Genomic DNA, 56,394 nt, shown 5'->3' with positions numbered 1-56,394 from the left:
CCATCGTGGCGGCGAAGGCGATCTCGGCGTCGCGGACGGGGTTGATGTCATCGGAGGCGCGCGCCGGTTCCGCGGCCGCCGCGGCCGTCAGGGCGACAGGCGTCAGCGCAAGCGCGGCGCGAAGCACGGTGCGGCGATCAGGCATGGGGACTCCTTCGACACGGCAAGCGACGCCCAGGCAGGGCGCCGTCGTTGCTCAGCGCTGCGGGCGATTCTGTCGGATGAAGAGGATCTCGTCGCTGGCGATCTTGTTGTCCGGCTCGAAGGTCTGCGACTGCCGATAGGCCGCCTCGGCCTCGTCCCAGCGGCGCAGCTCGACCAGCGCATAGCCCTGACCGCGGAGCGCGACGGCCTGCCTGTGCGCCCGGGAACCCTCAGGGTCGAATTCCGCGTTCTCCTGCGCCTCCCGATACAGCGTCAGCGCCCGGAGCGGTTGGCCGGTCATCGCCAGCACATGCGCGAGCTCGCTCTTGTAGGTCGAGTTCACCGACGCCAACCCCACGACCTGCTCCAGCACGTCGCGCGCCTCCGGCAGCCGCTTGAGATCCACCAGGGCGAAGGCCTTGCCGTAGAGCGAATCACAGACCAAGGCATTGACGGTGATCAGCCGCACCTCGGCGCGAGTGCTCACCATGGCCATCGTCAGCATGCGCGCCACTTCCTCGGCGTTTCCGCGATCACAGAAGTAGCGGGCGCCCGACACGTCGAGCGGGCCGGCCAGTTCGGTGGACAAGGTCTGGAAGCCGGCCAGGGCGGCCTCGGTCTTCCCCGACCGCAGCAGCTGGGTGGCCGCATCGAAGCGTTGCCGGTGCTGATCGGTGATGCGTGGGATGGGGGGCTCGCTGCCCGCGGGCGCCGACGCGACCGTCGACTCCTGCGCCATCACGCCCATCGTCGCCAGCAGGATGGCGAGACCCGTCGCCCTCCGATTCCATTTGCCGAGCATCGCCCGCCCTCCCTCATGATCTTCTGATGGGCCGGATGCTAACGGCTGCCTCGGGTTCAATCGTGCAGCGACGACAGGAACTGCCTCAGCTCCGGCGTCCGCGGCGACCCGAACAAGTCGGCCGGCGGACCGATCTCATGCACGCGTCCCTGGTGCATGAAGATCACCCGATCCGCCACCTTGCGCGCGAAGTTCATCTCGTGCGTGACCATCAGCAGCGTCATGCCCTCCTCCGCCAGCGACTCGACGACGCGCAGCACCTCGCCGACCAGCTCCGGGTCCAGCGCCGAGGTGATCTCGTCGCACAGCAGCACCTGCGGCTCCATCGCCAGCGCGCGGGCGATCGCCACCCGCTGCTGCTGACCGCCGCTGAGCTGATCCGGCATGGCGTCGAATTTCTCCGCCAGACCGACCCGCGCCAGCAGCGCGCGCGCCTGCTCCGCGGCCTCCTTGTCGGAGCGCCGCTTCACCAGCGTCGGCGCCAGCATCACGTTGCGGCCCACGCTCAGGTGCGGGAACAGGTTGAAGCTCTGGAAGATCATCCCGACCTGCTGCCGCAGCGCGCGCATCGCCATCGCGCTGTCGTGCAGCAGCGGCTTGTCGGCCACCCGCAGCGATCCATCCTGGAACTGCTCCAGTCCGTTGATGCAGCGCAGCAGCGTGCTCTTGCCGGAGCCGCTCTTGCCGATCAGCGCGATGACCTCGCCCCGCATCACGTCCAGGTCGATGCCCTTGAGCACCTCGTTGGTCCCGTAGGACTTGCGCAGCGCGGTGATGCGCACGATGGGCACGCCGGGGAAGGGCGCGACCCGCGGCAGTTGATCCTCAGCGACGTCGTCAGGCAGCGCGGCCATGCTGTTTCCTTTCCAGTTGTCGGGCGGCCAGGCTCACGGGGAAGCACAGCGCGAAATAGAACAACGCCACGCAGCCGAAGACCAGGAAGGGCTTGAAGCTTGCGTTGGCGATCATCCCGCCGGCCTTGGTCAGCTCCACGAAGCCGATCACCGAGGCCAGCGCGGTCCCCTTGATCACCTGCACCAGGAAGCCCACCGTCGGGGCGACGGCCAGCCGCATCGCCTGCGGCAGGATCACGTGGCGCAGCTGCTCGCCGAAGCTCATCGCCAAGCTGCGCGCGGCCTCCCACTGGCCTTTCGGCACGGCCTCGACGCAACCGCGCCAGATCTCGACCAGGTAGGCGCTGGTGTAGAGCGTCAGCGCCAGCGAGGCCGCCGTCCACGCCGAGACCTCGATGCCCAGCAAGGCCAGGCCGAAGTAGGCGAGGAAGAGCTGCATCAGCAGCGGCGTCCCTTGGAAGACCGCGATGTAGACGCTGATCGCGCGGCGCGTCCACGGGCCGAGGCCGATGCGCAGGCACAGCAGTGCCGCGCCCACCAGCCCGCCGCCGATGAAGGCGATCAGCGACAGCGCCACCGTCCAGCGCAGCGCGAGCGCCAGGTTGCGCAGGATGTCCCAGAGGGTGAACTCGATCATGGGCGGGCTCCCGCGCCGCTGGGCGATGTCGATGCCATCGGGGCTGCCGGCCGGGCGGGCCTGCCGCCGAAGAACCAGCGCGGACCGGCCCACAGCAGCAGGCGCCGTACCGCCATCGACAGCGCCAGATAGATCAGCGTCGCGATGATGAAGGCCTCGAAGGCGCGGAAGTTGCGGCTCTGGATGAGGTTGGCGGCGTAGCTGAGTTCCTCGGTGGAGATCTGCCCGCACACCGCCGAGCCCAGCATCACGATGACGATCTGGCTGGTCAGCGCCGGCCACACGCGCTTGAAGGCGGGCGGCAGGATCACGCGCGTGAAGACCTGCATCGGACCGAGGGCCAGGCTTTGCGCCGCTTCCCACTGCCCGCGCGGCGCGGCCTGGATGCCCGAGCGCAGGATCTCGGTGCCGTAGGCGCCCAGGTTCAGCGTCATCGCGATCAGGGAGGCTGTCTCCGGCGAGAGCTTCACGCCCAGCGACGGCAGCCCGAAGAAGATGAAGAAGAGCTGGACGATGAAGGGCGTGTTGCGCAGCGCCTCGACGTAGGCACCGACCGCGCGGCGCAGCCACACCGGACCACAGACGCGCGACCACGCGCCCGCGGTGGCGATGAGCAGGCCCAGCGGCACGGCCACCGCGGTGAGACCGACCGTCCACGCCAGACCGCGCAGCAGCAGCGGCCATTCGGCGAGGACGGCGCCGAAGTCGAACTCGATCATGGGAAGGTCCTCATCGCGGGAAGCACTGGGAGTCGATCCATGCGCGGCGCGCGAGCCCGGGACGTCAGCGACGCTGGACGTCCACGGCCGGCGCGATCGCGCGCCGCATCACAGCGGCAACTCGCCGGCGCCGCGGCCCAGCCACTTCTTGGAGAGCGCTTCCAGCTCGCCGGCCTGCTTGGCGGCCGCGATGACGGCGTTCACCTTGGCCAGCAGCGCGTCCTCGCCCTTGGCGACGCCGACGAAGCAGGGGCTGTCCTTGAGCAGCAGCTTGTACTCGACGTTCAGCCCAGGTTGACGCTGCATCAGGTTGCCGGCGACGGCGGCGCTGGTGGCCAGCACCTGCGTCTGACCCGCGGCGAAGGCCGCGATGGTCGCGTTGTTGTCCTCGAAGCGCTTGAACTCCAGCGAGGCCGGGGCGACCTTGGCCAGTTCCTGGTCCTCCATCGCGCCGCGGGTCACCGCGACCGACTTGCCGGCCAGGTCGGCGAAGCTCTTCACCGCGACATTCTTGGGCGCGAAGACCGCCTGGAAGAAGGGCGCATAGGCGGCGCTGAAGTTGATGACCTTCTCGCGCTCCGGGTTCTTGCCCAGCGTGGAGATGACCAGGTCGGCCTTCTTCGTCTGCAGATACGGGATGCGGTTGGCGCTGGTCACGGGGACCAGCTCGACCTTCACGCCCAGCTTGGCGGCGATCAGCTCGGCCATCGCGACGTCCAGGCCTTGCGGCTTCATGTCGGGGCCGACGAAGCCGTAGGGCGGGTAGTCGGTGGGGATGGCGATCTTGATGGTCTTGGACTTGGTGATCGCGTCCAGCGCGGTCTGCGCCTGCGCGCCCAGCGCGAGGAGGCCAAGACCGGCGGCCAGCAGCAGGCGGCGCGGCACCAGCGAACGGACGGTCGAACGGGCGGAGGAACGGTCGGCGTGGCTCATAGCAAGGCTCCTAGGTAGGGGGCGGGGGCGGATTCGGGGGGCGTGCCCGGCGGCGTCACCGGCGCCAGCGCCTGGCGCAGCTGATGCAGCGGGTCGTCGGTGGGCGTCTCGAGCTGCAGCGCCGATTGCACGCTGGCGAGGTGCTCGGCCATCAGCGCCTCGGCGCGGGCGGCGTCGCCCTGCTCGAGCGCGGCCACGATGGCGACGTGCTCCTGGCAGGACTGCGCGGCATCGTGGGAGGACTGGTAGAGCATCGCGATCAGCGTGGTGCGCGCGGTGAAGTCGCGCAGCGCGTCGGCGAGCAGGCTGTTGCCCAGGCATTCGGCCAGGCAGACATGGAAGTCGCCGAGCAGGAAGCTGCGCGCGCCGACGTCGTCACCGCGCAGCGCGGCCTTCTCCTGCGCGAGGTGCTTCTTCAATCGGGTGAGCGCGGGCTTGTCGAGCGCGGGTCGGCCGCGCAGCAGGCCGAGCTCGATGACGCGGCGGGCCTCGAAGGCCTCGCGGGCGTCATCGCGCGAGGGCTCGATCAGATACCAGCCGCGACGCGCGCTGACCGTCACGATGCCGCGGGCGGCCAGGCGGGTCAGCGCCTCCCGCACGATGGTGCGGCTGCAGTCGAAGAGCATGGCCAGCTGCTGCTCTCCCAGCCGCGTGCCGGGGGCGAGCTTCTGCGCCAGCACCGCTTCGATGATGCGTTGGCTGATGTCGGTGGCGGTGGTGCCCATGCACGAGGCTTTGCAGCTTCCGTGCCAGCCGCCGCGTCAGCGCGCCTTCCCAGGTGCACCGGTCTTGTATGCAAGCTTGGTGGGCATCCGCGCACCAGGCTTGCGCACAAGATTGGTGTGGCGGGCACTGGGCGGGTGCCCGCCGCGTCATGTCAGTCCGCGGCGTGGCCGTCCTCGGCCTCGGCCATTTGCGGCAGGGCCGCCGGCGCGGGCCCGGGGGTGCTGGACGACGAGGTCAGAAAGGGCGCGTCCTTGATCTTGTCGTAGAGATTGAGGAGACGACGCTCGGCACGCTCCAGCAGCGTGTCGTAGCGCATGAGCGTCACGGTACCCAGCGATCCGTAGACAAAGGGCTCCTCCTCGCCGCGTTCTATCGCCGAGCCCAGCACATAGCCATCCACCTTCGAGCCCGGCCGGAGGCAGCCCTTTCTCCGCAGCTCCTTGATGTACTTCCATACCTGCGCCCGCTCGGCGTCGCCGATCTCCTTGCCGGTCGTCTTCAGCTCGATGATCACGATGCGATCGACACCATCCACCTCGTGGCCGCCGTCATAGGAAGGACAGGCGTAGAGGCCGACGCTGGATTCGGGCAACACCACGAAGTCGGGGCGATGGCGCGAGGCCCTTTCCGTCGGCACCTTGAGCAGCTGCCGGATCACGCGCGTCATGCCCACGTTGGACGTGAACTCCGCCGACTCGAACTCCGACCCGAGCATCCACAGCCCGCGCTTGAAGAGCGGCTGCAACTCGTGGACCTCATCGACCCCGAGCACCTCGAGCTTCCCGCGCAGCTCCGCCATGAGCCGAAGCCGCGCCTCGACCTCGTTGAGCACCAGCGTCGCCATGCTGGCCGACCAGCGGCTCAGGATCTCCCGGAGCGCCCCGGCATTCGCGTCGGGCACGCGTTCGTCATTGCTTGCTTCCATCTCTGCTGACTCCTTCGAAGAAAGAAGACCCGCAGTGTCAGAAAGAAGTTCGGCGCCAGAAATGGCGCCGAATTGCAGAGCTCGCTGATGTTTGAGCCAGCGTCAGCCGTCGACCCGCATCGAGTAATCAACCGCCTTGGCGTCCTTCGTGAGACGCCCGACCGAGATCCGGTCCACGCCCGTCGCCGCGATCCAGCGCAGCTGGTCCAGCGCCACGCCGCCCGACACCTCGAGCAAGGCCTGCCCCGCGGTGATGGCCACCGCCTCGCGCATCATCGGCTCGCTGAAGTTGTCCAGCAGCACGCTGACCGCGCCGGCGGCCAGCGCCTCGCGCAGCTGATCGAGGGTCTCGACCTCGACCTGCACCGACACGCCCGCGTTCAAGGCCTGCGCCGCGCGCAAGGCCTGTGACACGCCGCCCGCCGCCGCGATGTGGTTCTCCTTGATCAGGATCCCGTCGTAGAGCGCCAGACGCTGGTTCGCGCCACCACCCACACGCACCGCGTACTTCTGCGCCAGCCGCAGCCCCGGCAAGGTCTTGCGCGTGTCCAGCACCACGCAGCCGCGCGGATTCGGACTCGCGCCCTCGATGGCGCGGGCATGGGCCCGCGTCGTGGTCGCCGTGCCCGACAGCAGCTGCAGGAAGTTCAGCGCCGGTCGCTCCGCCGACAGCAGCGCCCGACCGTCGGCCTCGATGCGGCAGACCACGGAGTCGGGCGTCATGTCGGCGCCCTCCTCGTAGAGCCACTCGATGCGCGAGGACCCGTCCAGCGCCGAGAACACGCCCTCGAACCACTCGCGGCCGCACAGCACCGCCGCCTCGCGCACGCGCACATGGGCCTGCACGCGGCGGTCCGCCGGCACGAGGCGCGCGGTCCAGTCGCTGATGCCGATGTCCTCGAACAGCGCATCGCGGATGTTGCGCGCGCGGGCTTCGTCCAGGGTCTCGTTGTGATCGAACATGCTGTCGGCCCGGTCGGCTTACTCGGCGTCGCCGATGGTGATCGTCAGCTCGCCGAAGCCCTCGATCACGCCGACGATCTTGTCGCCGGGCTTGACCGGGCCCACGCCCTCGGGCGTGCCGGTGTAGATCAGGTCGCCCGGCTCCAGGTGATAGAACTGCGACAGATTGGCCACCAGCTCGGGGATGCTCCAGATCATGTCGGACAGGTCGCCGCGCTGCTTCTCGACGCCGTTCACGGACAGCGTGATCGCACCCTTGCTCAGTTCGCCCTGCTCGCTGCGCGGCACCAGCTCGGTGATCACGGCCGAGTGCTCGAAGCCCTTGCCCAGATCCCAGGGGCGGCCGATGGCCTTGGCCTCGTTCTGCAGGTCACGGCGCGTCATGTCCAGACCGGCGGCGTAGCCCCAGACCGCGTCGGCGGCCTGCTCGGGCGTGGCCTTGAAGACCGGCTTGCCGATCGCCACGACCAGCTCCATCTCGTAATGCAGGTTCTTGGTGCCGGGCGCGTAGGGGATGGTCCCGCCCGACGGCGCCAGCGCGCTGGCCGGCTTGGTGAAATAGAAGGGAGGCTCGCGGTCCGGATCGCTGCCCATCTCGCGGGCGTGGGCGGCGTAGTTGCGGCCGACGCAGAAGATCCGGCTGACGGCGTAAAGCGCGTCGCTGCCGCGCACGGCCACGGCGGCCTGCGGCGCGGGGGGGAAGAGGTAGGTGCTCATGACGGTGCGGACTTGACGGTCGAAACGACCGGAAAGGGGAGGAAAGCAGGCGAAACGCCCAAGGGGACCGTGGAGCATAACCTTGGCAAAACCGTGGCGCATTGCTAGGGTTGCGCCCATGTTTGAAGCCCGCCCCGCCGGCCAGCGCCTGGCCGTCCTGACGTGTGCCCTGATCCTGGCCGCCTGCGCCAGCCGCGGTCCCGCCCCCAGCCGCCCCGTCCCGGGCGGCCCCAAGGTCACCACCTGGCCCGACCGGGACGGCCCCGGCACGGACATCCCGTCCGACCTCAAGAACGTCCCCGACGCGATGCCGCGCATGGAGAGCATCCGCAAGGGCGGCCCCAACAAGCCCTATGAGGTCCTGGGCGAGCGCTACGAGCCCGTCGCCGACGACAAGCCGCTGGTGCAGAAGGGCCTGGCCTCCTGGTACGGCCGCAAGTTCCACGGCAAGCCGACCTCCAGCGGCGAGGTCTACAACATGTACGCGATGACGGCCGCCCACGCGACCATGCCCATCCCGAGCTACGCCCGCGTCCGCAACCCGAAGAACGGCCGCGAGGTCATCGTCCGCATCAACGACCGCGGCCCCTTCCACAAGGGCCGCATCATCGACCTGAGCTACACCGCCGCGCTCAAGCTGGACGTGCTGCACGGCGTGGCGCCGGTCGAGATCGAGCGCATCACCTACGAGGACATCCGCACCGGCGCCTGGACCAAGGACCGCGACACGCTGTCGCCCGACCCCAAGGTCGCGCCCGACACGCCGGTCTACGCCGCGGCCACGCCCAGCGGCGCGCCCGAGCTCCCGACCACCGCCCAGATGCGCCCGCCCATGACGCCGGCCCCGGTCGTCGCCGCGGCCCCGACGCCCGCGCGCTCCGCCGGCGTGAAGCCCGCGTCAGCCGCCGTCGCGCAGACCGCCCCGGCGGCGAGCAACCCGGTCCCCGCGGTCGCCACGGCGGCGACCTCCGCCTCCGACGTGATGACCGGCAACGCCGGGATGGTGCAGATCCCGATCACTGCCCTGCCTCCGGGCAGCGACCTGCCGCCCGCCGGCCAGACCAAGGCCGATGCCGTGGCCACCGCGACCGCCGGCGCGATCGCCGCGACCGATCCGAAGGCACCGGTCCCCGCGCTGAAGATCGCGGCCGCGCAAGGCTTCTGGCTGCAGTTCGGTGCCTTCTCCCGCCTCGAAGGCGCGGAGCAGCTGCGCGAGCAGTTCACGCGCGGCATGGAAGAGCTCGCGCCGATGCTGACCATCTTCAAGGACAAGAACCTGCACCGCCTGCAGGCCGGTCCGTTCACCAGCCGCGAGGACGCGCGCGCCGCCGCGGAGCGCGTCCGCACGGCGATGGCGCTGACGCCGGTACTGGTCGAGCGACGCTGAGCGGCGGGCGCGGGCTCGCGCCTCGATCGACGCTGATGCCACCGGCTTGCCCCGGTCGTGCCGGGCGGTTCGCGGCGGCGGACCTGTCCGCGAGTCAGCGGCCGCCGGCCACGTCCAGCGTGGCGCCGACGGTGTAGCTCGACGCGTCCGACAGCAGCCAGGCGATCGCCTCCGCGATCTCCTCGGCCGTGCCCAGCCGACCGATCGGGATGCCCTGGGCCGCCTCGGCCAGGCGCTCGGCGACCGTGCCCGGCGGCAGGCTGTCGGCGTGGATGTCGGTCTCGATGATCCCCGGCCGCACCCCGTTGACGCGGATGCCCTCGGCGATCAGCTCATGGCCCAGGCTCAGCGTCAGCGTGTCGACCGCGCCCTTGCTGGCGGCGTAGTCCGAGTACATGTGCGCCGACCCGCGCTGCGCCGCCCGCGAGGACAGGTTGACGATCGCGCCGCCGCGTCCGTCGCGCGAGCGGCTCATCCGTTCGGCCGCCAGCTGGGTGCAGTGGATCAGTCCGAAGACGTTGACCTCGAACATGTGCCGCACCCGCTCCCGCGAGAGCTCGGCCAGCGAGGCCCGCGGCGCGACGATGCCGGCGTTGTTGACCAGCCCGGTGAGCCGGCCCAGTCCCGCGTCGACGGCCGAGAACAAGGCCTCGACCTCGTCGGGCCGGGCCACGTCGGCGCGAACCGTGATCGCCCGGCGGCCCAGGCCCCGGATTTGCCGGGCGAGCGCCTCGGCGGCGGCCTCGTCGCGGCGGTAGTTGATCGCCAGGTCATGGCCGCGCCGCGCCAGCAGCAGCGCGGTCGCGGCGCCGATGCCGCGGGCGGCGCCCGTGATCAAAGTGATGGAAGTGGTGGCACTCGTGTCATTCACGGCCGATTCTCCGGACCCCGCCGAACGAGGGATGTCGACAGTCGTGCGCGCGATTGTGCGCCCCCCTCCGCTTTGCGATGATGCCCCGCATGCCGCCGCTCGACGCCGACACGTTGCTGATGGTGATTGCCGTGTTCGACGCCGTCGCCTGCGTCGTCTGGCTGTTGCTGGGTGAGGCCCTGCGCATCGCGCCTCGGGCGGCGCGGCTCATCGCGGCGCATCACGGTCTGCTGGCCTTGTCCTGGTGGCCGGCGCTGCCCGCCTCGCTGGAGATCCCCGTCTCGCTGCCGCTGAGCGTCGTGGCCTCCGGCCTGCTGACGGCCGGCATCCGCGGCCTGATGCGGGTGCGCTATACGCTGAACGACATCGTGGCGATCGTGGTCGTCGCACTGGTCGCGGCCGCCCTGTCCTATCCGCATCTCGCCGCCGCGCGCGTCGTCGACAACGTCGCCGGAGCCGTGCTGGTCCTGATGGCCGCGCGCGACATCGCCATCGGCGCCGGCTTCGGCCTGGTGCTCACCAGCGCCGTGCTGCTGCCTTACGCGGTCCTGGGCGGCGTCTGCCTGTGGCGCGCCGCGGACCTGCTGGGCTGGCTGCCGCCGGCGATGTCGCTGGCCGGCATGACCGACAACGCGCCGCTGGCCCTGCTGCGCCTGGTCGTGAACCTGACCATCGCCACCGGCCTGGTGGCCCTGGTGCTGCAGCGCCTGATCGCGCGCGTGCGCCACCTCACCCGGCGCGACGCGCTGACCGGGCTGCTCAACCGTCGCGCGCTGGAGGAGCTGCTCGCGCGGCTGCAGGCGCAGGTGGACCGCGGCCGGCGGCATGCCTTGCTGGTGCTGGACGTGGACCACTTCAAGCGCATCAACGACGAACTGGGCCATGCCGGCGGGGACGCCGCGCTGCAGCACCTGGCGACGGTGATCGGCGACACGCTGCGCGACACCGACGCCTTCGGCCGGCTGGGCGGCGAGGAGTTCGCGGTGCTGCTGCCCGACACCGACCTCGCCGGCGCCATGCTCGTCGCGGAGCGCCTGCGCCGGCTGCTGCAGGAGCGGCCGCTGGACTGGGATGACAAGACCTGGCCCCTGAGCGCCAGCTTCGGCGTGGCGATGATGCGGCGCGAGGACCTGCAGGGCCGCGGCGCGCTGGCGCGGGCCGATGCCGCGATGTACGCGGCCAAGGCGCGCGGCCGAAACCGCGTGCTGCGCTGTCCCGACGACGCGGAGTTCGCCTGATGCCGGTGACCGATCCCGTCTCGATGATCGCGGCGCTGGTGGTGATCTTCTCGGTCGCCGCGGTGGTGTGGCTCATGATCGCCGTCGGCCTGCGCGAGTCACCCTGGGGCTGCGCCAGCCTGGCGGGCGCGAACGGTCTGCTCGCGCTGTCCTTCCTGCTCTACGACCGGGCCTTCATTCCCCCGGTGCTGCCGGCGCATGCCTGGTGGCCGGACACGCTGTCGCTGGCGGCTTTCGGTCTGGTGCGGCTGTCCGTGCCGCTGATCGGAGAGCGGCCGGCGCCCTGGCGCAACACCTTCGCCGTGGCGGCGGGGCTGCCGCTGGTGGCCGCGTTGCTGGGCCTGGGGCCGGAGCCCTTGTCCCGCATGGCGCTGCTGTTCGGCGCGATGGGGGGCTTCGCGGCCTTCGCGGCGCTCGACGCCTTCCGTCTGCTGCGATGGCGCAGCCTGCGCGGCAGCACGGCCTTCACGATCGCGCTGCCGCTGCTGGTGATGGCGATGCTCGTGTGGTCACGGCCGCTGGTGGCCGTGTTGCTGCCGGCCCACGCGGCCAACCTGGACGTGCGCAGCCCGTTCAACGTGGCCTGGCTGTGGGCCTCGGTGGTGCTGGCGCTGGCGCTCAACGGCTGGATGGCCTTCCTGCTGCTGACCAAGCTGGTGCTGCAGATCCGCCGGCTGACCGAGCGCGACCCGCTCACCGACGCGCTCAACCGCCGCGCGCTGTCGCAGGCGATGGACGTCGAGCATGCGCGCCAGATGCGCGGCCATGGCTATGCGCTGGTGCTGCTGGACATGGATCGTTTCAAGCAGCTCAACGACACGCTGGGACACGCGGCGGGCGACGCGGCGCTCCAGGCGCTGGTGGCGATCGCCTCGCCCTGCCTGCGGGAGGTGGACTTGCTCGGGCGCCTGGGCGGCGAGGAGTTCTGCGCGCTGCTGCCCCACACCGACATCGCCGGCGCGACGCTGGTGGCGGAGCGCATGCGGGCGGTGCTGGAGGCGCTGCCGTTCGAGTGGAACGGACAGGTCTGGTCGCTGACGGCGAGCTTCGGGGTGGCGGAGTCCTCGGGGCAGGACGTCAGCGCCGCGGAGGTGATGCGGCGGGCGGACCAGGCGCTCTATCGGGCCAAGGGCCAGGGGCGGAACGTGGTGCAGGCGGTGGAGCGGGTGGCGTAGGGAGCGGCGGCGCAAGGAGCCCGAAGACCCTCACCCCTGCCCTCTCCCGCAAGCGGGAGAGGGGGTCAATGCGCCCTGGTGGAAGCCGTCGAAGTCAGCGAGTCCTCGTGCACCCCTGTGCCCCTGCTCTCCTGTGCTCTCGCCCGCTGCCCCCGCGCTCTCTTGCCCCCTCTCCCGCTTGCGGGAGAGGGCTGGGGTGAGGGTCTTCTCAACGCCACCCCGGCGCCGTCAACGGCATCAGCATCACCGCCGCCGCGCCGACGGCCACGGCCGCCGCGGGCAGTCGCCTGGGCCACCAGGTGATGAGCGCCACGACCGCGACCGCGCCGGCCGTCAGCTGCACGGTCCACATCGTCCAGGCGATGCCGTAGTCCGCCCGCGGAATCACCGTCCACCACGACGCGACGAAGGCCGCCACCGCGGCCACCCGCAGTCGCCGCACGCGACGACCGCTGGGCTCGCCATCGAGCGCGTCCTCATGGTGCCGTTCCATCGCCAGGCACAGCGCCGCGAACGCCGCGAACGAACAGAGCATCGGATGCAGCAGGTCCATCACGCGCCCTCCGTGGCCGGACGTCCGGCATCGCCGCCTTGCGGGCCGATCAGGGCGGCGGAGCGGGCCACCGCCGAAACGGCCGCCCCACCGCCGCTGGCGTCGGCGGTCGCCTTGGCCGACTTCCCCGGTCGAGGCGGCATCGCCCGCGGCCCGCACTTCCACGCCAGCACCGCGAGCAGCGCCGCGATTCCGACAAAGCCCAGGTTCACCGCCTGCACCGTCGCGCCGGCCTCCCAGAACGGCCAACCGCCGACCGCGTCCATCACCGGCAGCGCCGCCCACGCCAGCGCGCCCGCCACGAACAGATGTCGCCATCGCGCCCCCAGCGCCGCGGCCAGGAAGCCCAGCGCGAGCACGCCGAAGAACACCTTGATCTCGCCATCCGGCCGCTCGGTCAGGTCCAGCGGCAGCCAGCGCGTCGCGTGGCAGAACGCGGCCATCGCGATCGGCATGCCGGCGATCGCGCCGATGTTCAGCGCGTCGACCAGCCGATGCCCTCGCCCGACGCCGACCTTGCGACGTTCCGCGTCGGCGCGTCGCTTGACGCTCCACAACACCAGGCCGGTCGCGATCATCGCGGTGCCCAGCAGCCCCAGCCCCGCCAGCACGAAGCGCAGCGGCAGGTCGGCGAAGCGCGCCACGTGCAGGCCGTAGAGCACGCCGTAGGTCTTCGCCGCGGGCCGCTCGTTGTCGGCGCGGCGGATCAGCGTCAACGTCCGCGCGTCGTAGAACAGCCGTGGTCCGCGGTACTGGAGGCGGTCCCCGTCGTGGGGAGTGAACTCGACCACCGTGCGCCCGCCCTCGTGCTGCAGGCCGATGCCCTCGATGCGGCCGTCGGGCATCCGGCGATGCACGTCGCGCAGGATCGTGTCCCAGCCCGCCGCGCCGATCGCGGGCAGCGGCGTCTCGGCGCCGCCGTCGCGCGCGCGGGCACGGGGGACCTCGTCGCCGCTGAGCTCGCCGAAGTACGCCGCCGTCTGCTTGCCGAAGGCCGCGTCGATCGGCGCTGGCAGGTACAGGCTGTGCATCGTCATCAGCCCGCTGAAGGTGATGACCAGGTAGAACGGCAGCGCCAGCACCCCGCACAGGTTGTGCGCGTCCAGCCAGGCGCGCTGCGTCGCCTTGGACTTGGGCCGGAAGGTGAAGAAGTCCTTGAAGATGCGCCGGTGCGTGACCACGCCGCTGAGCAGCGCCACCAGCATCAGCAAGGTCGCCAGCCCCACCACCCAGCGGCCCTCCAGGATCCACTTGCTCTGCTGCGCCGAGCGCAGCTCGAAGTGGAAGCGATAGAAGTACTCGCCGGCGCCGAAGGTCTTGCGCACCGGGATCGCGTCGCCGTGCTCGGCGTCCAGCCAGCGCTGCTCGAAGCGCGCGCGCTGCCCCGGCGCCGCCGGCGCGTTGCGGTAGAAGACCGACGCCTGCGGATGGCGATCGTCGGGCGCGCTCAGCCGCCAGCTGGTGGCCTGCGGCGCCAGACGGCGGATGCCGTCCTCGTAGGTCGCCAGCTGCGCGGCGCTCAGCGGGCCGGCCGGCGGCAGCGCATGCAGCTCGGGGCGGCTCCACAGGTTGAGCTCGTTCTTGAAGAAGGCGAAGGTCCCGCCCAGGAAGATCGCGAACAGCAGCCAGCCCAGCACCAGGCCGGTCCAGGTGTGCAGCCACGCCATCGCCTGGCGGAAGCCCTCGCGCGCGCCGTCGGCTCTCATGGGGCGACCGGCCGGGCCGGGGAAGGGGGGAAGGGATGGCTATGCATGGAAGGCGGGAGGTGGGGGTCAGGTCATGCGGGGTCGCGGCGCGTCGGGCTCAGCCCAGCCAGCGCGGCCCCCAGGCGATGGCGCCCAGCAGCAGCGCGGGGCCGAGCACCCAGGCCCAGGCGAGCCAGGCGTTGCGGACGGCGAAGGCCGTCATGAAGGCGACGGCGTAGGCCACGAAGCCGGCCATCACGCCGGTGATGGCGGCCTCGGCGCGACTGTCGCCAAGCAGCGGCTGCAGGTGCGCGCCGATCGCCGCGCCGAGTGCCGAGGCCAGCGCGTAGCCGCCACCGAGCGCGGCGACGGCGCGCGAGGCCACCGCCGCGCGGTAGCGCCAGGGCAGGCTCTCGCGCGGCGGCTTGGCCTGGCGATCCTTCGCGGCCTCGGGCGCGGCGTTGGCCCTCGCCAGCGACTGCGCCACGAGCTCGGCGGTGCTGCCCTCGGCCATGGCCATCAGAACCGGCCGCGCACGCTGAACATCACGCTGCGCGGGTCGCCGTAGTTGGGGTAGTCGAGGTTGGCCCAGTAGGTCTTGTCCAGCGCGTTGCGCACCGACAGGCCCAGGCTGAGGTGGTCGTTCAGCTGGTAGTTGGCATTGAGGCTCAGCAGCAGGTAGGACGGCTGCGTCACGGTCACCGTGCCCGCCGTCGGATGCGGGATGCCGTAGCCGGTCACCGTGCTCTGCCAGTTCAGGCCGGCGCCGACCGTCAGCTTCTCCCAGGCGCCGGGCATGCGGTAGCTGGTGCTCAGCTGCACCGTGTGGCGCGGCAGGTTGGCGTAGATCAGGTCGGTCGGCGCGCGGGTGATGCGCGTGTTGGCATAGCCGGCGTTGAGCGTCCAGCGGTCGGTGATCCGGCCGGCGGCGTCGAACTCGAAGCCCTTGGTCTTGGTGCCGTTCACGCCGATGTAGGCGGAGCCGCCGTCCGGCAAGGAACCCTCCGGCTGCGACGCGTCGCGCACCGCGTAGTTGTCCTGCTTGGCCTCGAAGACCGCGAACGACAGCGCCAGGCGCTTGTCGAAGAGGTCGCCCTTGAGGCCGACCTCGGTGTTGCTGCCGCGGATGGGGGCGAGCAGGTTGTTGTCCTTGTCCTTGTAGCTCTGCGGCTTGAACAGGTCGGTGTAGCTGGCGTAGACCGACAGCGAGGGCATCAGGTCGTAGACGACGCCGACGTAGGGCGAGACCTCGCTCGTCACCTTGTAGGCGCCGCTGGTGCCGGTGAAGGTGCCGGCCGCGTTGTACGCGTCGGTGCCGGTCTTCCACCAGCTGACGCGGGCGCCGGTGATCAGCGACAGCGGCTCGGTCAGGCGCCAGCGGGCGGTGGCGAAGACGCCGCTCTGCTCGGTGGTGGCGATGCGCTTGGCGCCGGTGGTGCTGAAGGTCGGCATCGGCGCCGTGCCGTCCCAGGTCCGGATGTCCGGGATCGCGTAGCTCCAGGACGCGAGCGAGGTGAAGGTGGGCGTGGTCGTCGTGGTCTTGACGCCGTTGGCGCCGATGACCAGGTCATGCGATCGGCCGAGCAGCGACAGCGTGCCCGAGGCGTAGACGTCGAGGCTGTCGCGCTGCTCCCAGCTCTGGCCGACGGCCGCCAGCACCTTCATGCCGGCGCCGGTCTTCGGATCGGGATAGCCGCTGCCGTAGGTGCGCAGGCTGAAGCTGTCGCCCTCGCTGTGGTTGGCGATGACCTTGAGCGCCCAGTCCGCGCCGAGCTGCTGTTCCAGCTGGGCGTAGACCGTGCCGTTGCGGCGCGACCAGCGCGTCCAGCCGGGGGAGAAGCTCGTCGCGCGGGACAGGTTGGCCAGCGAGCCGTCCGAGGCGAAGCGCGGGATCGTGCCCCAGATCGGCGCGGTGGGAATGTTGTTCTGGTTCTGGTAGCCCAGGGTGACGGTGGTGCCGGGCAGCAGGTCGGCCTCGACGGCGCCCATGAAGGCGGTCTTGGTCTCGTGATAGCGGTCGCGGAAGGAATCGCGCTCCTGCGCCGCGGCGATGAAGCGCGCGCGCACGCGGCCGTCGCTGGTCAGCGGGGTGTTGAGGTCGGCCTCGACGCGGTGGTGGTCCCAGGATCCCCAGACCAGGCCACCGTAGGCGGAGAAGGTCTTCTCGGGCCGCTTGCGGATCATGTTCACGGTGGCCGACGGGATGCCCGCGCCGGTGGTCAGACCGTTGGCGCCCCGCACGACGTCGATGCGCGAGTAGAAGACGGTGTCGTATTCCTGGTTGGTGCCGCCGCTGTAGGTCGGGATGCCGTCGACCTGGAAGTCGGTGATCTGGAAGCCGCGCGCGAAGTACAGCGGGCGCTGCGTGTCGTAGAAGGACACGTTGACGCCGGTGATGGTCTGCATCACGTCGTTGATGCTGATCAGGGTCTCGTTCTCGATGCGCTCGGCGTCGATGCTGCTGACGGACTGCGGCGTCTCGCGCGCGGTCAGCGGCAGCTTGGTGCTGGCGCCCTCGAGCTTCTTGCGCGCGGCGCTGATGGTCACGCGGTCCAGCGCGTTGCGGCGCTTGCCGCCGGATTGGGCGTCGGCGACGGTGTCGCCATCGGCGGCGGCGCCGGCGGTGTCGGCCGCGACGGTCGTGGCGGCGTCCTGGACCGGCGCGGCCTGAGCGACCGCGGCGGCGGTGGAGAGCAGCAGCGCCACGGCGGCGGCGACGGGCAGGACCTGGAGAGCGGAGGGAGTCGAGCGGGACATGTGGACGATTCGAGGGCGCAAGCCCATGCCGGCGCGCGTGCAGGCGCGCCGCGCCCCTCTGCGGGGCTGGTGGTGGACGACGGGGGCTTGCTACGTCCCGCCCCCGGGACCGCGTGACGCGCGCGACGGCAAGGTCGCGGGACGCGGAGGGGCGTGGAATCAGGCTGGCGCGAAGGGTCCGGCAGGGTCGGTGCGCGGGTCGCGCGACCGGCGCCTGAGGCCGGGGCTCATCGGGGGATTTACCCGATAGATGAGAACTCTTCTCATTTTAGAAACAGGTGGAGGAGGATTTCCCGCAAGACCTGTCCCCGGTTAGGGGCTCCGTGCGAGTGACGGATCGATGGTGGCGCCGATGCGACGGGCGCCCTGCCACCCGCCTCCCCGACAGCGCGCGGTGTGCCCCCTCGCCCGCTTGCGGGAGAGGGTGGGGGTGAGGGTCTTCGGGCTCAGGCCAACGCCACCCGATTCCGCCCCAGGTGCTTCGCCCGCTCGACCGCCGCGTGGGCCCGAGCGATCAGCAGATCGGTCGCAAAGGGCGGCGCGCTCGCCAAGCCCATGCTGAGCGTGACGTCCAGCCCCGGCGCGAGCTCCCCCCAGGGATGCACCGACACGCTGGCCCGGATCCGCTCGCACACCTCGAAGCCGCGATCGGCGATGGTGTCCGGGAACACGACCAGGAACTCCTCGCCGCTCCAGCGCAGCAGCAGATCGCTGCCGCGGGTGTTCTCGCGCAGCAGCTGCGCCAGCTCCTGCAGCACGCGGTCGCCGATCTCGTGACCGTGGCGCTCGTTGATGTTGCGCAGGCCGTCGGCGTCGATGAGGGCGACCGTCAACGGGCGGTCCTCCTGCTCGGCCGCGCGCAGCAGCGGCGGCAGGCGGGACTCCAGGCAACGGCGGTTGCCCAGCCCCGTCAGCGGATCCTTGAAGGCCGCCTGGTCCCGCTCCGCCGTCGCGGCCGGGTCGACGGCGAATTCCGCCTCCATCCGCGAGACGAAGTACTGCGACTGCGCCGTGAGCTGCGAGACGGCGCGGCGCCGCTCCAGCGCGCGGGCCTGCTCCAGATGGAAGAGCGCCGGTCCCAGCAGCGCCAGCGCCTTGGCCGCGCGATAGCTCGCCTGATGCAGGCGAAGCCGGATGAACAGCGGCGCGGGGAAACGCGCGGCATCGGCGTTCTCGCCCTCGGCGGATCCGGTGCCGGCCTCCGGCGCGGGATCGCCGACGCGATCGGTCTCCTCGCGCAGGACCTCCAGCTCCTTCCACGCGGCGGTCGCCTGACCCCGCGCCAGCTGCAGCTCGGCCAGCATGCAGCGCAGCCGCCAGTCCAGCAGCCGGAAGCCCGCGCGCGCGCATTCCTCGCGCGCCTCGAGCAGCAGCGGCTCGGCCTCGTCCAGGCGCCCCATCAGCAGCAGCACCTCGCCGAAGTTGGACGCGGTCAGCGCGATGCCGTAGCGGTCGCCCAGTTGCAGCGAATGCGGGCGCGCCTCGCGGGCCAGGTCCAGCGCGCGTTCCAGCGTGCGGGACGCCTGCTCGGGCGCGGCGCCGTCGCGCTGGAGCTGGTATGCGCCCAGCGCCACGGTGCAGAGATTGGTGAGCGTGACCACGCGCTCGTACGGGGAGGGCTCCGCGCGCAGCTGGCCGGCGGCCTCGCTCATCAGGCGCTCGGCCTGCCAGGGATCGCCCATCCGCTCGAAGCAGGCGCCCAGGCCGTTCAGCGCGACCGCATGCAGGCGCGGGTCGCCGATCTCGCCGGCGAGCTTCAGCGCCTCGTGCGCGCAGGCCAGGCCTTGCTCGTAGTCGCCCAGCTCGCACGCGGCCAGGCTCATCCAGCGGAGCAGCTCGCACAGGCCGGTGCTCGGGCCGAGCGGGCGCAGCAGCCGCAGGGAACGCTCGCCGACGTCCAGCATGCCGCGCAGGTCGCCGCGGCGAAGACGGAAGAAGGCGCGCAGACGGCCGGCTTCGGCTTGCTCGTTGATGAAGCCCTCGGTATCGGCGCGGTGCCAGACCGCGTCGGCCAGGGCCTGGCCCTCGTCGAGCCGCGCATCGCGCTGCGCCGCGCGGGCGCGCTCGAGCAGCTCGCCCAGCGGCGCTTCAGCAAGCGCTGCCGGCAAGGTCGTCAGGGAGTCGGGGGAAGAGGAGCCGCGCGGAAACATCCGGCAAGGGTAGCTGATGCGGCGGCCTGCGGAAGACCCTCACCCCTGCCCTCTCCCGCAAGCGGGAGAGGGGGTCAGGCCAACCGCGCGCGTCGGCTTTCGGAGCTCGACGGCCTCACTTGCTCGTGGGCATCGCGAACTCCGCGCCCTTGGCGATGCTGGCGGGCCAGCGTTGCATGACGCTCTTCTGCTTCGTGTAGAAGCGCACGCCCTCTTCGCCGTAGGCGTGCATGTCGCCGAACAGGCTCTTCTTCCAGCCGCCGAAGCCGTGCCAGGCCATCGGCACGGGGATGGGCACGTTGATGCCCACCATGCCGACCTGCACGCGGCGCGCGAACTCGCGGGCGACGTTGCCGTCGCTGGTGAAGCAGGCCACGCCGTTGCCGAACTCATGCGCGTTCACCAGCGCCAGCGCCTCGGCGAAGTCGTGCGCGCGCACGCAGGCCAGCACCGGGCCGAAGATCTCTTCCTTGTAGATGCGCATCTCGGGGGTCACGTGATCGAACAGCGTGCCGCCGGTGAAGAAGCCCTCGGGATGGCCGTCGACGCGGTGACCGCGACCGTCGACGACCAGCGACGCGCCCTCCTCCACGCCCAGCGCGATGTAGCCCTCGATGCGATCGCGGGCCTCGCGGGTGACGATGGGGCCCATCTCGGCGTCCAGGTCCATGCCGTCCTTGATCTTCAGCGCGCGGGCGCGCTCGGCCAGCTTGGGCACGATGCGGTCGGCCACGTCGCCCACCAGCACCGCCACCGAGATCGCCATGCAGCGCTCGCCCGCCGAGCCGTAGGCCGCGCCGATCAGCGCGTCCACCGCCTGGTCGATGTCGGCGTCGGGCATCACGACCATGTGGTTCTTCGCGCCGCCCAGCGCTTGCACGCGCTTGCCGTGGCGGGCGCCGGTCTCGTAGATGTACTGCGCGATCGGCGTCGAGCCGACGAAGCTCAGCGCGCGCACGTCCGGATGGTGCAGCAGCGCGTCCACCACCTGCTTGTCCCCCTGCACGACCTGGAAGATGCCGTCCGGCAGGCCGGCCTGCTTGAACAGCTCGGCGATCAGCAGGCTGGGCGAGGGGTCGCGCTCGCTGGGCTTGAGGATGAAGGCGTTGCCGGTGGCGATGGCCAGCGGCGCCATCCACATCGGGACCATGAAGGGGAAGTTGAAGGGCGTGATGCCCGCCACGACGCCCAGCGCCTGGCGCGTGGTCCAGTTGTCGATGCCGGTGGAGACCTGCTCGGTGAAGTCGCCCTTGAGCAGCTGCGGCACGCCGCAGGCGAACTCGACGATGTCGATGCCGCGCGTGACCTCGCCCTGCGCGTCGGTGAAGACCTTGCCATGCTCGGCGGTAATCATCGCGGCGAAGCGGTCGCGGTGCTGGTTCAGCAGCTCCAGGAACTTGAACATCACCCGCGCGCGGCGCAGCGGCGGCGCGTCGGACCAGGCCGGGAAGGCGGCCTGCGCGGCGGCGACGGCGGTGTCCACGTCGGCCGCGCTGCCCAGCTGCAGCTGGCGTGCCACCTGGCCGGTCGTCGGATTGAACACGGCTTGCGAGCGACCCGAGGTCGCGGGGCGGCGCTCGCCGGCGATGAAGTGCGTGACGTCGGCGGCGTCGGTGAAGGCGGGGGTCGAGGGACGTTGGCTCACGGGGGTCTCCGAATCGCTGGAATGCGGCCAGTCTAGGCAGCCGCCCTCCCGCTGCCTAGGCCAGATCGCTGACCAGATTGTTCGGCATACTGAACAGTCAACACCCCGATTCCGTTCGCCCGGTCGGTCTCGCCCCGCTGCTCGCGCCTCCTGGAGCTTTCATGCCCTCGCCTACGGCCACCCGATCGCCCGCCCCGACCTCCTCCTCCAGCGAAGGCGCCGATCCCGTCCTCCGCGTCGAGGCCCGCGATGAGCTGCTCTGGCCGCAGCTGCAGGCGCTGATCGCGGTCGCGCGCCTGGGCAGCTTCACGCAGGCGGCGCAGCGGCTGGGCTTGTCCAAGGCCGCGGTGAGCCAGCGCATTGCCGATCTCGAGCGCCACCTGGACCAGCAACTGGTGCAGCGCACGACGCGCTCGGTGCGGCTGAACGAGGCGGGGCTGCGCCTGGTCGAGCAGGCCGAGCCCGGCCTGGCGCTGCTGACGCGCAGCCTGAGCGAGGCCCGCGAGGCGGCCGGCGCGCCGCGCGGCGTGCTGCGCGTGACCGCGCCCGTCGCGCTGGGGAGGCAACACGTGGCCCCGGCGCTGCCGGCCTTCTTCGCGCGCTATCCCGAGCTGCGCATCGAGCTCGATCTCTCCGACCGGCTGGTACCGCTCGCGCAGGAGGGCTTCGACCTGGCGATCCGCCACACCAGCGCACCGCCGGAGACGCATGTCGCCTTCAAGCTCTGCGGTTCGCGCGCGTTGCTGACGGCGAGCCCCGCCTACCTCGCGCAGGCCGGGACACCGCGTCACCCCGCGGAGCTCGCCCGGCACCGATGCCTGCCGTATCTGCGGCCCGGCCCCGCGCAATGGTTCTTCGAGCGCCGCGACGACGGCGCCGACCCCGAGCGCCTGCGCGTGCCGGTGCAAGGCCACTTCCGCGCGAGCAACAGCGAGGTGCTGCGCGACGCCGCGCTCTCGGGCCTGGGTCTGGCGCTGCTGCCGGACTTCAGCGCCCGCGACGCGGTGCGTGACGGCCGTCTGGTGGAGGTCCTGACCGACTGGCGCGCGGTGGGCTTCTTCGGCGACGCGATCTACGCGATCCATCCCTGGAGCAGCCACACCCCGCAGGGCGTGAAGCTGCTGGTGGAGCATCTGAAGACGGCCATCGGCGCGGGCTTCTAGCTGGCATCGCTCGCCCCTACCGGCCCCCTCGCCCGCTTGCGGGAGAGGGTGGGGGAGAGGGTCCCGGCGCGCGCCGCGCGCCATCAACCCCTGCGCTTGCGCACGCCCTTCTCCTGCCTCGGCACCCCCTGATTGCCACCCGGCAGCACCGGCTTGGGCAGCGTGGCGATCGCCTCCTTCGCGGCCACGAGCTCGGCCTTCGCGTCCGGCAGCGCGGGGAAGCCCGTCGACTTCGGCTCATCGAATCCGAACACCGACGTCATGTCCCCGAAGGTCCGCCGACGCCAGGCGCTGATGTTGGGCTCCTTCACGCCGGTGACCTGCTCGAGGAACTGCAGCACCGAGGTGTGATCGAAGAGCTGGCTGCTGACCCAGCCGCCCGCCGTCCATGGCGACACGATGATCGCCGGCACGCGGAAGCCACCGCCCGCGGGCACGCCCTTGACGAACTCGTCGGGCGTGCCCGCCGGCGGCACCGGCGGCGCGACGTGGTCGAAGAGCCCGTCGTTCTCGTCGTAGTTGAGGATGAAGACGGTCTTGGCCCAGACCTCCGGATTCGACGCGATCGCCTCGATCTTGCTGGCGATGAAGGCGGCGCCGTCGGCGGGCGTGTACTCGGGGTGCTCGGACTGGAAGCTGGTCGGCAGGATCCAGGACACGGTGGGGAGACGGTCGTTGCGCGCGTCGTCCTCGAACTGGCCCTCGGGGCCGCGGGTCAGACCCTTCACGCGCAGCGGCGAGTCCTTGGGCGCCTCCATGAAGGTCTTGAACAGCTCCAGCATGTTGGTGCCGTAGTTGTCCTGCTGCTGGTAAACCTTCCAGCTGACGCCGGCGGCCTCGAGGCGCTCGGCATAGGTGGTCCAGGTGTAGCCGCCCGGGACCTTCCTGTTGCTGATGACCGGACCGCCGTGCGCGCCGGCGGTGTCGATGGTGCCGGTCATCCAGTACATGCGGTTGGGCCAGGTCGGTCCCATCATCGACGAGTGATAGCCGTCGCAGATCGTGAAGGCCTCCGCCAGCGCGAAATGGAAGGGGATGTCCTCGCGGCGGTAATGGCCCATGGTGTAGGGCCCGTTCTCGCCCTCGGCCTTGCGGTGCGCGGGCACCCAGTTGTCCATGCGACCGCCGTTCCAGGCCTCGTGCTGGACCTGCCAACTGTGGTTCGTGGACGGGATCTTCTGCGCGCTGGTCCTGCGGGTGTCCAGGTGGAAGGGCAGCAGGTAGCCGTCGGGGTTCCTCGGGTCCGGCTGCTGGAAGACGGACTTGCCGGCATGCGGGCCCTGCAGGGTCATCGCCTCCGGATCGTCGAAGCCGCGCACCCCGGCCAGGGTGCCGAAATAGTGGTCGAAGGAGCGGTTCTCCTGCATCAGCAGCACGACGTGCCGGATGTCCTTGAGCGAGGCCGGTCGATCCAGCGCCTGCGCCTTGGCGAGCGCGCGCTGCACGCTCGGCGGCAGCAGCGCGAGGCCGGCGGCGCCGGCGGCTTGCTGGAGGAGTCGGCGACGCGACGGGTTCTGCGAGGAGGACATGGCGGTGGCTCGGTCGAAGGGACGCGGAGGACGATACGCCGGTTGAGCGACAGGACGCTGACGGGTCGATCGCGGGATCGCGCGGCCGCTCACGCGATGTTGACGGCGAGAGTGATACTCCGCCGATTCCAGGCCTCCCGACGACACGCCATGCCGGTTCCAGCACGCCTTCTCGCCTCCTCGATCGCGATCGCAGCGGCGGCGCTGCTGATCGGCTGCGCCAGTTGCGGCGAGGTGCGCGTGCTCAAGCTCCAGGAACATGCCGCCGCTCCGGCGATCCAGGTCTCCCACGAGTCGAGCGACCTCTGGCTGGACCACCCGATGTTCGCGATCGCCGTCGGTCCTTGCGTCGGGAATCCGGCGGCCAGTTTCGGTCCGGCCCCACCGCTGTGCGCCAAGCTGTTCGTGCATCAGGGCGCGACGCTGCGCTTCGAGCGCGCGGAGTTCCTGCTGCTGGACCTGAAGAGCGGGGACACCTGGGACGTGCCGATGAAGGGCCAAGGCTTCCGCCCGCTGGAGCCCATCGTCGGCTCCGACTACCGGCGCGGCGTGGGCCACTCGCGCCAGGACCGGGAGCGCGGCACGCCGGAATATTTCCGCCTGCTGGAGTTCCGCCCGCCGAATGAGGTGGCGATCGCGATGCCGCGGGTGTGGGTCAACGACGCTTGGGTGGCGCTGCCGGCCCTGCGCGCGACACCGGCGACCGAAGTGCAGTGCGCGCGGGGCGTGTGAACGCCGGACGCGAGTCCCCGCCCGAAGGGGCCGGACCTTGCCTGACGGTCAGCGGGCCAGGCGGACCCGTGACGCTTGCGGGCGCCCCTCGACCTGGCTTGTGACGAGGCGAATCCACAGGGCCGCCCTCCTCTCGTCCTACACGCCGTGGCGCGCTTCTCCGGCTGCCCCGCCCCGACCCGCCGGATACCGTGGGCTCCAACGCAAGAGGAGCCCACCATGTCCGCCCACACCGCCGCCACCGCCCCGTTCTCGATGAAGCAGGCCCACGACATCACCGGGCTGCCGCGCAGCTACATCAAGGCCCTGGTCGCCGAGGACCTGCTGTCGCCCGACACCCGCCTGCGCTTCAGCTTCCAGGACCTGGTGCTGCTGCAGGCCGCCAAGCAGCTGCATGTCGCGGGCGTGCCGTCGTACAAGGTCGTCGCGGCGCTGGCGCATGTGCGGGACAGCCTGACGCACTGAAGCCGACCGCTCGACCGCGCGCCGGACCTCTATCGGGTCCGCCGCGCCACCGGGACACGCCTGTCTCCCGATCCGCCCACCACCTTCGCCCGCCGCCGACTTCCGGCACCGTCCGGGGCCTGAAGTAGAGTCCGGCACCTCCCGCGCGACAACCAACCGGCGCGGGCGGATGCCAGGGAGGAAGACGGTGAGCTCGAATCACACGACAGTGGCGCGGACCGCGACAGGCCGATCGTTGCGGCGACTGGCCACGAGGACCATCACCGGCATCGCGCTGGTCCTGACGGCGGTCTCCGCCGCGGCCGCGGATTGCCGGATGCAGCCGATGACGATCCCGGTGCACATCGTCAACTACCGGCCCATCGCGACGCTCACGCTCAATGGCACGGAAGTGCGGATGCTGCTCGACAGCGGCGCGAGCGACAGCTTCGTCTTCCCCTCCACCGCCGAGGCGCTCCAGCTGACGTTGCGCCCGATGCCCTACGGGCGGACCATCGTCGGCTACACCGGCAACATCAAGGCCCGCATGACCCGCGTCGCCAAGGTCGGCCTGGGCAGCGCGGAGCTCAAGGACGTCGACTTCGTCGTCGGCATCAACGAGCTGGGCAGCGGCATCCAGGGCGTGCTCGGCCGCGACATCCTCGCGCTCGGCGACACGGAGTACGACCTGGCCCACGGCGTGGTGCGGCTCGTCTTCCCCGAGGGCGACTGCACGCAGGCCAGCATGGCGTACTGGGCCGGCGACGCGCCCGTCATCGTCACGCCCTTCCTGACCAACAACCCCAAGAGCCTCGCCATCCGTGTGCCGGTCACCGTCAACGAGGCCAGGATCACGGCCCTGATGGACACGGGCGCGCCCGCGACCTCGCTGACGCTGGCGGCGGCCCGCCAGGCCGGCATCCCGCGCGAGCGCCTGGCCGCCGACGGCTATGCGACCGGGGGCGGCGAGGGACGCAAGGCCTCGTGGCTCGCCGACATCGACAGCTTCCAGCTCGGCGGCGAGCGCATCACGCTGCAGCGGCTGCGGGTCGACGAGGTCGATGGCGACGGTGTGTTCGACATGCTCCTCGGGCTGGACTATTTCCTGTCCCACCGGATCTACGTCTCCTACGCGCAGCGCAAGGTCTACGCGACGTGGAACGGCACGCCGGCCTTCTGGCAACAGCGCGGCGCGCCGCGGACCCGACTGGATCAGCGCTATGCCGCCGCGCCCGAGCAGGTCGCCGATGACGACGCCGCCGCGCTGGCCCGTCGCGGCAGCGCGTCGCTGGCGGCCGGCAAGCTCAAGGCCGCGCTCGAGGATCTGGACCGCGCCTGCGCGCTCAAGCCGGACCAGGGCGACTTCTTCCTGCTCCGCGCGCGTGTCCGTCTCGCGATGAACCAGCGCGCGCCGGCGGCCGCGGATGCCGCCGAGGCGATCCGGCTGGATCCCGGTCTGGTCGAGGCGCGGCTGATGCGCATCGACCTGCTCGGCAAGGACGAGCGCGCCACCGCGCTCGCCGATCTGGCGGCGCTCGACCGGTCGGAGCCGGCCGGCGCCAACGCGCGCGCGGCGATGGGCCGCCTGTACGCGCGCTTCGACATGGTCCCGGAAGCGGTGCGGCAATGGGATCAGTGGCTGGCCAGCCATCCGCACGACGATGCCCAGGCCGACCTGTTCAACGAGCGCTGCTGGCTGCGCACGCGCCGGGGCGTGGACCTGGCGCTCGCGCTCCAGGACTGCCAGCGGTCGATCGAGAAGGACAGTCGCTCGCCGCGTTACCGGGATGCGCTGGGCTGGACCTACCTGCGGCTGGACGATGCCGCGCGTGCGAAGGAGGCCTTCGACAAGTCCATCGCGCTGGAGTCCCCGGGCCGGCCCTGGACGCGCTTCGGTCGCGGCCTGGCGCTGAGCCGCCTCGGCGATGCCGCCGCGGCCGCGGCGGACTTCGAGGCCGCGCGCCAGGCGCAACCCGGCATCGTCGCGGCGATCCGCCGCAGCGGCCTGCCGGTGCCGGAGGGCATGGAATGAGCGCCGTCCTCAGTCCAGCCGGTCGCCGCCTCGTCGCCATGGCCGCCCTCTCGGCCATGGCGCTGTGCCCGATCGCGGCCCATGCCGGGCTGGACATCACCGCGTACGAGCGCGTCTCCCTCGTGGCGTCGCCGCGGCTGAACGCGGAAGGAGAACCGCTGGACCGCAAGGAAGTCCGGCTGGACGTGGTGCACTTTCCGGAGCGGGCCGAGGGCCTGACGCCGGGCAAGGTCTATCGCTTCCAGACCTCCTTCGAGTTCCGGGCCGGGTCCTACTCGGGTTACAGCGCCTGGCGCAACGAGCTCGCGAAGCTGGGGGGCTATCCTCCGACGATGGCCTCGTTCCTGCGCGGCAATCCGCCCGAGCCCCGCTACGACGCCACGGCGTGGCAGCGCAAGAGCGGCCCGTTCTGGGAGCTGATCGCCTTCTCCGACGCCGAGGGCCTCATCGGGCCGGTGACCTGCCAACGGGTCCACGCGGACTTCATCCGCTTCCAGCCGGCGGCGGACAAGCACCCCGACGCGGAGTTCCGGGAGTCCTATGCCGACTGGGCGAAGGCCTTCAGGCTGTGCGCGAACGGGGGCGCGATCGTGTTCCATTGAGCGCGGCGGCGCGCGGGTCGCGCTCGGCGGCGGCGCGGTACGGGTGCCGCCACGTCGAAGTCGGTGTCCGCGCCGTTCATCGCGAGACCGTCCGGGGTCCGGGCCTGCGTCCCACCAGCACCGGCTGGAAGAGCACGTCGTCGAGCCGCTCGAGGTCGGTGAATCCGGCCTGGGCCATCAAGGCCAGCAGGCGATCGATGGTGACGGCGTAGTAGCGCGCCTTCATCACCTGCGTCGAGCACGCGCCGTCGGCCGCCTCGCGGGTCAGGTACATGCGGACGTCGTACTGGTCACCCTCCCATTCCCAGGCCTGCACCGCCAGGAATCGATCCGTCCCCTCGCGTCGCAGGCCGTAGGGGCGGACGTCGGGATGCACGCGCGGAATGGCGGCGTAGTCGCGCACCGAGAAGACCGCCAGGCCTCCGGCGCGCAGCACGCGCAGGCAGTTGCGGAAGGACTGGAGCAGCGCCTCGTCGGTGAGCAGATGCGGGATGCTGTTGTCGCAGGCGATGACGGCGTCGAGCGAGCCGTCCGCGGCGCCGGCCAGCGTGCGCAGGTCGTCGACGCGGGAGCTCACGGCGAGCCCACGGCGCGCGGCCTCCTCGTCGAGGCGGGCGACGCCGCCCGGCGACAGATCGGACGCCGCCATCACATACCCTTCGCCCGCGAGCCCGAGCGTCTGCGTGCCGATGCCGCAGGCGGCGTCGAGCACCCGGGCGCCCACCGGCACGCCGCGCGCGATCAGGAGCTTCGCCAGCGCGGCCCCCTGGTCATGGATCGACGCGTCCCAGTCCCCGTAGAGCAGGTGATAGAACGGGGCGAGCTGGTCGTAGAAGGCGGCGCTCATGCGGTCACGGTCCCACGCGGGGATCGCAGGTAGTAAAGATCGAACTCGCCCTCCTCCACCAGCGTGAAGCCGTGGCGCTGGTAGAAGCGGTTCGAGTCGCTCTGCTTCAGCGCGCCGACGCGCACGGGCAGCCCCAGCGCCTCGGCTTCGGCGAAGACCTCCGTCAGCACGGCGGCGCCGATGCGCTGGCCTTGCCAGGCGGGATCGAGGTAGAGGTGGTCCAGGGACAGCCAGGCCGCCATCGGCGTCGTGACGACGAACCCGACGGGCCGCCCCTGGACGACGATGTGCCGCGTGCGCGTGGGATCGAAGCTGGACAGGAAGCGCTCGCGGGCACGTAGCGGATCGAAGCGGCCGATGCGCTCGAGGCTGTCGCGCATCGCGGCGATGCGCAGCGCGACCAGCGCCTCGACGTCGTCGGCGCCCACCGCGGTGAGCGCGATCGTCACGGGCTCGACCACGTGACCGGAAGGCATGGAGAGGTTCGAGGCGGTCTCTGGCATCGCGCGATGCTAAGGGCCGCGGGGCCCGCCGCCGCTCTCCCCGACCCACAAAAAAGGACGCCCGACCAGCGGAGCTGACCGGGCGTTGCAAGTCCTAGAAAGGACGTCGTTGGGATCGGTGCATTCCAAAGTGGTGTCTTTCGGAACGCGTGATGTGGACTCTAGGGCGAACCCTGAGGGGGTGACATCCCCTGGAGGTGGGAAGACCTCTCAAAATGGTCAGCAGGTGTAAACATCGATCCGCATTGCGGAAACTCGACGCCGGTACCGCGACCAATGTTCGGTAGCGCACGAAACCGCCGTGGCTTTCGGCATCCCTCGACGTGCCCGGGCACGCGCCTCGTCGCGCGAAGGGAGGACGGCGGCAGCTCGTTCGGCGTCACCGGGATAATCGCCCCCCATGACCGCGCCCAAGAAGCCCCAGCAACATTCCCCCCGTCGTCCCCCGCAAGGAGCGCGCGCCGCCGCCGCCGTGTCGGCCCCGCCGCCGGAGTGGAGCGATGACGATCTCGAGGAGCTGCAAGCGCTGCTCGACGAAGTGCCCGCGCCGTTCGAACCCCTGGACGCCTCGATGCTGGACGGCTTCCTGGTCGCCGTGATCCTGCAGCCCAAGCCGGTGCCGCTCTCCGACTGGTGGCGCTGGGTGCTCGACAGCGAGGAAGGCCGCGCCGCGCCGGCCGGCTACGACGCCCAGCCGCTGCTGCAACTGGTGCAGCGCCGCGAGCGCGAGCTCAAGCAGGCGATCAACGATCGCCAGTGGTTCGATCCCTGGGTGTTCGAGCTCGACGAGGACGCGTCCCCGTCCGAGACCGTGCTCCCCTGGGTCGCGGGCTTCGCGCTCGCGGCGGACCTCTTCCCCGCGCTGATGAATCTGGACGAGAGCCAGCTCACCGAGCCGCTCGCGCAGCTCTACATGCACCTGGATCCCGAGGACCTCGAGGACGCGGACGCGCTGCTCGAGGAGATCGAGGGTCTGGAGCCCTCCGCCGATCTGGACGAGGCCGTCGAGTGCCTGGTGCGCGCCAGCCTGCTGCTGGCCGACGTCTCGCGTCCGCAACCGGCGCCGCGCAACGCGCCGCGTCGGCCGGGACCGCCGCGGGGCGGCCCCTCGCGCGGGGGCCCGCCGAGGGGGGGCTTCTCCCGCGGCCCGGGGACCGGCAGCCAGGGCGGGCCTCGCGGACCGCGCTGATCGCGTCGCCCCCTTCGGCGCTCAGCGTGCCGAAGGCGCCTTCGGGTCGGTGGCGCCGCCCGTGGGCGCGCCCGGACCGACCTGACGGCGCATCCAGTCGCTCATCTCCCACAGCGTGTGGCCCAGCGACTCGCGCGCCGAGTAGCCGTGCGACTCGTACGGCAGCGAGACATAGCGCACGTTGCCGCCCGTGCCCGCCAGCGCCTGGTACAGGCGCGCGCTCTGGATCGGGAAGGTGCCGGAGTTGTTGTCCGCGTCGCCGTGGATCAGCAGCAGCGGCTCCTTCAGCTTGTCGGCGTAGTTGAACGGCGAGAGCTTCTGGTAGACGTCCTGCGCCTCCCAGTAGGTGCGACGCTCGCTCTGGAAGCCGAACGGCGTCAGGCTGCGGTTGTAGGCGCCGCTGCGCGCGATGCCGGCCTTGAACAGGTCGGTGTGGGCGAGGAGATTCGCCGTCATGAAGGCGCCGTAGCTGTGGCCGCCGACGACGAACTTCTCGCGGTCGCTCACGCCCAGATCCACCGCCTTGTCGATGACGGCCTGCGCGTTGGCGGTGATCTGCGCGATGAAGCTGTCGTTCACCGTCTTGGGATCGCCCACCACCGGCATGGTCGCGTCCATCAGCACCACGTAGCCGTCCAGCAGCAGCATCAGCGGGCTGGTGCCGGCGAAGGTGTTGAAGCGATTGCCGGAACCGCTCACCTGGCCGGCCGTCGACGCGTCGGTGTACTCCAGCGGGTAGGCCCAGACGAAGGTCGGGCGACGCTCGCCGGCCTTGTAGCCCGGCGGCAGGTACAACCAGAACGACAGTTCCACGCCGTCGGCGCGCTTGAAGCGGACGAACTCGCGCTTGATGTCGCGCAGCTGCGGCGTCGGGTCCTTGGCGTCGGTCAGCGGCTTGAGATCGGCCAGCGCGGCGCCGGCGCGCAGCATCACGTTGCCCGGCTCGTTGACGCTCTCGCGCACCGTCAGCACCTGCGTGCCGGCGGCATCCAGCACCGCGAGCGGACGCTCATAGTGCGCGGCGTCGCCGTTGCGGCCGGACTGGAACACGCGCGTGGTCTTGTTGTCGGCCAGCGTGAGGCGGTCGATGAAGGGCTTGTCGCCCTCGGGGCTCGCGCCGGTACCGAAGTACCAGAGCGCGCCGCCGTCGACGCGCACGACGTGGCGGCCGTTGGCCTGGGTGCGCGTCTGCGGCGTGCCGGGATCGCGGTAGCGGTCGCGCACCGAGCGCTCCACCAGGCGCTTGCCCGGGGCGCTGCCGTCCATGGTCACCAGCTCGGTCGAGGTGCGCATCTTCGTCAGGTCGAAGTCCTGCACCAGCGCCTGGCGGCCGCCCTCGAGGAAGTCGAGCTTGGACAGGCGCTGCGCGACGCGATAGACCTCGCGCGGCGCGCCGGTGTACGGCGCGTCCAGACGCATCAGACGATCGCGGTTGGGCGCCTGCACGCGGTTGTCGCCACCGTCCAGCGCCTCGACCCAGTACACCGCCGCGTCCGCGCCCGGGGAGGCGAAGAAGTGACGCGGGCCGGTGATGACGCCCTCGACGGGCACGCCTTCCTTGAGCTTGCGACGGCCCACGGGGATCACCTTGCCGGCGAGGTCGCGCACCTCGGCCTGCGCGGCGAAGTCGTCCCAGCCGACCTGGTAGTTGAAGGGCTGCTGCAGGCGCGTGGTCAAGACCTGGCCCCCACCGGCGCCCAGGGCCTCGAGATGGACGAACATGCCGGGCTCGCCGATCGCATGGACAGCGCCAGTGGCCAGATCGACGCGGGTGAGCTGCGAGGTCGCGTGATGCGCGAACACGGCCGCATCCTGCGGATTGGTCAGCAAGTCCTGCTGGGTCCGCTCCGGCGAGTTGCGGCCCAGCGATTCCTGGATGGCCGGGCCCGAGGGCGCGCTGAAGGTCGGCGCCGGCCCCCGCTTGGCGGGCACGCTCAGCAGCAGCACCTCATGGTCGTTCACCCAGACCAGGCTGCTTTCCAGGAAGGTGTGCAGCTTGAGCTTGGGCACCGCCTTGAGCTGGCCGGTGGCGACATCGCCGACCCACAGCTCGACGGCCGAATCGGTCCGGCGGTTCAGCAGGAAGCGCTTGCCGTCGGGCGAGAAGCGCAGATGGTGGAAGGCGCCGCCGGTGGGCAGCGCGATGCGGCGCTCGGCGCCGTCAGGCAGCGCGCGCAGCGTCAGGCCGTCGATGGCGGTGATCAGCTGCGGGCTGTCGGTGGCGGGGTCGAAGCGCAGGCCAGCCTGGCGCAGCACCGGGCGGGCCAGCTCGGAGATCGCGCGGAACTTGCGGTTCTCGAGAATCGCCAGCGTGCGCTGGTCGCCGGACACCTGGTAGCTCGGCAGCGGCTTGGCGTCGAGCACCGCGCGCATGGCGGCGGAAGGCTGGCGGTAGGTCTGCGCCGGCGCGCCGGCGGGCGCGGCCTCGGCCCCGGTCGAAGCCGGGGCGGCGGTCGATGTGGCGCCCGCGCTGGACACGAAGCCGCCGAAGGCGGCAGCGAGGGAGAGGATCAGCGACAGGGGGCGGCGAGGCATCGACATGTATCTGGAACGTGAAGCAAAGGCGGCAATCTAGCAGCGCCTCCCCCCGCCGTCCGGGTTCACCCCCCCGGGTCATCCCCAGGTTAAGTCACGCAGCGAACAAGCGCGCCGCATGCAGGCCCAGGCCGGTCGCCACCGAAGCGAACCGGTCGCCGCGCACCTGGCGCGCCGCCGGGTAGTCGGCGGCGATGCGCTCGGCCAGCAGGCGCAGGCCGGTGGAGCCGCCGGTGAAGTACAGGGCGTCCACGTCCGAAGGCTTGAGCCCGGCGCGGGCCACGGTGTCGCGGCCGGCCTCGGCGATGCGCTCGATGTCGCCGCTCAGGGCGCCGACGGCGGCGTCCTCGGACAGATCCACGTTCAGGCCCGACTCGATCAGGCCCAGGTCGATGGAACAGCCGCCCCCGCCGGCCACGGCGATCTTGGCGTCCTCGGCGCGATGGGCCAGCTCGTGGCCCAGACGCTCCTCCAGCACGGTCATGAGGCGCTGATGGTGACGGGCATCACCGTAGAAGCTCTTCATGTTGCGCAGCTCCATGACGCGCTGCGGGCTGTAGCAGGTGTTGATCAGGTGCCAGGTGGCCAGGTCGAAGTAGATGCCGCTGGGCACTTCGCGCGGCGGCTGGCCGGGCCGCGACGGGCCGTGGGCGCGGTAGCCGAATTCCCGCAGGATGCCGGTCAGCTCGATGTGGCGGTCGAAGTCGGTGCCGGCGATGTGCACGCCGTGGCTGGCCAGGATGTCCTCGCGGCGGTCCAGGCGCTTGATCCGGTCCGGACCGACGCGCACCAGCGAGAAGTCCGAGGTGCCGCCGCCGATGTCGGCCACCAGGACCAGCTGCTCGCTTTCGGCCTGCTGCTCGTAGTCGAAGGCCGCGGCGATGGGCTCGAACTGGAAGTGCACGTCCTCGAAGCCGACCGCGCGCGCGGCGGCGGTCAGCGAGGCCTGCGCCGCGGCGTCGCGCTCGGGCTCGCCGTCGACGAAGTAGACCGGGCGGCCCAGGACCACGCGACGCGGCTCGCGGCCGTCGGCGGAAGCGGCCTGGCGGCGCAGCCGCTTCAGGTAGCCGGCCAGCATGTCGGCGTACTTCACGCCGCGGCCGCCGCCCACGTCGGTGACCTGGTCGATCAGGCTGGAGCCCAGGATGCTCTTCATCGAGCGCATCAGCCGGCCGTCCGTGCCCTCGACATAGGCGGCCAGCGCCGCCCGGCCGAAGGCCCGCGGCGGACCGTCGGCGTCATGTCGGCCCTCGGCGAAATAGAACACCGCGGTGGGCATGGTCGGGTGGTCGCCCTCCAGCGTCACCAGGCGCATCGCGCCGGGACGAGCGGCATCGGGCACCGCCACGGCGGAGTTGGAGGTGCCGAAGTCGATCGCGCAGAAATCGCGCGGCAGGTCGGAAGGCGAGGAAGACATGGCGCGGCCGAAATGGAAAAGGGCGCGGATTCTAGCCGCGCCCTGGTTGTGGGCCCCCTGCCCGGCGATGACGCCGGCAGGGGCTCCCCGGGATCAGCGGGCCGGAGGACCCCAGCCGCTCACGCCGTCTGCAGGCTGCGGACCGCCTTGGCGGGCAGCGCGTCGCCGTAGAAACCGAAGGCCAGATCCGGGCGCTTGCCGCTCATCAGCTCGGCCAGCGCGCGGCCGGAGCCGGCGCCGTGCGTCCAGCCCAGCGTGCCGTGGCCGGCGTTGATCCACAGGTTGGACGCCTTCTGGCTGCGGCCGATGTAGGGCACGTTGGTCGGCGTGCTGGGGCGCAGGCCGGTCCAGTAGTTGGGCTCGGACAGATCGGCCACGCCGGGGAAGAGCTCCTCGTAGCGGCGCACCAGGGATTCGCAGCGGACCTTGGAGGTCGGGCTGTCCAGGCTGGTGTCCAGGCCCACGAGCTCGGCCGTGCCGGCGATGCGGACGTGGTCGCCCAGGCGCGAGATCGCGATCTTGCGGGCGTCGTCCAGCAGGCTGACGGTGCTGGCCTGCTCGGGCTTCTTCAGACGCAGCGTGGCCGAGTAGCCCTTGGCCGGATAGATGTTCAGGTGCTCGCCGACCGATTTCATCAGGCCCGGCGCGTAGGAGGCCAGCGCCACGACGTAGGCGTCGCCCTTGAGCCATTGCGTCTCGCCGGTCTCGCGCGACTTGATCTGCACGCCGGCGATCTCCGAACCCTGCGGCTGCAGGGTCACGATGTCGTGGTTCCAGTGGAACTGCGCGCCGCGCTTGGCGGCCAGACGCGCCAGCGCCTGGGTGAAGACGCGGGCGTCGCCGGACTCGTCGCTGGGCGTGTAGGTGCCCCCGAAGACCGCCTGGCCGGCCGAGCGCAGCGCGGGCTCGATGGCCAGCGTCTCCTCGCGGCTGAGGATGCGGCGATCGACGCCGTGACGGCGCATGATCTCGGCGCCTTGCGCGCCGGCCTCGAAGTCTGCCTCGCTGCCGAAGAAGTGCAGGATGCCCTTGGTCAGGCGGTTGTACTCGATGCCGGTCTCGGCGACCAGCGACTGCAGCGACTGGTGGCTGTAGCGGCCCAGGTGGACCAGTTGCTCGACGTTGCGCTCGAAGGCGGCGGTCGTGCACTGGCCCAGGAAGCTCAGGCCCCAGCGCCATTGCGCGGGATCCAGGCGCGGGCGGAACAGCAGCGGCGCGTCGTCGCGCAGCAGCCATTTGGCGACCTTGAACGGCGCGCCGGCATTGGCCCAGGGCTCGCAGAAGCAGACCGAGATCTGCGCGCCGTTGGCGAAGCTGGTTTCCAGCGCCGCGTCGGGCTGGCGGTCGACGACGACCACGTCGTGGCCCTGGTCCAGCAGGTACCAGGCGGTGTGGATGCCGATGATGCCGGCGCCGAGGACGATGACTTTCATGGAGGAGCTCCTGGGAGAACTTGTGGTTCCGCGGATGGGGTCCTGGTCAGGCCAGCGGGCGCAGGATCAGCTGCAGTCCGAGCACGGCCATCACGATCGCGATCAAGGCGTCGATGCTGCGCCAGACCGCCGGCCGGCGCAACGGCCCGGCCACGGCCGCGGCGCCGAAGCCCAGCAGCGAGAACCACATCCACGAGGCCACCGACGCGCCCGCGGCGAACGGCGCCTGCATGCCCTCGGGCTGCTGCGCGCCGACGGTGCCGAGCAGCACGACGGTGTCGAGGTAGACATGCGGATTCAGATAGGTCATGGCCAGCGTGCTGCCCAGGACCGCGCCCAGCGAGGCGCTCCCGGCCTGGGCCTGCAGGCCGGCCTTGGGCGACAGCGCCCGCAGCCCCGCCTTGACCGAGTAGCTCAGCAGAAACGCGGCGCCGCCCCAGCGGAAGATCTCCATCAGCAGCGGGCTCGCGGCGATCAGGCGGCCCAGGCCGAAGACGCCCAGGCAGATCAGCAGGATGTCCGAGATCGCGCAGACGAAGACCACCGGCGCGACGTGCTGGCGCATCAGCCCCTGGCGCAGCACCAGCGCGTTCTGGGCGCCGATGGCGACGATCAGGCCGGCTCCGGTGAGCCAGCCTTGCATCAGGGCCGTGCTGAAGGGGGACATGGCGTCGTGGGGGAGAGGGAGCGAGGCGCCGGAGACCGGCCGGGCCGGCAGCACCGGCGGAACTGCGGATTGTCTTGAGGCACTTCGATTCCATGAAGTGGGATTAATATCTCAGCGGGGACATTAGCGATGCTTATGAAAGGCCCACGATGAAGGACCTCGACGCCGCCGGCCTGGACTGCCTGGCCGCGCTGGCCGACGAGCGCAGCTTCGAACGCGCCGCCGAGACGCTCGCCATCACACAGAGCGCGGTCTCGCAACGGCTGCGCAGCCTCGAGGCGCAGGTGGGGCAGCTGCTGGTGGTGCGCTCGCGTCCGTTGCGGCTGACGGAGCCCGGCAAGCGGCTGCTGCGCTACGCGCGCCAGCTGGCGGCCTTGCGCTCGGACGTGGTGCGGGAGCTGGGCGTCCAGTCCGCCCAGACGGAGCGGCTGCCCATCGCCGTCAACGCCGACAGCCTGGCGACCTGGGTGCTGCCCGCGCTGGATCCGCTGGTGCAGCGCGGGCTGCGGGAGGGCTTCGGGCTGGAGCTGGTGGTCGACGACCAGGACTTCACCCACGACTGGCTGCGCCAGGGCGAGGTGCTGGGCTGCGTGACCACGGTGCGGCAGGCGCTGCGCGGTTGCATCGCCCAGCCGCTGGGGGTGATGCCCTACATCGCGATCGCGAGTCCGGCCTTCGTGGCGTCGGCGCTGCCGCAGGGCCTGAGCGCCGCCAACTTCGCGCAGGTGCCCTTCCTGGTCTTCAACCGCAAGGACGACACCCAGCAGCAATGGGTCCGGCAGGCGATGGGGCTGCGCTCGGCGCGGCTGAACGCGCGCTACGTGCCGTCGAGCGAGGCCTACGTCAACGCGGTGCGGATGGGATGGGGGATCGGCGTGGCGCCGGAGTTGCAGGTCCGGCCGCTGCTCGCGAGCGGGGAACTGGTGGCCCTCAGGCCGGAGGTGCAGGTGGAAGTGGCGCTCTACTGGCACCAGTGGAAACTGGGCGGCGAGACGGCCGCGGCCCCGGAGGGCGGATCACCGCCGGCCTTGCTGGATCAGATCGGGGAAGCGCTGGCGCTGGGCGCGCGGCAGGCGCTGCGCGGCTGAGGCCGCAAGCTCCCGAGCTCAGCGCTTGGCGGAAGCGACCTGGATGTGGGCCTGCGGCACCGACGCGTGAGCGCGATGGCCATCGGCGCCGGACGCCGGCGCGGCGCCCTGTTGCGCCAGACGCAGGCGGAAACCGCCTTGGTCGTGGGCGTCCTGGACACTGTTGGCCAGCCACGTGGACATCAGCACCACGCTGCTGACGATGGCCCAGGTCAGCGACTTGTGAATCAGCGGGGACATGAAAAATGAAACGGCATCGAGCGATTTGCTGGAGGCCGTGAGCATAGTCACCCCTCATTGAGGGGGGGATCCTACCTAAGTGGGGTACGTGGTTATTCCGCCGCAGCTGTGGCGGGCATACCGCAATCTGTGTGGATTTGTGTGCGGGTTTTCATGTGGCACCGGATCTGGGGATTCTCCCGCAGACGAGATCGTTCAAACTGTGGCACAGCCCGCGGCGCATCGCATCGGCGCCGTGCCGGACAACCCCGTACTTGCCGACGAGGTCCATCATGAGTTTCGCCTCCGCCCTGCGCCTTTTCCGTCGCAACAGCCCCGGCGCCCACGAGCCGGAACCCGCCGACATGGGCACCGCCTTCGGCATGGAGGCCAGCTTCGGCGACGCCAGCGAGTACGAGGATTTCCGCCGCAGCGACTATGGGCTGGAGTCCGAGTCCGCACCGGGCCCGGTCGCCGAGACCGAGTCCCCGCTCTCCTGGATGCGCACCCGCCGCAGTTGAGCGATCGGGGCCGCGTCGCGCGGCCCTGGCCCGGGCATCCACGCCCGGTGACGCCTCAGCGGATCAACAGCACCGGGATGTCGCAGTTCGCCATGACCTTCGTGGCGACCGATCCCAGCACCAGCTTGCCCAGGGCGGTATGCCCGTGCGAGCCCATCATCAGCAGGTCGAAACGGCCCTTGGCCGCGACCGCGGTGATCGCTTCCGACGCCTGACCCGTCTTGACGACGTACTGCGCCTTGATGTTGCGTTTGTCCATGAAGGTGCGGATGGGCTTGAGCACCTTGTCCGCCTCCTCCTGGTAGTACTCGGCCAGCGTGGCCTTGTCGATGACGGCCGCCGCACGCGGCGGGACCGCGGAGACGACGTGCACGACCGTGTAGTCGTGGGCTCCGCCGAGCCACTCGTCGTGGGCGGAGAGATAGGCCAGCATGCGCTTGGAATACGTGCTGCCGTCGACGGCGACCAGGATCTTCATCGTTGTCGGGTCCTCTCTGATGGCTGTGGGCCGGGGGGCCGGCCGGAGGGCAGTGTGGCACAGCCCTCCCCCGGAAATCCGGCGCCCGCGCACCGGGCGGCCCTCAGGGGGCCGGCGGGCGCGGCGGGATTGACGGATCCGGAGGCGACGCCTCCGCGGCGGGCAGGCGCGCCAGCTGTGCCAGGGCGAGCCGGTGATAGATCGGCACGCTGATCCAGCGCGACACCAGGCTGGCCAGCAGCGCCGCCGCCATCAGGCTGAGCACCATCGCGTGGCCGTCCACCATCTCCATCACGATGATGAAGGCCGTCAGCGGCGCCTGGGTGACCGCGGCGAGGAAGGCCGTCATGCCCAGGGCGATCAGCGCGGCGGCCCCCTCGTCGGTGCCCGCCAGTTGCGCGATGTCGCTGCCGATGCCGGCGCCGATCGCCAGCGAGGGCGCGAAGATGCCGCCCGGCACGCCCGACCAGACCGCCAGCCAGGTGGCCACGATGCGCAGCGTCACGTAGAGCACGGGCAGGTCGAGGTGGCCCTCGACGAGGCGGCGGGTGTAGTCGTAGCCGCTGCCGTCGGTGGCCCCGCGGCTGACCAGGCCGATGATCGCGATGGCCACGCCGCAGCCGAAGGCGAAGCGCACCGGATAGCGGGCGCGCCAGCGGCTGAAGCGGTCCGGTCCGCCGAGCAGGCTGCGCTGCAGCAGCCGCGAGAACAGACCCCCCAGCAGACCGCAGCCCACCGCCGTCAGCAACCCGGGCAGCAGATGCGCCCAGCTCAGGCGATCGACGCGCAGCCGGCCGAAGTAGCTGGCGTTGCCGAACACCGAGACCGCCATCAGGCCCGACAGCACGATGGCCGCGATGATCAGGCCGCTGCTGCGCTGCTCGATCTTGCGGGTCATCTCCTCGATGGCGAACATCACGCCGGCCAGCGGCGCGTTGAAGGCGGCGGCGATGCCGGCGGCCCCCCCGGCCACCAGCAGGCCGTCGTGGTTCAGCGGCGAGCGCCGCGGCAACCAGCGCTGCGCATGCTGCATCACGCCCGCCGCGATCTGCACGGACGGCCCTTCCCGGCCGATGGCCAGGCCGCCGAGCAGCCCGCCCGAGGTCAGAAGGATCTTGGCCGCGCTCAGGCGCAGCGAGACGAACAGCCCGCGACGCGCCGGCGGGACGCTGGGCGACAACGCCGCCATCACCTGCGGAATGCCCGAGCCGGCGGCGCCCGGCGCGAATCGCCGCGTCAGCCAGACCAGACCGGCCGTCCAGCAGGGGGTCCAGATCAGCACGGCCATGGGCTCCCAGGCCCTCAGCCGCGCGAAGCCGCCGATCGCCTGATCGCTCAGCCAGGTGAAGAGCACCACCGCCAGTCCGGCCGCGACCGCGTACGACAGGACGACCGCCCGCGCCAGCCACTGGCGCCAGTCGGCGAGGTCGTCGCGCACCGAGGACAAGAAGTCCGGCTCTGCGGGGGCGTGGGCGTGGACGGAAGGCGACGGTGGGGCCGAATCTGGTGCCGATGCCGATGCAGGAGTCGGAGTCGGAGTCGGGATCGGAGTCGGGCCTGGCGCCGGAGCCAGCGCCGAAGCGGGCGGCTCGGTGGGTTTCGGAGCGGCTTCGAGTTCGTCGGCGGGCGGCGCATCGCGCGCCGGCGGCTCGCCGGAGACGGGGGGATCGTCGGAGGGCGGGAAAGACATCGGGGCAGTATCCGGCCGGAACGCCGATGACATCGGCCACCACGGGCAGAATCAACCGCTTGATCGCCACTCGCCCCGTTCCGTCGTGCGCCTGCAACTGATTTCCGACCTCCACCTGGAGCGCCAGACCGATTTCCAGACCACCGCCCTGCCCGGCGTCGACCTGCTGGTGATCGCGGGCGACGTGGGCTCGTACCAGGCCGGCTCCCGGCTGGTGACCGACGACTTCGGATTGGGCCGGTTCTCGCCGAAGCGCGAGGACGCGGGCTGGCCGCGCGTCCTGTACGTGCCCGGGAACCACGAGTACGACGGCATCGAGTACACGACCGCCCATGCCCGGTTGCGCCAGACCTGCGCGGACCTGGGCATCGAGTGGCTGGACCGCGAGCGCATCGACATCGACGGCGTGCGCTTCCTCGGCACCACGCTGTGGGCGGACTTCGACGCCCTGGCCGCCCGCGAGCCGACGCCCACCAAGCAGCTTGCCGCGCGCGAGAAGGCTTTCCGCGCCGCCAACTTCTATCTGCGCCGTTACTCGACCTTGATCGACGGCGAGCACATGCTGGCCGAGCGCCAGCGCGATCTGGCGCTGGAGTGCCAGGCCTGGCTGCGCGAGGCCTTGGCCCAGCCCTTCGACGGGAAGACCGTGGTGGTCACGCATTACGCGCCCAGTCTGCGCAGCGCGGACCCGCGCTACGGGCTGGCGCCCGGAACGGCGGGCTTCTGCAACGCGCTCGACGAACTGATCCCCTACGCCGATCTCTGGCTCCACGGCCACTTGCACTGCCTGCAGGACTACCTCGTCGAGTCGCCGACCGGGCCGCGCGGCGAGGTCCCGCACCGCTGCCGCGTCGTGGCCAATCCGCTGGGCTACGCCAACAAGGGCGAGCAGGAAGACTTCCGGCCGGAACTCGTCATCGAGATCTGAGGCGCCCACCCGGCCGGCGTCCCGGCGGGACGAGCGCTCGCCCCGAGGCTCGATCTCTCGCGCGCCGATGAAAAAGCCGGCACGCCTCTCGGCGGCCGGCTTCGGCGGGACGTCGGCGCCCTCGACGGCGCCACGCCCCTGGGTTCAGGTGCTCAGGCGCTTCAGGCGGCGCCGTGGCAGTTCTTGAACTTCTTGCCCGAGCCGCAGTGGCACGGATCGTTGCGGCCCAGCTTCGGCGCGTCGCGGCGCACCTGCTCGACGTGATAGCGCTGCTCCTCGGTCGCGGCCTGCAGATCGACCACGGTCAGGATCAGATCCTCGATCGCCTCGTCGATGTTCTTGAGCGGATGCTCGCGATTCATCGTCTCGACGATCTCCTTCTCCTCCGGCGTCTCGGCCGGCAGGTGGCGGTACAGGCGGGCCAGCAGCGTGTTGACGTTGTCGTCGGCCTGCTCGTGCAGGTCGGGGAAGGTCACCGCGGCGTATTCGAAGCCGCCCACCCAGGGCAGCAGCGCGCGGGTGATGGGATCGTCGGGCAACTGCAGGGCCTCCGGGTCGGTGCCCTCGGCGGCAGCATCCTCGCCTGCTGCGACGGCATCTTCCGCCTTCGCTGCGGCTTCGGCGGCGTTCTCGCCGTCTTCGGCCGATTCACCGTCCTCCCCCTCCTCGGCGTCCAGATCCAGTACCACCGGGTAGAACCAGCCTTGCTCCAGCATGCTCTGGTTCAGGGAAGCGAAGCGGCGCTCGACCAGCGCGCGCACGCGGGCCAGCCAGGCGGGGTCGACGTCGTCCGGCAGCGGGCGGCCGTCGTAGTCGAACACCGGGGGCAGCCACTCCTCGATCGGGATCAGGCGGGGCTGCACCAGCACGCCAGCCAGGTAGCCGTCCAGCATCGAGGCGTCCAGCGGCTCGAGCGGTTCGGGGGTGGCGGCGAGAAGGTCGTCGAGTTCGTCGAACTCGGCGTCGGAAAGGTCGTGGGCAATGCTCATGGGGCGCGATTGTCGCCGTTCGCGTCGGCCGGCGCCGTCCCCGACGGCAGCGCCACGGAATCGACCAGCCGCTGACGCATCCAGCGCTGGGCGCTGCGGTCCTCGTTGCGCAGGTGCCAGAGCACGTCCACATGGACCGGCGAGAGCTGCATCGGCAAGGGCCGGTAGATGAGTGATTCCTGGTAGCCGGTCGCCGTGATGAAGGATTGCGGCAGCACCGTCAGCAGATCGGTGTGGGCGACGACCCGGCCGGCGGTGAAGAACTGGTTCACCGTCAGCGCGATCCGGCGGCTGCGCTTGAGCGCCGCCAGCGCCTCGTCGACGAAGCCGTAGGGCCGGCCCGAGAAGCTCACCAGCAGGTGGTGGGCCTGGCAGAAGGCATCCAGCGTGAGTTCCTGGTCGGCCAGCGGATGGCCGCGGCGCATCACGCAGACGTAATAGGAGTCGTAGAGCCGGAGCTGGTGGATGGACGCCATGTCACCCTGCCCCTTCAGCGCGGCGACCGCGGTCGGGAAGTAGCCGAGGGCGAAATCGGCCTCGCCCTGTTCCAGCAAGGCCCGCGGGTCGCGGGTGGTCAGCGGAAGGACATGCACGTTGGCCAGCGCTCGCAGCTTCTCCAGCTGTTGCATCAGCGGTGGGAGGATGAGCGCGGCCGTCGCGTCGGCCATGGCCAGGCGGAAGGTGTACTCCTCGGAGGTCGGCTGGTAGTCGCCGGGATCCAGCGCCACCCGCAGCCGGGTCAGCGCGGAGCGCACCTCCGGCCACAGCCCCTCGGCCCGGGACGTCGGCTTCATCCCGAAGGCCTGGCGCACGAACAGGTCCTCGCCCAGCGCTTCCCGCAGCCGCTTGAGCGCGTGGCTGACAGCGGGCTGCGTCATGGACAGACGCTCCGCGGCGCGGGTCAGGGAGCGCTCGGCCATGACGGCGTCGAACACCTTCAGCAGGTTCAGATCGAGGTTGCGGAAGCTCATGGGTGGGTTCCGGCTGGCAGTTTTTCACGCGGAAGCGTCGGATCGACATCGCCACCAGCTCGGCGCGGAGGCCAATTTCCGTTCCGGATCGACGCCGAATGGGACCAACGACGACAGTTGAACGGGATTCCGAACCGCCACCGTGATCGGCATCACGTGTTGGCCGCGCTCCGCCCAATGATATGCACGGCGTTTATACATTCAATGCCCATCTTTCATTGGCGACATAGATAGGGGAAACCCTATAGTTCGTTCCGTCGGCTCCAGAAGGGCCGCGAAACAAGCCAATCAAAGGAAATCGCCATGAGCGTCGCTACCCAAACCTTCGGTCTTCCCCTGAGCCGCACGGTGCGTCGCGGCGGCACGTTTGCCACCATCGGTGCCCGCGTGTGGGCCCGCACGATCACGAACGTGAAGGCCCGCATCGAGAACGCCAAGATGGCTCGCGCCGAACGCGAGCTGCTGGCCCTCGCCGCCCAGTACGAAGAGAGCATGCCCTCCTTCGCCGCCGAGCTGCGCGCCGCCAACGCCCGTCGCAACGGCTGAGAAAGCCTCCCCCTCGCCGGGTGCCGTCTGGCCCGGAAGTGACTCCTGATGTGAGCGCAGGCTCTCACAGCTGACCGCAACAGGACTCGCGCAACAACAGCCCGCTTCGAAGTAGTTCGAGCGGGCTTTGTCTTTTCCGGGTTCAGCGGCGGAAATGAGGACGCCCGCGGGATGCGGGCGTCGGCAGGAGACCGGGCGAGACGCCGGGCGCGAACCCGGCGCTGCCGATCGAGGCGGAATCAGGCCTTGGCCAGACGGCCTTCGATCTTGGCCTTGGTCGCCGGCAGCTCGGCCGGCAGGTTGTGGGCCAGCTGGACGAACAGCTCGTCATGCAGCTTCAGTTCGGTGGCCCAGTCTTCGTTGGAGATGTGGGTCACGGTCTGGAACTGCTCCGGCGTGAAGGCCAGGCCTTGCCAGTTCAGGTCCTCGTAGCGCGGGCTGGTGCCGAAGGCGTGTTCCACGCCCTGGCCCTGGCCGTCGACGCGCTCGAGCATCCACTTCAGGACGCGCATGTTCTCGCCGTAGCCGGGCCAGACGAACTTGCCGTCGGCGCCCTTGCGGAACCAGTTGACGCAGAAGATCTTCGGCAGGGTGGCGCCGGACTGGCCCAGCTTGGCGCCCAGGGACAGCCAGTGCTGGAAGTAGTCCGCCATGTTGTAGCCCATGAAGGGCAGCATCGCGAACGGGTCGCGGCGCACGATGCCCTGCTGGCCGGCGGCGGCGGCGGTCGTTTCCGAGCCCATGGTCGCGGCCATGTAGACGCCCTCGACCCAGTCGCGGGCCTCGGTCACCAGCGGCACGGTGGTGGAGCGGCGGCCGCCGAAGATGAAGGCGTCGATCGCCACGCCGGCCGGGTTGTCCCATTCCGAATCCAGCGCCGGGTTGTTGGTCGCGGCGACGGTGAAGCGGGCGTTCGGGTGAGCGGCCTTGGCGCCGGTTTCCTTGGCGATGGCCGGTGTCCAGTCCTTGCCCTGCCAGTCGATCAGGTGATCCGGGGCGGCGTCGGTCATGCCTTCCCACCAGACGTCGCCATCGTCGGTCAGCGCGACGTTGGTGAAGATGACGTCCTTGTCCAGGCTGGCCATGCAGTTCGGGTTGGTCTTGACGTTGGTGCCCGGGGCGACGCCGAAGTAGCCCGCTTCCGGGTTGATCGCGTACAGGCGGCCGTCCTTGCCGGGCTTGATCCAGGCGATGTCGTCGCCGATGGTCGTGACCTTCCAGCCCTCGAAGCCCGCCGGCGGGATCAGCATCGCGAAGTTGGTCTTGCCGCAGGCGCTGGGGAAGGCGGCGGCGACGTGGTGCTTCTTGCCCTCGGGCGAGGTCACGCCCAGGACCAGCATGTGCTCGGCCAGCCAGCCCTGGTCGCGGCCCATGGTCGAGGCGATGCGCAGCGCGAAGCACTTCTTGCCCAGCAGCGCGTTGCCGCCGTAGCCGGAGCCGTAGGACCAGATCTCGCGGGTCTCGGGGTAATGGACGATGTACTTGGTCTTGTTGCAAGGCCACTTCACATCGGCCTGGCCGGCCTCCAGGGGGGCGCCGACGGTGTGGACGCAGGGGACGAACTCACCGTTGTCGCCCAGGGTGTCCAGGACCGCGCGACCCATGCGGGTCATGATGCGCATGTTCACCGCGACATAGGGGCTGTCGGACAGCTCGACGCCGATGTGGGCGATCGGGGAGCCGATCGGGCCCATCGAGAACGGCACCACGTACAGCGTGCGGCCGCGCATGGCGCCCTTGAACAGGGCCTTGTCGCCGGTCTGCAGCAGGGCGCGCATCTCGGCCGGTTCCATCCAGTTGTTGGTGGGGCCGGCGTCCGCCTTGTTCTTGGTGCAGATGAAGGTGCGGTCCTCGACGCGGGCGACGTCGCTGGGGTCGCTCCACGCGAGGTAGCTGCCCGGGCGCTTGGCGGGGTTCAGCTTCTGGAAGGTGCCGGCGTCGACCAGCTGCTGGCACAGGCGGTCGTACTCGGCCTGGCTGCCGTCGCACCAGTAGACGTCGCGCGCCTCGGTGAGCGCGGCGATTTCAGCGACCCAGGCGACGAGTCGCTGGTGCTTGACGTAGGCGGGCACGTTCAGGCGCAAGCCTTCCATTACGGGCTGGTTCATGGCGAGTTCCAATTTGAGGATATGAAAAGCGGAATTGGGTCAGCTCCGATCCGGTGGCTCCCGCCCTGTTTTTCAGAGGAGAGTCCGCGGAGCTGACCCAATGCCGCGCGCCATGTCGGGTGCGTGGCACCCTGAGGAGTCCAATGTAATCACGCCGTAACTCGCGTGCTCGCCACGGTTATGCGTTTCTGGAATGGTTTGATGCCGGGGCGGGCGAGCCCCTCGGGCGGCGCTGGAGGCAAGGCGAATGCCTGGGGCGCGAACCGGCCCTCCCCCGCCCGCCTCAGGCCGCCATCCGCCACCCGTAGACCGGCCGTTCCCGGTCATCCAGGATCGCCTGCATCGCCGCGAGATCCCCCTGCGGATCCAGCCAGGCGTCCAGGTGCTCCGGCTTGAGCGGGATGACGCAGCGGTCATGCCCGGCGGCGGCGATCTCCGGCGGTGGCTCGTCGGTGATCACGGCGAAGGACAGCAGCGGCGCCTCGCCCGGCGCTTCCCAGCGCGACCAGAGGCAGGCGATCAGCATCTCGTCCAGCCCCTGCGGCGAGAACTCCAGCACCGCGTTCGATCCATCCTCGCGCCGCACGTTCTCGAAGAAGGACGAGGCCGCCAGCACCCCGTGACTGACGCCGAACTGCCCCTTCCAGAACCCGCCCAGCGCGTCCCGCCGGGCGTTGTAGGTGCCCGGGTACTTGAGATCGTAGGAGGCCGGCTTGCCGGCGGGCCGGCACTGGTAGCGCATCGGCCGGAGCACCTTCTCCCCCTGCTCCCGCACGATCACCGGCACATGCCAGCCGGGGTAGATGCGGGCGTCCTTGATCTCCGGCGTCGTCCGCCGCAGGTCGGCCAGCCAGGCCAGCCGCTGCGCGGTCTTGTCCTGCGCGATGCGACGGCTCTCGGCCGCGGACTTGGACGGCTTGGCCGCCAGCTTGCGATCCGCCTCCGCGATGCGCTGGCGCAGCGCGAAGAGCTCCTGCTCGACCTCGCCCGCGCGCTGGGTCGCGTAGGTCTCGAGGGCCTCGCGTCCGCGCCGCTGCTGGTCGTCCTGGGGATCGTCGAAGAGGCTCTCCAGCGACTTGGGCAACAGCACCCGCTGCCCGTGCGCCCGGGTCCAGTAGAGGTCGACGTACTCGCTCAGCGGGATGCGCACGCCCAGGCGGCTGCAGAAGGTCTTCCACTCGCGACGGATCTGGGCGCTGTAGCACATCGGTCCATCGTAGGAGAAGCGCACGATGCTTGTGAGCCGGAGTAACACCGGTCGCCTCGCTGCTTCGGGTGACAGATCCCCCTCAGGGGTGCTGCGGATCAGGCGCCCAGGCCCTCAGGGTCGGATGAGCGTATGGCCAGGCGGCTGCTCCTCAAGACCGGACATCCACCGCCAGGCACAGCCGGCGTAGCGCGGGCACCCACAGCTCCTGCGGGGCCGGCTTGGGCAGCAGCGCGAGGCCGGCCTCGGCCGGCCAGTCGCGGCGCGGCACCGACGCGCACAGCAGCATCCGCAGCCCCGGCCAGCGCGCCCGCCAGGCGCGCCACTCGCCGAGCGCCGTCGATTCCGGGGAGCTCACCACCAGCAGCCCCGCGCCTGTCGAGGCGGCGGCCTCCAGCAGGTCCGCCACGTCCTCGACGCGCTCCGCCTCGCTCGCGTCGAAGCCGCATTGCAGCAGGCGCTCCAGCATCACCTCGCGCACCGTCGCGCAGCGGTCCCACACGACCGCCGCCCAGCCGTCGCCCAGGTGCTCCAGCCCGGGCTGCGACAGCAGCGGCGGCCACTGCACCTCGGCCTCGCCGGCGGCGATCAGCGGCAGCTCCGCGGTGAAGCGGCTGCCGCGTCCCGGCACGCTGTGCGCGCCCAGCTCGCCACCCATCGCGCGCACCGTCTGCCGGGCGATCGCCAGCCCCAGCCCCAGCCCCGGGACGCCGCGCCCCGCCTGGCCCCGCGTGAAGGGATCGAAGATCCGCGCCAGCTCCTCGGCGGCCATGCCCGGCCCCTGGTCGATCACCGACAGCGCCAGCCATCGGCCGACCGGGCGCGCGGTCAGCTGGATCTCGCCCGGCCGGCTGTACTTGGCCGCGTTGGACAGCAGGTTCAGCAGCACCTGGCGCAAGCGCCGCGCGTCCAGCTCGACCACCGCCGGCAGCGCCGGATCGACCGTCAGCGCCAGCCGGTTCGTGCTGGCCAGCATCAGGGCCTGCGACTGCAGCACCAGCTCGTTGAGCAGGCCGTAGAGATAGACCGGCGCGTTCAGCACCTCGACATCCGCCTCGGCATCGGGCTGGCGCGCGAAGCGCTGCAGCTCGTCGATGGTGTCCAGCAGCATCACGCCACCGTGCTCCAGCGCCTGGCGGGTGGACTCGAACTCCGCGCCCGTGGTCAGCCGCCGCGTCAGCTGCACCATCGACGCCAGCGGCGCCCGCAGGTCGTGCCCGATGTGGCCCAGCAGCCGCCCCTTGGCCGCGTCGCTGGCCCGCGCGTGCGCGCTGGCGCGGGCCAGCTCGGCGGTGCGCTCCAGCACCGCGGCCTCCAGCGCCTGCGCGCGCTGCAGCCGCTCGCGCTGCAGCAGCATCAGCATGGCCACCAGCACCGCCGCCGCGCCCGCGGTGCCGACCATGGACGGCGCCAGGTCCACCCAGTCCGCATAGGGCAGCAGACCCATCAGGCTGAAGTAGCGCGGCGCCATGCCCAGCATCACGCCCACCAGCGCGCACAGCCACACCCCGCCGACCGGATCGCCGCGCCGCATCGCGCGCACGCTGGCGATCAGGCCGATCAGACTGAGCGACAGGTTGGTCGGGCCGGCCATGCGGGTCCCGATCGGGTAGTCGCCGAAGATGCAGGCGGCCACGGCGACGAAGCTCAGGGCCACCACCACGCCCAGCACGCGGTGGAGCACCGGCTGGGTCTGCCGCAGGCGCAGCACCGCCGCCAGGGCCAGCAGCTGGAAGACCGTCGACAACGCGCCCGTCGTGCCCAGCGCCCGCTGGGCCCAGTCGGTCGCCTCGGGCCAGAAGCGCTCGAAGGCCGTGCCGCGCATCGCCATCTCGTAGACCATCGCGCAGGTCAGGAAGGCCGCGATCCAGGCGTAGCCGCGGTCGCGCAAGGCCAGACCCAGACCGGCCGCCAGCACGGCCAGCGTCAGGCCGACCGCCGACAGCATGCCGTCGCGCCACACCCGCCATTGCTGCTCGCCGATCAGCGCCTCGGCCACCCACAGCGAGGGCTCGACCGCCAACGAACTGCGGCTCGCGACGCGCAGCCGCAGCTCCCAGACCTCGCCGGGATCGAGGCGCATCGGGAAGGCGCTCTCGCGCAGCGACAGCGGCCGGTGCGCGAAGGGCTGGTCGGTGCCGGCGCGCTCGAGCTGCCAGGGCGTCGTCCCGCCGTCCGGCAGCAGCCGCCGTCGATACAGCGCCACCGACTCGGTCCGCGCCGGATCGACCATCAGGATGTAGCGCGCCGCCTCGCCGTCCTGGCGCAGCGTCCAGCGCAGCCAGTAGGCATCGCGGGTGTAGCCCGGCGTCAGCGCCCGCTGCTCCGAAGGCCGCCAGCGCGGCACGCCGGCTTCAGGACGCGGGTCCGCCCGCTCGATCCACAGCTGGCCGCGGTCGACCAGCGGGAGGCGATCCGTCGCCGCGCCGTGCAACGCGATCACCGGCCGCGACGGCGGATCGGCGGCGGCCGCCGGCATGTCCGCGGGGAAGGCGATCACCGGCGCCTCGCTCGGCGCACCCTCGGCGTCCGCGAGGCAGGCGAGGAACAAGGCGGCTCCGGCCGCCAGGACGGCGGTCCATCGGCGCAGGCGCGGCATCAGGCGACCGGGCCGTCGGCGTCGCGCGCGCGGTGCCCGTCACCCCGCGCATCGGCGTCGACATCGGCATCGGCGTCCGCCGGGGCGTGGGCCTCGGCGTCGCCGAGATCCTCCCGATCGCGCGCCCGGGTGGCGGACCGGTAGGCCTGCGGGCTCAGCCCGTTGCGTTCCCGGAAGGCGGTGGCGAAGTTGCCGGCGTTGGAATAGCCGACGTGATACGCCACGTCGGCCACGCTCATGTCGGTATCGGCCAGCAGGCGCTGGCCGGTGCGCACGCGCTCGTCGCTGATGTAGCCGGACACGGTCTGCCCCAGCTCCTCGCGGAACAGCGCCAGCAGCCGGCGTCCGGTCAGGCCGACCTGCCGGCCGATCTGGTTGACCGTCAGCGGCTCGCCCAGGTGCTCGCCGATGTAGCGGCGCGCGGCGGCCAGCAGGCGCTGGTCGGGCGTGCCGGACTCCTCGGGCTCGGTCGTCGCGACCTCCTGGGACGCCGACGCCGCGCGCGGCGTGGCCAGCCGCAGGTGCACGCGCACGCGGGCCAGCACCTCCTCCGGATGGAAGGGCTTGGTGATGAAGTCCACCGCGCCATGGGACAGGCCCTCGATGCGGCTGCCGACGTCGTTGTGCGCGCTCAGGAAGAGCAGCGGCATCTCGCGCGTGGCCGGGTCCGACTTGAGCAGTCGGCACAGCGCGAAGCCGTCCATGTCCGGGAGTCCGACGTCCAGCAGCGCCAGGTCGGGGGCCAGGCCTTGCGCCTTCTGCAGCGCCACCCGGCCGCTCTCCGCGAAGGCCAGCCGGTACAGCGGGTGCAGCAGCGCCGTCAGCCAGCGCAGCTCCTCCGGCTGGTCGTCCACCAGCAGCAGCAGGGGACGGTGGACAGCGGGGGCGGACGCGGCTCGGGACATGGGGCGGAATTGTCCGTGGCGACTCGTCCGAAGTGGTGCGCGCCGTCCCGTCCGATGGGCGGGCAGCGAGCAAACCGCCCATCTGAGGGGGAGGGAAACCAGCGGAAAAACTACCGGAATCGGCCAGCGGACCCAGGCGGTCCGGGCCGGCTAACGAATCGTCAAAGGTCGCCGGCGATTTGAAAGAACTCCGGATCGCGAGCCCACGGGATAACCGCGGCCTTGCGAAACACAACCGGAGATTGGGAATGAAGTACAGCACGCGGCACACCGCGGCCGTCCTGGGGCTGAGCGTGATGAGCCTGTCGGTGAGCCTGGCCTGGGCGGCCGCTCCCGACGCGGGTCAGCTGCTCAACGAGCAACGCCGCCTCAACCCGCCCGCGCAGCGGGGCGACCTGGACGGACGCCCCGCCGTCAACACGCCGCTCGCGGACGACGGCCAGGCCGGTCTGCGCGCGCGCATCGACCGCATCCGCTTCACCGGCGCCGAGGACCTGCTGCCCGAGCCCGAGCTCCAGGCGCTGGTCGCCGACGCCAAGGGGCGCCAGCTGTCCCACAGCCAGCTGCAGTCGCTGGCCGCGCGCGTCACCGCCGCGCTTCAGAAGCGCGGCTTCCTGCTGGCCCGCGCCTACCTGCCCCGGCAAGACCTGACCCAGGGCGAGCTCGAGATCGCGGTGCTGTCCGGTCGCCTGCAGTCGGGCCGTCACCGCGTGACCGTGAGCGGCGCCGACGAGCGCCTCGCGCCGCGCCTGGGCGCCATCGCCGACACGGCGCTGGCGCAGGGCCCCGTGCGCTACGAACAGCTCGAGCGCGCCCTGCTGCTGATCAACGACGTGCCCGGCGTGCAGGCCCGCGCGACGCTGGAACGCGGCGACGAGCCCGGCACCAGCCGCCTGGACGTGCGCACCGACACCGGCCGCGCCTGGGCCCTGGACGCGTCGGCGGACGATTTCAACAACCGCTACACCGGCCAGTGGCGCGTCGGCGCGGCGGCCTCGCTGATCCGACCGCTCAACCGCGAGGACCTGCTGCAGGCCAGCGTCTCGCGCACCGACGGCAGCCGCCAGGCCGCCCTGGCCTACGGCTTCGGCGTGCATCCGTCGGGCCTGCGCGCCCAGTTCGCCACCACCTGGATGGACTACCGCGTCGGCGAGGACCTCAAGCCCCTGGACCTGCGCGGCACCGCCCGCACGGTGTCGGCCGGCCTGAGCTACCCGCTGCTGCGCGGCCGCGAGCGCAACCTGTGGATCTCCACCGAGGCCGAACAGCGCACCCTGGTCGACGAGGCCCTGGGCCAGACCCTGCGCGACCGCCGCCTCAACCGCCTGACCGTCAACCTCTACGGCAACCTGTGGGACGCGACCCTGGGCGGCGCGCAGAACGACTTCGGCCTGGGCGTCACCAACGGCACCGTCACGCTGCGCGAGGCGGCCGACCGGGTGGCCGACTCGGTCACGGCCCGCACCGCCGGCAGCTACGACAAGCTGACCTGGCGCGTGTCGCGCCTGCAGACCGCCAACGCCCTGCCGGGCTGGGGCCTGTACGTCGGCGGCTACGGCCAGCTGAGCGCGCGCAACCTGGACTCGTCGGAGAAGTTCCTGCTGGGCGGTCCGTCGGGCGTGCGCGCCTATCCGGTCGGCGAGGCCAGCGGCGACAACGGCTGGGTCGGCACCGCCGAGCTGCGCCGCGAGCTGAGCGTCGGCAGCGGCATCGCCGCGCAGCTGATCGGCTTCGTCGACTACGGCCGCGTCGAGCAGCACGAGCGCCTGTGGGCGACAGCGCTGGGCGGCCAGCCGAACTCGTACGCACTGGGCGGCGCCGGTGTCGGCGCCAACCTGGCCGGCGAGCGCTGGACCCTGCGCGCCAGCTGGGCCCGCGCGATCGGCCACAACGCCGGCCGCAGCGCCGCGGGCCGCGATGCCGACGGCCGCGCCGACCGCCAGCGCTTCTGGCTGCAGGCCGCCTTCCACTATTGATCAGATCAAAGAGAACACATCATGGGATCGTTGAACCACAGCTATCGACTCGTCTGGAACGAGCTCTGCGGCGCCTTCGTGGCGGTGCCTGAAATCGCCCGCGGCCGCGGCAAGCGCAGCGGCGGCACCGTCCGCCGCGCGATGGCGGCCTCCGTCCTCGGCGCCGCGGCGGCGGCCCTCGCCGGCCCCGCCTTCGCGCTCGACCCCGGGGCCCTGCCCTCGGGCGCGCAGGTCACCGCCGGCCAGGCCTCGATGACGCAGCAAGGCGCGCAGCTGCGCATCGACCAGGCCACCAACAAGCTGGTCGTGAACTGGAACAGCTTCGACATCGGCAGCAATGCCTCGGTGCGCTTCAACCAGTCGGGCTCCGACGCCGTGGCGCTGAACCGCGTCACCGGCGGCGCGCCCAGCCAGATCTTCGGTGACCTGTCCGCCAACGGTCAGGTCTGGCTGATCAACAACAGCGGCGTGGTCTTCGGCAAGGGCGCGACCGTCAACGTCGGCGGTCTGGTCGCCAGCACGCTGAACGTCAGCGACGCGGACTTCCTGGCCGGCCGCGCCCGCTTCTCCGGCACCAGCACCGCGCAGGTCCGCAACGAGGGCACGATCCGCGCCGACGGCGTGGTCGCGCTGCTGGGCGCCTCGGTCGTGAACACCGGCAGCATCAGCGCCGGCCAGGTCGCGATGGTCGCGGCCCAGTCGGTCTCGCTGGACTTCGGCGGCGACGGGCTGCTGCAGGTCCAGGTGGACCAGGCGGCGCTGGACGCCGAGCTCGCCCAGCAAGGCCTGGTGCAAGGCGGCAAGGTCGTGCTGAGCGCGCCCAGCGCCAGCGCGCTGCGCGCCAGCGTCATCAACATGGACGGCGTGGTCGAGGCCAAGGGCCTGTCCGCGCAAGGCGGCCGCATCGTGCTGGACGGCGGCGCCGACGGCCAGGTCCACGTGACCGGCCGGCTGGACGCGAGCGGCGCGCAAGGCCAGGGCGGCGACATCCGCGTCACCGGCGGCGACATCGCGCTGCGCGGCGCCACGCTGGATGCCAGCGGCGCCACCGGCGGCGGCCAGATCCACGTCGGCGGCGGCTGGCAGGGCAAGGACGCGAGCATCGCCAACGCGAGGAACGTGACGGTCGACGCCACGTCGCTGCTGGCGGCCAACGCCACGGTGAACGGCAACGGCGGCGAGGTGGTGACCTGGTCGGACGGTCGCACCGAGTTCGCCGGCCGCGTCGAGTCGCGCGGCGGCGACCAGGGCGGCAACGGCGGCCGCATCGAGGTCTCCGGCAAGAAGGAACTGGCCTACAGCGGCCGGGCCAACGCGCTCGCCGCCAAGGGCAGCACCGGCGATCTGCTGCTGGACCCGGACACGCTGGAGATCAGCGGCGGCGGCAGCGGCAGCGGCGCGCTGACCGGTTCCATCGTCTATGAGAAGGACATCGAGGCCCAGCAGGCCAACGTGCTGCTCCAAGCCGCCGGCGACATCCGCGTGAACGACCTGACGCTCAACGGCGGCGACGGTCGGATCACGATGAAGCCCAACGTCAGCCTGCGCATCGAGGCCGGCACCGCGGGCGGCGGCGACCTGGCGCCGCCCCCGGCCGCCAACGACGGCAGCAACGCCGGCAACACCGACCTGATGTTCGCCAACGCCAACAACGTGCTGGAGGTCTCCGGCACCGGCAGCCTGATGCTGGTGGCGGGCGCGAGGGCCTCGGGCCGCGTGCTCAACGTGCCGACGATGATCGCCTCCGGCGCCGGCGGCAACCCGTCCGGCGCCCTCCCCGTGCACGACGTCACCGCCCCGGGCAGCGGCACGCCGCTGGCGGGCTCCATCACCATCTACGGCGCCGACGGCGCCACGGTGGGCGGGTCGCTGACGACCAACGGCGGCTACGTCCGCATCTGGGCCGACTCCGACAACATGGGCGGCGGCTTCTTCACCCTGAACGCCCCGGTCAACACCAGCGGCGGCAACCTGTACGTCTCCACCGGCAGCGGCGACGTGACGCTGAACTCCAGCATGATCCTGGGCGCCGGCCGGGTGATCTTCCGCGGCGACGGCAGCTACACCACGGGTCAGAAGATCCTGGCCGGCCTGCTGAGCGTGAGCGGCGACGTCAACATCGACACGCCCTTCGTGTTCAAGGGCGGCGCCAGCATCTACACCGACAGCTCGATCAACTTCGGCAACGTCCCGGTGAACCTGGACACCGGCACCGGCGTGCTGACGCTGCGGGCCAACCACATCGACTGGGGCACCGCGACGCTGCAGAACCTGAGCACCGCGTCGCTGCATCTGGAGCCCTTCGACCCGGCCACCAACATGATCCTGGGCGACGCCAACGGCTTCGCCTCGGCCGCGACGCTGGCCAAGCTGCCGGGCATCAAGAACCTGACCGTCGGCCGCGCCGACGGCACGGGCACGATCAGCGTGCCGGGCAACTTCAGCTTCAGCGCCTCGGGCAGCTTCGAGATGGTCGACCGCAACATCGACATCTCGGCCGGCACCCTGACCAACACCAGCGGCAACATCGTCCTGACCGGCGACAACGTCAACCTGTCGCAGGCGGTCACCGCCAACGGCGGCGCCGGCAAGGTCACGATCCGCCAGATGACGGCGGCCAACGCGCTGCACCTGGGCGGCGGGCTGAGCAACGCGTCGATCGGCCAGGTCAACGCGGCCTCGCTGGAGATCGGTCGCGCCGACGGCGGCGACCTGGTCTTCGACAGCGACATCAGCACCAACGCCTCCACCGTGCACCTCAAGAGCGGCGGTCAGGTGCTGGGCGTCAACGGCGGCGTGGCCGCGGCCCAGGTGGCCGTGACCGCCGGCCAGGGCGCGACGCTGACCGACGACACCTTCAACTTCACCACCTTGGCGCTGGACACCGGCGGCACGACGCTGATCCGTCCGTCGAGCGCGGCCGGCTACACGATCGGCACGGTCGACACGCTCAACGGCCTGACGCTGCGCAACGGCGCGAACGTCACCGTCGACGCGGGCACCGGCGCGCTGACACTGGGCGCGCCGGTGAACTTCACCGGCACCGCCGCCACGCTGACGCTGCAGGCGCCGACCTGGGCGCGCGCCGGCACGCCGGCGATGAGCAACGGCGCGCAGGCGACGGTGGTCTTCCAGGCCACCGGCGCGGGCGCGGCGACGACCGTCGGCGGCGCGAGCGCCGACCTGAGCAGCGGCCTGCTGACCCTGTTCAACGGCGTGGACACGCTGCGGGTGGATGCCTCGGATCGCGCGCTGAACGTGAACGCGCCGGTGGCGGTGAGCGTCGGCGGCCTGGAGCTGCTGGGCGGCACCTTCACGCAGGGCGGCAGCATCGGCGTGACCGGCGGCGACCTGCTGGTGCGCGCCGGCGCGGGCGGCATCAACGTGGCGCAGGCGATGTCGGCGACCGGCACGGTCTCGCTGGACGAGCGCGGCGGCGCGGGCATCAGCGGCTCGGCCGCGATCACCGCGAACGCGCTCGCACTGCGCAGCACCGGCGCGGCGGCCCTCACGGCCAACCAGCACGTCAGCCAGATCGCGGCGGACGTGGGTTCGCTGTCCCTGGTCGCGGACCGCTCGTTGACGGTCGGCACGGTCGACGGCCTGAGCGGCGTCCATGCCACCGGCACCGTCCAGCTGACCGCCCTCGGCGCGAGCTCGGACCTGACCCTGCAGCAGGCGGTGAGCGCCGATGATGCCGGTGGTCAGGCCCGGGGCGTGACCCTGGTCGCGGGCCGCAACTTCATCAACCAGGCCGGCGCGAGCGCGGTGCAGGTCGGCCACGGCGGGCACTGGCAGGTCTACTCGACCTCGCCGCTGAACGACACGCGCGGCGGCCTGGTGGCCGACTTCAAGCAGTACGACGCGGGCTACGGCGCCACGGTTCTGGGGACGGGCAACGGCTTCCTGTACACGGTCGCGCCGACGCTGACGGTGTCGCTGTCGGGCTCGACGTCCAAGGTCTACGACGGCAACACGAGCGCGGCGGTCGACGCCGGCATGCTGCAAGCCGGCGGCGCGATCGACGGCGATGTCGTCCACGTGGGCATCGGCGGCAGCGGCGGCGCGCGCTACGACACGAAGAACGTCGGCACCGGCAAGACCGTGACCGTCGACGGCCTGGTGGTCACCGACGGCGCCAACGGCGGCACCGCGGTGTACGGCTACCGCCTCGCGTCCGACTCGGCCAGCGCGG

At 71.2% G+C, this 56,394-nt stretch carries 48 protein-coding genes (2 of these 48 running past the window's edge); 15 read left to right on the top strand and 33 right to left on the bottom strand.

Annotation, left to right across the window (positions count from 1 at the left end):
* From MCHT01_RS15145 to MCHT01_RS15100, 10 genes are all read right to left on the bottom strand, one after another.
* A protein-coding gene (locus MCHT01_RS15145) for a YybH family protein (RefSeq protein ID WP_067066175.1) crosses the window boundary here: on the bottom strand, window positions 1–145 show its start. Its footprint begins 329 nt before the window's first position; the window shows 145 of its 474 coding nt (coding positions 1–145); the start codon lies at window positions 143–145; its stop codon lies off the left edge, out of view.
* 51 nt (window positions 146–196) lie between these two features.
* Window positions 197–946, bottom strand: a complete 750-nt coding sequence (locus MCHT01_RS15140; protein ID WP_067066174.1) for a tetratricopeptide repeat protein — start codon at window positions 944–946, stop codon at window positions 197–199.
* Window positions 947–1,002: 56 nt separating this feature from the next.
* Entirely contained in the window at window positions 1,003–1,800 is a 798-nt protein-coding gene (locus MCHT01_RS15135) for an amino acid ABC transporter ATP-binding protein (protein ID WP_067066173.1), read from the bottom strand.
* On the bottom strand, window positions 1,784–2,437 hold the full coding sequence (locus tag MCHT01_RS15130; RefSeq protein ID WP_067066172.1) for an amino acid ABC transporter permease: 654 nt from the start codon (window positions 2,435–2,437) through the stop codon (window positions 1,784–1,786). Before MCHT01_RS15130 ends, MCHT01_RS15135 begins: the two co-directional genes overlap by 17 nt.
* Complete coding sequence (locus MCHT01_RS15125; protein ID WP_084452697.1) at window positions 2,434–3,156, bottom strand: amino acid ABC transporter permease; 723 nt, start codon at window positions 3,154–3,156, stop codon at window positions 2,434–2,436. Before MCHT01_RS15125 ends, MCHT01_RS15130 begins: the two co-directional genes overlap by 4 nt.
* Window positions 3,157–3,264: 108 nt before the next feature.
* Complete coding sequence (locus tag MCHT01_RS15120) at window positions 3,265–4,089, bottom strand: transporter substrate-binding domain-containing protein (RefSeq protein WP_067066171.1); 825 nt, start codon at window positions 4,087–4,089, stop codon at window positions 3,265–3,267.
* Window positions 4,086–4,814 (bottom strand): GntR family transcriptional regulator, encoded by a 729-nt coding sequence (locus tag MCHT01_RS15115; RefSeq protein WP_067066170.1) that lies wholly within the window; start codon window positions 4,812–4,814, stop codon window positions 4,086–4,088. The genes MCHT01_RS15120 and MCHT01_RS15115 overlap by 4 nt, the downstream gene beginning before the upstream one ends.
* A gap of 152 nt (window positions 4,815–4,966) precedes the next feature.
* Entirely contained in the window at window positions 4,967–5,740 is a 774-nt protein-coding gene (locus MCHT01_RS15110) for a hypothetical protein (RefSeq protein WP_067066169.1), read from the bottom strand.
* Window positions 5,741–5,842: 102 nt separating this feature from the next.
* Window positions 5,843–6,703 carry a carboxylating nicotinate-nucleotide diphosphorylase gene (gene nadC, locus MCHT01_RS15105; protein WP_067066168.1) on the bottom strand — a complete coding sequence of 287 codons (861 nt, stop codon included), beginning with the start codon at window positions 6,701–6,703 and terminating at the stop codon, window positions 5,843–5,845.
* A gap of 18 nt (window positions 6,704–6,721) precedes the next feature.
* Entirely contained in the window at window positions 6,722–7,420 is a 699-nt protein-coding gene (locus MCHT01_RS15100; protein WP_067066167.1) for a fumarylacetoacetate hydrolase family protein, read from the bottom strand.
* Window positions 7,421–7,538: 118 nt separating this feature from the next.
* Between MCHT01_RS15100 and MCHT01_RS15095 the strand changes: the two genes are divergently transcribed.
* On the top strand, window positions 7,539–8,807 hold the full coding sequence (locus MCHT01_RS15095) for a septal ring lytic transglycosylase RlpA family protein (protein ID WP_067066166.1): 1,269 nt from the start codon (window positions 7,539–7,541) through the stop codon (window positions 8,805–8,807).
* Window positions 8,808–8,901: 94 nt separating this feature from the next.
* Here MCHT01_RS15095 and MCHT01_RS15090 read toward each other — a convergent pair whose 3' ends face one another.
* Window positions 8,902–9,678, bottom strand: coding sequence for an SDR family oxidoreductase (locus MCHT01_RS15090; RefSeq protein ID WP_245643323.1), 777 nt, complete (start codon window positions 9,676–9,678; stop codon window positions 8,902–8,904).
* A gap of 89 nt (window positions 9,679–9,767) precedes the next feature.
* Between MCHT01_RS15090 and MCHT01_RS15085 the strand changes: the two genes are divergently transcribed.
* Window positions 9,768–10,916: a GGDEF domain-containing protein gene (locus MCHT01_RS15085; protein WP_067066165.1), complete on the top strand. Its 1,149-nt coding sequence runs from the start codon at window positions 9,768–9,770 to the stop codon at window positions 10,914–10,916.
* Window positions 10,916–12,091, top strand: coding sequence for a GGDEF domain-containing protein (locus MCHT01_RS15080; RefSeq protein WP_067066164.1), 1,176 nt, complete (start codon window positions 10,916–10,918; stop codon window positions 12,089–12,091). The genes MCHT01_RS15085 and MCHT01_RS15080 overlap by 1 nt, the downstream gene beginning before the upstream one ends.
* Window positions 12,092–12,299: 208 nt before the next feature.
* Here MCHT01_RS15080 and MCHT01_RS26780 read toward each other — a convergent pair whose 3' ends face one another.
* From MCHT01_RS26780 to MCHT01_RS15050, 6 genes are all read right to left on the bottom strand, one after another.
* A complete protein-coding gene (locus MCHT01_RS26780; RefSeq protein ID WP_067066163.1) occupies window positions 12,300–12,644 on the bottom strand; it encodes a DUF3325 domain-containing protein in 345 nt (114 codons plus the stop codon).
* Window positions 12,644–14,350: a PepSY-associated TM helix domain-containing protein gene (locus MCHT01_RS15070; protein WP_084452695.1), complete on the bottom strand. Its 1,707-nt coding sequence runs from the start codon at window positions 14,348–14,350 to the stop codon at window positions 12,644–12,646. The genes MCHT01_RS26780 and MCHT01_RS15070 overlap by 1 nt, the downstream gene beginning before the upstream one ends.
* A gap of 97 nt (window positions 14,351–14,447) precedes the next feature.
* Window positions 14,448–14,849 (bottom strand): DUF3649 domain-containing protein, encoded by a 402-nt coding sequence (locus MCHT01_RS15065; RefSeq protein ID WP_245643321.1) that lies wholly within the window; start codon window positions 14,847–14,849, stop codon window positions 14,448–14,450.
* Complete coding sequence (locus tag MCHT01_RS15060) at window positions 14,849–17,086, bottom strand: TonB-dependent siderophore receptor (protein WP_084452693.1); 2,238 nt, start codon at window positions 17,084–17,086, stop codon at window positions 14,849–14,851. Before MCHT01_RS15060 ends, MCHT01_RS15065 begins: the two co-directional genes overlap by 1 nt.
* 446 nt (window positions 17,087–17,532) lie before the next feature.
* Window positions 17,533–19,194: a tetratricopeptide repeat-containing diguanylate cyclase gene (locus tag MCHT01_RS15055; protein WP_067066161.1), complete on the bottom strand. Its 1,662-nt coding sequence runs from the start codon at window positions 19,192–19,194 to the stop codon at window positions 17,533–17,535.
* Between the two features lie 157 nt (window positions 19,195–19,351).
* Window positions 19,352–20,881 (bottom strand): CoA-acylating methylmalonate-semialdehyde dehydrogenase, encoded by a 1,530-nt coding sequence (locus tag MCHT01_RS15050; protein ID WP_067066160.1) that lies wholly within the window; start codon window positions 20,879–20,881, stop codon window positions 19,352–19,354.
* A gap of 161 nt (window positions 20,882–21,042) precedes the next feature.
* On the opposite strand from MCHT01_RS15050, the gene MCHT01_RS15045 reads away from it, so the two are divergent.
* Window positions 21,043–22,044 carry a LysR family transcriptional regulator gene (locus MCHT01_RS15045; RefSeq protein ID WP_084452689.1) on the top strand — a complete coding sequence of 334 codons (1,002 nt, stop codon included), beginning with the start codon at window positions 21,043–21,045 and terminating at the stop codon, window positions 22,042–22,044.
* 83 nt (window positions 22,045–22,127) lie between these two features.
* Here MCHT01_RS15045 and MCHT01_RS15040 read toward each other — a convergent pair whose 3' ends face one another.
* Complete coding sequence (locus MCHT01_RS15040) at window positions 22,128–23,573, bottom strand: alkaline phosphatase family protein (RefSeq protein WP_067066159.1); 1,446 nt, start codon at window positions 23,571–23,573, stop codon at window positions 22,128–22,130.
* Between the two features lie 150 nt (window positions 23,574–23,723).
* On the opposite strand from MCHT01_RS15040, the gene MCHT01_RS15035 reads away from it, so the two are divergent.
* The 4 genes from MCHT01_RS15035 to MCHT01_RS15020 all read left to right on the top strand — a co-directional run bounded on the left by MCHT01_RS15035 (window position 23,724) and on the right by MCHT01_RS15020 (window position 27,383).
* Window positions 23,724–24,305: a hypothetical protein gene (locus tag MCHT01_RS15035; protein WP_067066158.1), complete on the top strand. Its 582-nt coding sequence runs from the start codon at window positions 23,724–23,726 to the stop codon at window positions 24,303–24,305.
* A gap of 219 nt (window positions 24,306–24,524) precedes the next feature.
* Entirely contained in the window at window positions 24,525–24,770 is a 246-nt protein-coding gene (locus MCHT01_RS15030) for a hypothetical protein (RefSeq protein ID WP_067066157.1), read from the top strand.
* 187 nt (window positions 24,771–24,957) lie between these two features.
* Window positions 24,958–26,781, top strand: a complete 1,824-nt coding sequence (locus MCHT01_RS15025; protein ID WP_169806142.1) for a retropepsin-like aspartic protease — start codon at window positions 24,958–24,960, stop codon at window positions 26,779–26,781.
* Complete coding sequence (locus MCHT01_RS15020) at window positions 26,778–27,383, top strand: hypothetical protein (protein ID WP_067066155.1); 606 nt, start codon at window positions 26,778–26,780, stop codon at window positions 27,381–27,383. The genes MCHT01_RS15025 and MCHT01_RS15020 overlap by 4 nt, the downstream gene beginning before the upstream one ends.
* A 76-nt stretch (window positions 27,384–27,459) precedes the next feature.
* Here MCHT01_RS15020 and MCHT01_RS15015 read toward each other — a convergent pair whose 3' ends face one another.
* Together MCHT01_RS15015 and MCHT01_RS15010 are read right to left on the bottom strand one after the other, a co-directional pair.
* Window positions 27,460–28,230 carry a class I SAM-dependent methyltransferase gene (locus tag MCHT01_RS15015; protein ID WP_067066154.1) on the bottom strand — a complete coding sequence of 257 codons (771 nt, stop codon included), beginning with the start codon at window positions 28,228–28,230 and terminating at the stop codon, window positions 27,460–27,462.
* Window positions 28,227–28,706, bottom strand: coding sequence for a GNAT family N-acetyltransferase (locus tag MCHT01_RS15010; protein ID WP_067066153.1), 480 nt, complete (start codon window positions 28,704–28,706; stop codon window positions 28,227–28,229). The genes MCHT01_RS15015 and MCHT01_RS15010 overlap by 4 nt, the downstream gene beginning before the upstream one ends.
* Before the next feature lie 427 nt (window positions 28,707–29,133).
* Here MCHT01_RS15010 and MCHT01_RS15005 point away from each other — a divergent pair, with 427 nt between their 5' ends.
* Window positions 29,134–29,922: a YecA/YgfB family protein gene (locus MCHT01_RS15005; RefSeq protein ID WP_084452685.1), complete on the top strand. Its 789-nt coding sequence runs from the start codon at window positions 29,134–29,136 to the stop codon at window positions 29,920–29,922.
* A gap of 21 nt (window positions 29,923–29,943) precedes the next feature.
* On the opposite strand, the gene MCHT01_RS15000 is transcribed toward MCHT01_RS15005, so the two are convergent.
* The 4 genes from MCHT01_RS15000 to MCHT01_RS14985 all read right to left on the bottom strand — a co-directional run bounded on the left by MCHT01_RS15000 (window position 29,944) and on the right by MCHT01_RS14985 (window position 35,974).
* Complete coding sequence (locus tag MCHT01_RS15000) at window positions 29,944–32,457, bottom strand: prolyl oligopeptidase family serine peptidase (protein WP_148661540.1); 2,514 nt, start codon at window positions 32,455–32,457, stop codon at window positions 29,944–29,946.
* A 94-nt stretch (window positions 32,458–32,551) separates the two neighbouring features.
* Entirely contained in the window at window positions 32,552–33,874 is a 1,323-nt protein-coding gene (locus MCHT01_RS14995) for an Hsp70 family protein (protein ID WP_067066151.1), read from the bottom strand.
* Between the two features lie 119 nt (window positions 33,875–33,993).
* Entirely contained in the window at window positions 33,994–35,307 is a 1,314-nt protein-coding gene (locus MCHT01_RS14990) for a D-amino acid dehydrogenase (RefSeq protein ID WP_067066150.1), read from the bottom strand.
* Window positions 35,308–35,353: 46 nt separating this feature from the next.
* Window positions 35,354–35,974, bottom strand: a complete 621-nt coding sequence (locus MCHT01_RS14985; protein WP_067066149.1) for a LysE/ArgO family amino acid transporter — start codon at window positions 35,972–35,974, stop codon at window positions 35,354–35,356.
* Between the two features lie 149 nt (window positions 35,975–36,123).
* Between MCHT01_RS14985 and MCHT01_RS14980 the strand changes: the two genes are divergently transcribed.
* Entirely contained in the window at window positions 36,124–37,062 is a 939-nt protein-coding gene (locus MCHT01_RS14980; RefSeq protein ID WP_067066148.1) for a LysR family transcriptional regulator ArgP, read from the top strand.
* Between the two features lie 18 nt (window positions 37,063–37,080).
* Here the strand turns inward: MCHT01_RS14980 and MCHT01_RS14975 are convergent, their stop codons facing one another.
* Window positions 37,081–37,302, bottom strand: coding sequence for a hypothetical protein (locus MCHT01_RS14975; RefSeq protein WP_067066147.1), 222 nt, complete (start codon window positions 37,300–37,302; stop codon window positions 37,081–37,083).
* A 272-nt stretch (window positions 37,303–37,574) separates the two neighbouring features.
* Between MCHT01_RS14975 and MCHT01_RS14970 the strand changes: the two genes are divergently transcribed.
* On the top strand, window positions 37,575–37,802 hold the full coding sequence (locus MCHT01_RS14970; protein WP_067066146.1) for a hypothetical protein: 228 nt from the start codon (window positions 37,575–37,577) through the stop codon (window positions 37,800–37,802).
* Window positions 37,803–37,857: 55 nt separating this feature from the next.
* Here the strand turns inward: MCHT01_RS14970 and MCHT01_RS14965 are convergent, their stop codons facing one another.
* Together MCHT01_RS14965 and MCHT01_RS14960 are read right to left on the bottom strand one after the other, a co-directional pair.
* Window positions 37,858–38,280, bottom strand: coding sequence for a universal stress protein (locus MCHT01_RS14965; protein ID WP_067066145.1), 423 nt, complete (start codon window positions 38,278–38,280; stop codon window positions 37,858–37,860).
* 103 nt (window positions 38,281–38,383) lie between these two features.
* Window positions 38,384–39,727: a chloride channel protein gene (locus MCHT01_RS14960; RefSeq protein ID WP_067066144.1), complete on the bottom strand. Its 1,344-nt coding sequence runs from the start codon at window positions 39,725–39,727 to the stop codon at window positions 38,384–38,386.
* Between the two features lie 328 nt (window positions 39,728–40,055).
* Here MCHT01_RS14960 and MCHT01_RS14955 point away from each other — a divergent pair, with 328 nt between their 5' ends.
* Complete coding sequence (locus MCHT01_RS14955) at window positions 40,056–40,898, top strand: metallophosphoesterase (protein ID WP_067066143.1); 843 nt, start codon at window positions 40,056–40,058, stop codon at window positions 40,896–40,898.
* Between the two features lie 161 nt (window positions 40,899–41,059).
* On the opposite strand, the gene MCHT01_RS27145 is transcribed toward MCHT01_RS14955, so the two are convergent.
* Complete coding sequence (locus MCHT01_RS27145; protein WP_067066142.1) at window positions 41,060–41,887, bottom strand: UPF0149 family protein; 828 nt, start codon at window positions 41,885–41,887, stop codon at window positions 41,060–41,062.
* Window positions 41,884–42,858, bottom strand: a complete 975-nt coding sequence (locus MCHT01_RS14945; protein ID WP_067066141.1) for a LysR family transcriptional regulator — start codon at window positions 42,856–42,858, stop codon at window positions 41,884–41,886. Before MCHT01_RS14945 ends, MCHT01_RS27145 begins: the two co-directional genes overlap by 4 nt.
* A 303-nt stretch (window positions 42,859–43,161) precedes the next feature.
* Between MCHT01_RS14945 and MCHT01_RS14940 the strand changes: the two genes are divergently transcribed.
* Window positions 43,162–43,404, top strand: a complete 243-nt coding sequence (locus MCHT01_RS14940) for a hypothetical protein (protein ID WP_067066140.1) — start codon at window positions 43,162–43,164, stop codon at window positions 43,402–43,404.
* A 239-nt stretch (window positions 43,405–43,643) separates the two neighbouring features.
* On the opposite strand, the gene MCHT01_RS14935 is transcribed toward MCHT01_RS14940, so the two are convergent.
* The 4 genes from MCHT01_RS14935 to MCHT01_RS14920 all read right to left on the bottom strand — a co-directional run bounded on the left by MCHT01_RS14935 (window position 43,644) and on the right by MCHT01_RS14920 (window position 50,223).
* Window positions 43,644–45,512, bottom strand: coding sequence for a phosphoenolpyruvate carboxykinase (GTP) (locus tag MCHT01_RS14935; RefSeq protein WP_067066139.1), 1,869 nt, complete (start codon window positions 45,510–45,512; stop codon window positions 43,644–43,646).
* A 283-nt stretch (window positions 45,513–45,795) separates the two neighbouring features.
* Entirely contained in the window at window positions 45,796–46,719 is a 924-nt protein-coding gene (locus MCHT01_RS14930) for an SOS response-associated peptidase family protein (protein ID WP_067066138.1), read from the bottom strand.
* 151 nt (window positions 46,720–46,870) lie between these two features.
* Window positions 46,871–49,270 carry a sensor histidine kinase gene (locus tag MCHT01_RS14925; RefSeq protein WP_169806140.1) on the bottom strand — a complete coding sequence of 800 codons (2,400 nt, stop codon included), beginning with the start codon at window positions 49,268–49,270 and terminating at the stop codon, window positions 46,871–46,873.
* Window positions 49,271–49,317: 47 nt separating this feature from the next.
* On the bottom strand, window positions 49,318–50,223 hold the full coding sequence (locus MCHT01_RS14920) for a response regulator transcription factor (RefSeq protein ID WP_067066136.1): 906 nt from the start codon (window positions 50,221–50,223) through the stop codon (window positions 49,318–49,320).
* 248 nt (window positions 50,224–50,471) lie between these two features.
* On the opposite strand from MCHT01_RS14920, the gene MCHT01_RS14915 reads away from it, so the two are divergent.
* Both MCHT01_RS14915 and MCHT01_RS26775 read left to right on the top strand, forming a co-directional pair.
* A complete protein-coding gene (locus MCHT01_RS14915; protein ID WP_218017902.1) occupies window positions 50,472–52,199 on the top strand; it encodes a ShlB/FhaC/HecB family hemolysin secretion/activation protein in 1,728 nt (575 codons plus the stop codon).
* Window positions 52,200–52,220: 21 nt separating this feature from the next.
* Window positions 52,221–56,394, top strand: partial view of a YDG domain-containing protein gene (locus MCHT01_RS26775; protein WP_067066135.1) — the 5' portion only. The gene runs 1,673 nt beyond the window's last position; the window shows 4,174 of its 5,847 coding nt (coding positions 1–4,174); its start codon is at window positions 52,221–52,223; the stop codon falls past the right edge of the window.

The sequence above is a fragment of the Mitsuaria chitosanitabida ATCC BAA-476 = NBRC 102408 genome (genome assembly GCF_001598255.1).
Lineage (GTDB): Bacteria > Pseudomonadota > Gammaproteobacteria > Burkholderiales > Burkholderiaceae_C > Roseateles > Roseateles chitosanitabidus.
The sequence above is the reverse complement of the archived record's forward strand: the minus strand, read 5'-3'. Positions and strand labels throughout refer to the sequence as shown.

Coding starts and splice junctions, on each gene's coding strand:
- MCHT01_RS15140 (WP_067066174.1), bottom strand. CDS start 946: ATGCTCGGCAAATGGAATCGGAGGGCGACGGGTCTCGCCATCCTGCTG.
- MCHT01_RS15135 (WP_067066173.1), bottom strand. CDS start 1,800: ATGGCCGCGCTGCCTGACGACGTCGCTGAGGATCAACTGCCGCGGGTC.
- MCHT01_RS15130 (WP_067066172.1), bottom strand. CDS start 2,437: ATGATCGAGTTCACCCTCTGGGACATCCTGCGCAACCTGGCGCTCGCG.
- MCHT01_RS15125 (WP_084452697.1), bottom strand. CDS start 3,156: ATGATCGAGTTCGACTTCGGCGCCGTCCTCGCCGAATGGCCGCTGCTG.
- MCHT01_RS15120 (WP_067066171.1), bottom strand. CDS start 4,089: ATGAGCCACGCCGACCGTTCCTCCGCCCGTTCGACCGTCCGTTCGCTG.
- MCHT01_RS15115 (WP_067066170.1), bottom strand. CDS start 4,814: ATGGGCACCACCGCCACCGACATCAGCCAACGCATCATCGAAGCGGTG.
- MCHT01_RS15110 (WP_067066169.1), bottom strand. CDS start 5,740: ATGGAAGCAAGCAATGACGAACGCGTGCCCGACGCGAATGCCGGGGCG.
- nadC (WP_067066168.1), bottom strand. CDS start 6,703: ATGTTCGATCACAACGAGACCCTGGACGAAGCCCGCGCGCGCAACATC.
- MCHT01_RS15100 (WP_067066167.1), bottom strand. CDS start 7,420: ATGAGCACCTACCTCTTCCCCCCCGCGCCGCAGGCCGCCGTGGCCGTG.
- MCHT01_RS15095 (WP_067066166.1), top strand. CDS start 7,539: ATGTTTGAAGCCCGCCCCGCCGGCCAGCGCCTGGCCGTCCTGACGTGT.
- MCHT01_RS15085 (WP_067066165.1), top strand. CDS start 9,768: ATGCCGCCGCTCGACGCCGACACGTTGCTGATGGTGATTGCCGTGTTC.
- MCHT01_RS15080 (WP_067066164.1), top strand. CDS start 10,916: ATGCCGGTGACCGATCCCGTCTCGATGATCGCGGCGCTGGTGGTGATC.
- MCHT01_RS26780 (WP_067066163.1), bottom strand. CDS start 12,644: ATGGACCTGCTGCATCCGATGCTCTGTTCGTTCGCGGCGTTCGCGGCG.
- MCHT01_RS15070 (WP_084452695.1), bottom strand. CDS start 14,350: ATGAGAGCCGACGGCGCGCGCGAGGGCTTCCGCCAGGCGATGGCGTGG.
- MCHT01_RS15065 (WP_245643321.1), bottom strand. CDS start 14,849: ATGGCCATGGCCGAGGGCAGCACCGCCGAGCTCGTGGCGCAGTCGCTG.
- MCHT01_RS15060 (WP_084452693.1), bottom strand. CDS start 17,086: ATGTCCCGCTCGACTCCCTCCGCTCTCCAGGTCCTGCCCGTCGCCGCC.
- MCHT01_RS15045 (WP_084452689.1), top strand. CDS start 21,043: ATGCCCTCGCCTACGGCCACCCGATCGCCCGCCCCGACCTCCTCCTCC.
- MCHT01_RS15040 (WP_067066159.1), bottom strand. CDS start 23,573: ATGTCCTCCTCGCAGAACCCGTCGCGTCGCCGACTCCTCCAGCAAGCC.
- MCHT01_RS15035 (WP_067066158.1), top strand. CDS start 23,724: ATGCCGGTTCCAGCACGCCTTCTCGCCTCCTCGATCGCGATCGCAGCG.
- MCHT01_RS15030 (WP_067066157.1), top strand. CDS start 24,525: ATGTCCGCCCACACCGCCGCCACCGCCCCGTTCTCGATGAAGCAGGCC.
- MCHT01_RS15020 (WP_067066155.1), top strand. CDS start 26,778: ATGAGCGCCGTCCTCAGTCCAGCCGGTCGCCGCCTCGTCGCCATGGCC.
- MCHT01_RS15015 (WP_067066154.1), bottom strand. CDS start 28,230: ATGAGCGCCGCCTTCTACGACCAGCTCGCCCCGTTCTATCACCTGCTC.
- MCHT01_RS15010 (WP_067066153.1), bottom strand. CDS start 28,706: ATGCCTTCCGGTCACGTGGTCGAGCCCGTGACGATCGCGCTCACCGCG.
- MCHT01_RS15005 (WP_084452685.1), top strand. CDS start 29,134: ATGACCGCGCCCAAGAAGCCCCAGCAACATTCCCCCCGTCGTCCCCCG.
- MCHT01_RS15000 (WP_148661540.1), bottom strand. CDS start 32,457: ATGCCTCGCCGCCCCCTGTCGCTGATCCTCTCCCTCGCTGCCGCCTTC.
- MCHT01_RS14995 (WP_067066151.1), bottom strand. CDS start 33,874: ATGTCTTCCTCGCCTTCCGACCTGCCGCGCGATTTCTGCGCGATCGAC.
- MCHT01_RS14990 (WP_067066150.1), bottom strand. CDS start 35,307: ATGAAAGTCATCGTCCTCGGCGCCGGCATCATCGGCATCCACACCGCC.
- MCHT01_RS14985 (WP_067066149.1), bottom strand. CDS start 35,974: ATGTCCCCCTTCAGCACGGCCCTGATGCAAGGCTGGCTCACCGGAGCC.
- MCHT01_RS14980 (WP_067066148.1), top strand. CDS start 36,124: ATGAAGGACCTCGACGCCGCCGGCCTGGACTGCCTGGCCGCGCTGGCC.
- MCHT01_RS14975 (WP_067066147.1), bottom strand. CDS start 37,302: ATGTCCCCGCTGATTCACAAGTCGCTGACCTGGGCCATCGTCAGCAGC.
- MCHT01_RS14970 (WP_067066146.1), top strand. CDS start 37,575: ATGAGTTTCGCCTCCGCCCTGCGCCTTTTCCGTCGCAACAGCCCCGGC.
- MCHT01_RS14965 (WP_067066145.1), bottom strand. CDS start 38,280: ATGAAGATCCTGGTCGCCGTCGACGGCAGCACGTATTCCAAGCGCATG.
- MCHT01_RS27145 (WP_067066142.1), bottom strand. CDS start 41,887: ATGAGCATTGCCCACGACCTTTCCGACGCCGAGTTCGACGAACTCGAC.
- MCHT01_RS14945 (WP_067066141.1), bottom strand. CDS start 42,858: ATGAGCTTCCGCAACCTCGATCTGAACCTGCTGAAGGTGTTCGACGCC.
- MCHT01_RS14940 (WP_067066140.1), top strand. CDS start 43,162: ATGAGCGTCGCTACCCAAACCTTCGGTCTTCCCCTGAGCCGCACGGTG.
- MCHT01_RS14935 (WP_067066139.1), bottom strand. CDS start 45,512: ATGAACCAGCCCGTAATGGAAGGCTTGCGCCTGAACGTGCCCGCCTAC.
- MCHT01_RS14930 (WP_067066138.1), bottom strand. CDS start 46,719: ATGTGCTACAGCGCCCAGATCCGTCGCGAGTGGAAGACCTTCTGCAGC.
- MCHT01_RS14920 (WP_067066136.1), bottom strand. CDS start 50,223: ATGTCCCGAGCCGCGTCCGCCCCCGCTGTCCACCGTCCCCTGCTGCTG.
- MCHT01_RS14915 (WP_218017902.1), top strand. CDS start 50,472: ATGAAGTACAGCACGCGGCACACCGCGGCCGTCCTGGGGCTGAGCGTG.